We start from the raw sequence: 57,671 nt of genomic DNA, 5'->3' as shown, positions 1-57,671 counted from the left end.
GGACATCGGTTGCGGCGAAGGCAGCAATACGCGGCAGATTGCGAGGCGCGGCGCTCATATGACCGCGCTGGATATATCGCCAACCTTCCTGCGTTACGCCGAACAGACGGAGCGCGAAGAGCCGTTGGGCATCCGCTACCTGCAGGGCAGCGCGGTCGATCTGCCCTTCGCGGACGCGAGGTTTGACTTCGCGACTTCGTTCATGTGCTTCATGGATGTAGGCGAGACCGAGCGGGTGCTTGCCGAAGCGTACCGTGTCCTCAGGCCCGGCGGTTTTCTCCAGTTTTCCATCACCCACCCGTGCTTTGATACTCCGCACCGCCGCAATTTGCGGGACGAAGACGGGCGAACGTACGCCATCGAGGTGGGCGAATACTTCCGCGATCCGGGCGGGGAAGTGCTGGAGTGGTCCTTCAGCGCAGCGCCACCAGAAGCGAGAGCGGGTTTGCCGCCTTTCCGGACGCCTCTCTTCCACCGGACCATCAGCGACTGGCTGAACCTCCTGCTGGATACGGGCTTCACCATTGAGCGCCTGTGCGAGCCGGTTCCGACGGACGAGGCCGTCCGGGAGAGGCCCAGCCTGCAGGACCACCTGGTTGTGGCGTATTTCCTGATCGTGCGGGCACGCAAGAGGTAACGCGCCGGTGGCGCTCACCGCACAGGTTCACGCCAGTTCCCGCTCGGCTCTGGTGTACACCTCGTCCAGCGCCCGGGACTTGTGGTCGTCCAGCTCAAACTCATACTCCGCCAGCAGGCGCTCGATCTCGGCCACTGCCGCCTCATGTTCGGACGGCGAACCCGCGACCCGCCACTGCTCCACCATGCGCGGGGCGAATATCCGGGAGTCCCACTGTAGGTCCCGGAAGTGCGCCAGCGTTGAGTCGGCGGTCAGGAACTCCTCGCTGTCGATGATCTCGTCCACCATCAGCGCTTCCTCGACCAGCCCAATGTCCAGCATCTCTTCAGCCCGTCGCACGAACCGGAATAGCTCGCGGTCGTAGATCAGCTGCACCGGGCTGTACACCTCATCGAGAGACAGCACCCCCGCACCGGAGAAGAGCCTGCGGCCCTGGGAAACCATCATGCCCGTGAACGCGCCCTTGAGCGCGCAGGCGTGGGCGCCCGGGGTCTGCGCCATCACGGAGAACGATTTGGCGCTAACCTCGGTGCCGAGATACCGGTTCACCTCGCGCTCCAGCAGGCTGCAGGCGATGTTGGCTGGTTCGCCATAGACAAAGCAGCCCTGGCGCATGTCGAAGGGGTATGCGTTGACCCAGATGCCGATACGCTCCAGGGGAGTCCCCGTATGGTGGAAAACCAGCGCGCCACCCAGGACATCCGCGAGAGCCACCGTGAACCCGGCGAGCAGTGATGCGGGAGCGCTGACGCCAATGATCGGCATGGTGCCGACCCCGACGCTGCAGTCGGGCCTCAGCTTGCGCAGGGCAAGTGCAGTGTCCACTTCCTGCCCCTCGAACCGCAGAGGGGAGATGATGTGGACCCCGGCAGAAGGTTCGTAGCCCAAGATGCGATAGCACTCGTTGTTGTATGATTCGGTCTCCGGTTGGATCGGGACATGCCCCGGGCGACCGGCGCGGTTCTTCGCAGTGGCGATGAGTTGTGCCAGGCTCCGGAGCTTCGGCGGCACGTCCTGCGGGATGCCGGGAGCAATTCCGTGGATTCCCTCGGGGGCAAGTGCCGCAACCAGGCGCGTGCCTCGCTGGATGTCGGCAAGGGTGATGGGCCGCAGGGCACCGTCCGTGTCGTGGATATGAAGCGCATGGCAGCCGGCGCTGAGCGAGTATCCTTCCGGCGCTCGGAACGGGTGCATCTGCCGGTAGGCATCGAGAAACCCACGGCTGAGCTCCTCCGAGAACCGCCCCCGGGAGCCGTCAATCTGCACGCCAGGCACATGGCGAAGTGACTCGCGAAGGCTCTCGTGGTGCACAAGCATGCCTTTGTGCTCGAGCACGTGGCAGGCTCCATCCACGATCCTGCCGACCCACGGGGCGATGGTCTCGGGCGCAAGATGCAGGTCCATGCAAACCGCCTCCTCGGCTACCAGCCGAACATCGTCCGCTTGTATCCCATGCACCACTGCCAGTGGTTGAAGGTCATCTTCTGGACTTCCATAAGCGACCAGTGGGCGACCATGCTCATGGGGCCCGCTTTGCCATCGGCGCCGGCAGGCTGCCCACCGCCGTTCGCAGCCGCGGGATCCGGCTTCGGCGCGAGTTTCGCGACCTGTTCCCGCACCTGCCGGCGCTCCTCCTCCGAACCGTACCGGAACACCTGCCGGTAGACCGACCAGATCGCAGGGGTGCCGGAGACGAGCTTGCGGTCGTCCTCCGTGTACCCCGGCCAGGCATCGAGCAGCTGGGCGCGGAGGGCCTGGGTTCTCTCGGCAGACACCTGTTCGGGGGTAGATTCCGGCTTGTCGCGCAGTGTTTCGGCGAAGGCGATGAGCTCGCTGTATCCCTGCGCGGTGCGGGTGGTAAGCGGTGTCTCCGCTTCCACCAGTATTTCGTCGCCGGACTTGAGGGCGCTCTTGATCGCGGAGATGGACGGGTCGGTCTCATCCGCCTGGTCCAACACTTCGCGGATCGCGGCTCCGATCTGTGTCTGCAGCTTGTCGATCTCCTCGCCCTTGGCCTGCCGGATAGTGGTCACGAGCGCTTGATATTGGTCGTATTTTGCCAGGTCCTCGTCAGAAAGCCTGGCCCAGCCACGCTTTAGCTCCGACATTACGCGGCTTTCGTCGACCAATGGCAAGGGTGTACCGAGGCCAAACTGGAGGACGAAAAGAAAGGCCCGGGCGTTGGTCTCGATGGCCCGGGAGCGCGGATCGGCCGACACTGCGGGCGGCTTTGAACCCGCTCCCTCCGCCATTGTGCCGATGAGTGTGCTGAGCAAATTCAGGTTGCTCTCCTGGTCGTAGCCCTGGGCAACGCCGGAGATAGAGAACCACACGGCTTGACCCTCGCTCTTGACCACGAGAGCATCGGCACGGTGAGGAGCGTCTGCGAGGGAATAGGTGATTCCCGCATGCACCCCGGTACCGGGCTCGTCGCCGACTTCGGTGAAGGCCGTGACCTTGATGTCGGGCGCGCCTGCGCGCAGGACGGCCACGAAATCCTCGGCCAATGCCTGTGGGGACTTGTCGGCATCGAAGGGGAGGGAAATGATGAGGATCTGTCTTCCGCTCACCGGGTCGGTGATCTGGATCGCGCCGCCCTCGGTGCTCACCTCCCAACCCGCTGGATGGTGCAGCGAAAACGATTCGTTGGGAGCAATGTATTTCACCCACTCAGCCGGTGCGGCGACGACGGCGGTCGAACAGATGACTGCGATGATGGGCGCGAACAGGCGCGGCATAGTGGGTAATCTCCTCGCGGACCGGGAGTGTGCTCGCAGCAGTGCCGGGGCCAATCATTCCATGTCGGTCCTACTATACCTTCAGCCGCCCTGGCGCTAACTTCCACGCGGCGGAGGGCTATCCACCGTTTTCGGCGAACTTTGCGGTGTCTTGCGCGAAAAGCGTCGATCAGGCAGGTGAGGACAGTGCATGTGGGCATGTGGTCTGCACCCTCCGCAACGGTGACGGTTTTCCTGAGTGTGCTGGCCGCGATGGGGACGGTCACGGCCTTGGGCCAGGATCAGACCTGGGTCGAGCTGGATGGAGTGACCTACGGCGCCAAGCCAGACGAACGCGGCCCCATTGGCGGGGGGAAGGGGTACACAGACATCATCACATCCGGTGACTTCACCGCGAAAACGCCCGAGGAGATCGCGGAGGCTCTCAAGCAGGCGCAACCGGGTCAGGTGGTGTTCATCCCGGGCGAGACGGAAGTTGACCTCACCACTCTCATCTACATCGATCAGTTCGTGCTGGAGATACCCGAGGGCGTGACGCTCGCGGGGAACAGGGGCCAGGACGGATCACAGGGCGCGATCCTCACCAGCGACGCGCTCAATACCCCGGTGATGATCCGCGCGCTGGGGCCGAAGGTGCGCATCACCGGCCTGCGCATCCAGGGCCCGTGTCCCAAGCGGTATCTTGACCACCATCGGCGAGCCTTCGGTCCTGGAGGGCCGGGGCACAGCTACTACTACAAGTTTCCCACCTCCAATGGCATCAGCACGGCGTTCGACAACCTGGAGGTGGACAACTGTGAAATATCGGCTTTCGCCCACGGCGGCGTATACCTGACCAGAGGTCATGGTCACCACATCCACCATAACTACATCCACCACTGCCAGTACAATGGCCTCGGGTACGGCATTTCCCACGGCGTCTCATCTTCGCTGATTGAGTTCAACCTGTTCGACTTCAACCGCCATTCCATCGCCGGAACAGGTGCGCCGGGCAACAGCTACATCGCCCGGAATAACGTGGAATTGGGCACTTCCCTGAGCCACTGCTTCGACATGCACGGCGGCCGTGACCGCAAGGACGGCACGGACATCGCGGGCACCCGCATCGAAATCTACAACAACACTTTCCGAGCGCCACAGACACCCATCGCTATCCGCGGGACACCCGAGGAGACCTGCGACGTATACCACAACTGGTTCCTCAACCACGACACCCCGGCCAAGGCCGTGCGCGCGGCGAAGCAGACCCGGGTGTTCGACAACGCGTACGGCGCGGAGCCGAAGGTGATCGAGTAGGCGCCAGTGATTCGGGAGGAGCTGCCTCCGTTGAGAGCGATTGTTGGTCTATCCATCGCCCTTCTCACGCTTCCGACATGCGCTGCCCTGTCAGAGTCGAAGCTCAGCCTGCATCTGATCAACAGCTACAGTCAGGGCGCCCGGCAGGTTGTAGCGGCGGGCCCGCGGGTGCTCAAGGTGCTGGACCTCCACGAGCCGATGCTCGAAGCGCTGCGTGACTACAAGTCTCGGTACCCACAGGGCGTCACGGTCGTGCGCATCTACACCCGTCACTCGTACCCGCGCGACGCGGACCCGTCAGCATCCGGCCGGAACTACTGGGAGACCGCGCTGAAGCCCGCGCTTGACCGCCTCGCACCGGGGGACCGGGCGCTGATCGATTACGTGGAAGGCCCCAATGAGTGCGAGCCTTACCCCATCTGGGAATCGGCCGAGACCGCCCGTTGGATGGCGCGCTTCTGGCAGGCCCTCGCGCCGCTCATCGCGCAGGCCGGCTTCCGTCCGTGCATCTCCAACATCCCTGTGGGCAATCCCCCGGGTACGCCGGATGAGATACGCGAGAAGATCCTGGCCTTCGCGCCGGGCCTTCTTGCGGCGCACAAAGTGAAAGGCAGCTGGAGCTACCACGCATACTCCCTGGTCTACGGGACGGACATGGCGCAGGAGATCTGGACCTCGCTGCGGTACCGGATGCTTCATGGCATGCTCGTGGAGAAGCATCCGGAGCTCGCGAAGATGCCGCTGATTATCACCGAAGCGGGAATTGACTTCCGGGGCAACCCGCGGGAGGACGGTTGGCAGGCCCGCGGGGATGCGGCGAAGTTCCAAGACTGGCTCAAGTGGTTCGACGCCCGCCTGCGTGAAGACCCCTATGTGCTGGGCGCTACGCTGTTCCAGTCCGGGAACGCCGAGGGCTGGTCATCTTTCGACACTGAGCCGATCAACGCGTGGCTGGCGGAATGGCTGAAAGGCACGGAATAAGCATGGTGAATAGAGGATATACCAAGGCACGGACGGGAGGCGGGCACGCCGTCCTCCTCATCCTGAGCGAACCGGCCGTCTCCGGCCGTGGCGAGAAGAGGGTGGGGAGCGCGTCGGCCGGTATCACCCGAGTGTAGCTTCCAGTACTCCCGGCTCGGAGATGACCTGCGGTTTGCCGAACTCCAGCGTTACTTGCCGGCCATCGCGTTTCAACTCGCAGGGAATGTTGGCGCCGTCAATGGCCACGGTTGCAGATGGCTCTCCCGCTTCCGCAGGCAGTTCAAACACAAGTCGCGCGACGCGCAGCTTCCCGTGGCGCAGTTCGATGCGCTCAGTCTGGCGGCTGCCCTCACGTTTCTGGATGAACAACCCCCAGCCTTCGGGCGCGGTGAAGAAGCTGCGGTGGTCTTCGGGCCGCCACCGGGGCTTGAAGCCGATGGTCCCGGCCGGACCGTCCAGAACCAGTCCCTGCGCCGCGATGAGCAGGCCCCACGAACTCATAGCCCGGGCGTAGAACTTACCGCATTCCAGCTCATTGAAGGGATTGCCGCCCGGCCCACTGTCGAGGCCATCCCGCCGTCTGCCGTCATAGCGTGACCGCGCCGCTGAGATGATCCTGTCCGCCTCCTCGATCATCCCTTCCGCGATGAGCAGCCCGGCGGTGGAGTACTCGATGCCCGTCCAGACCTCATCCGCGTAGATGATGAAGGGGTTGGGCCGGCCACCCTCTGGCCAGGTGCACATGAGGAGCCCGGCCTCATCGTCCAGCACGTACCGGCGGGGGTGCTGCTGGAAACCCGCGAAGCTGTCGCGGAAGTTGTTTCGCACGATGGCGCTCAGGGCGCTGTGAACCCGATCCGGCGGATACAGGTAGCCCAACCCGACTTGGTGCGCCCACCATTGCCCTAGAAGCTGGTCGCTGTGACACCCGGGTCCGTAGTCGTGGAGGGGCTGTGGATCGGACTTCTGGATGTAGTATTCGCCGTTCCACAAGGCCTCGTTCTGATTGCGCATGCCCGCTTCGCGCACGGCCTTCCAGGATTGGGCGACCGCGGCCTCATTCATGTCCAGTGCAAGCTGTTCGGCTGCCGCCAGCGCCGCCAGGTACTGGGACCCGATGAAGGTATTCGCGCCCGAGACATTGCAGTCGTAGGTGTTGGGCTGCGAGCCGGAGGGCACACCGTCGCGATCGGCGTCGATGCGCTGGATGAGCCAATCCGTGGCCTTCTGCAGGGCGGGCCAGACGCTGCGCAGGAAGCGGTCATCGGTGCTCATCTGGTGCTCGCGCAGGACCTCCACAATGGCCGCGCACTGTCCGTCGATGAAGGCGCCGTGGAGACCATGCTGGCGGTGGGATGTCTCGCCCGTATCGCGCATGTACACCAGCAGGTCGGATTGGCGCATGTTCCGGCCGATCTCCGGAAACAGCCGGGCATGACTCTGGGCGTAGTTCCAGACGTGGGTGCAATTGAGAGGGCAACAGCCGTACGAGCCTTCGAAGCCCCCGAAGTACCCGTCCTCCGCCCACCAGGTTGTGGGGCCGCGGAAGATCACCGACTGCGAGGTCATGGCGTCGAGCCAAGACTCCGGCAGGTTGGACTCGTACAGGGTGCGCTGGTACAGGTCGGTGCGCTCCCAGAGGGCATCGAGGTTCTCGCAAACGTAACGTGCAACCTGGCCGGCGTCTCCGAATCGCCTGCTGTACAGATTGCCCTCATGCTTGCCCAGGCGGGAGACATTGGGAAAGTGCCACGTGATGACGAAGGTAGCCGTTCGCGCTTCGCCGGGCTCGAGCTTGAAGGGCACCGCAACCGCCCCGTTGCCCGCAGGTGTCTGGAGGCGCCGCACGGCGCCCTGGCTGACGAAGTCATGGACCATCTGACGGCCGTGAACCCACAGTCCCGCGGCGGCCTCAGGTTCCGGCGAGAAAAGCTCCATCGATCCGTAGTCGGGGGATGCCGGCACCAGCCAGTCGACCTCCCGCATGGGGACACCCCGCGCGGCCGTGAGCATCGCTTTGACCCACTCATCCGGCGGCCGCGAGGCCAGACAGACGACCGCGGACGCCTCGCCCAGCTTGCCCGAGAGGACCACGGCCCTGCCGCTCGAATCGGCGGCGATGGGCTGGAAGCCACTCTCGGCGGCGCGTGCAGGATCCACGCTCATGCACGCCGCCGGGCGCCACGCGGGGAGCTTGTCGGCCTTGGGCAGGCCCGCCTGTGCCATGACTGTACCGCCCTGTGCGGTGGTTGCGGCATCAGCCAGCCAGCCAAGTGCGCCTGCCAGCAGGGGATAGGCGCGGTCCTGGCGCAGGAGGTCATCGGACCGGGTGTTGCTGAAGAAGATGTGATCGATGTTGATGTGGCCCCAGCCGCCGGAGTGCGCATCCACGATCTCGAAGACCGCCTCGCGGCCCTGCAGGTCGCGGACATCCCACCAGGCAGGTTCGAGTTTCTCGTCATTCCTGCCGGTTGCAGTGCGGACGATCTCGTCGCCCACGCGCAGGTTGATGCAGGTCTGATTCGCATGTGCGCCGCCGCCGATAAGGAAGCCGATCCAGGGCTTGCGGACCGTAAAAGGTCTTGATACCGCCTTCCCCTGCGGCTGGTCATTGGGCTGGAAAGTGTTGACGAGCCCCGCGCCGAGGAAGCCGCTCACGGCCTGTTGCCCGCCGGTGGTTCCGCCCGCGGGCGCTTTGCCGAAGGCGTCGCCACTTATGTTCCAGCCCTCATACGAGCCGCCCTCGAAATCCTCGAAGACCTCCATCCCCAGGGCGCGCTCCTCCTCCTGCACCCGTTGCAGGAGCCGGGGGAAATCCGTGCCGATGCCGGAGATCACCACCGGGCTGCCCTCGCGCATCGCCCGGGCGAGTTGGCCTATGCGCTCTTCGAAGCGCGCGCGGTCTTCCACAGAACCGTCGGGCCGTGAGAGGCCATCCACCCAGAGAATCGGCGGTTCAGGAAGCGCCCTGCCATAGATCTCGCGGACTCGGAACAGCCCTGGGGCGAATCCATCCGCGCCCGGGTGCATGAACACGCCGTGGTATCCTCTCTCGTCGAAAGCGATGGCCGGCACACCGCCCGGTGCCGCAAAGCCGGCGCGCTCCAGTGGCGGGAGAGCATTGGCCAGACTGGCGAGTACCGACGTGGACACCGTGCGGTCGCCCTCGTTGCTCGCCGTGACGCGGAAGATCGCGCAAGGCAGGGCGGAGTTCGCGGCGTCGGTGGGGATCATGGGGTTGTAGGCTTCGAGCATCACCCGCACCGGCAGCGCCGGGTCCGAGAAACGCAGGCGGGCGATGGGGTAGCCGCCCTCGTACTCGAGCGACTCCATGGGGGCGAACCCCGGCTGCCCCACGGTCTGCAGGCAGCGCACCACCGGCTCGGAACCTTCCGCTTCGGCGCGGATCGCGAAGAACGTGTCGCGCACGGGACGCTCGTCGTAGTTGTTGAACACTTGCCAGACCGCGAGGCGGCCCTGCCCGTCCAGCCAGATCGTGCCCGTGCCGATACCGCCGACGGGCATGAGCACGTACTCCAGGTTGGCGCCGCGGTATGTGCGCGGTGACTGTCGGGGCCAGAAGTCAAGCCAGCGCTCCCGGGGACGTGTCAGAGGCCTGTCAGCGTTGGCTCCGGCGCTCCAGGGGGCTTCCCAGGGGTTGTCAGGGGACTGATCGACTGACTGCACGGGAGCGGCGAGCGGCGTGCTTGCCTGGGCCAGTTGCGCCAGGAACGTCTGGGCATTGGAGCCCTCGCAGGCAGACTGGGCAAGGGCGGCCGTGGCAACAGTGCTTGCCGCAACAAGAGCGCAGAGAATGAGAAAGACGCGGCGGGTCATGTGTCTCGCCTCCGGGGGGTGGGGGAGAGAACGGCGGACGGACGGCCGCAGGGCGCAAGGAAATGGCACGAAGCGGGTGTCACCCCAGGCTCCGCTCGTTTTGCTCCCCGCAGGCAACACTGCCTCGGGTATGCTCCCGGCCCTGTCAACCACCAGCTCACTCCGGTGGCAAAGTGCCATTGCCCCTGCGAGGCCCGAAGGCTATGGCGCGCCCCTCGTCTTCCGTCGCTATCCCCCGGCAGGCCGCGGCAGCCTCTTGCCCCCGACGTGAGCTGGTGAAAGGCGTGGTCTATCCCTCCGGCGCCGGGATTTCCTCGCCACCGGATTTCACGTTATCCGGCGTGAACTTGCGGGTGCCGAGGGTTATGTTCTTCGGCACCTTCTCGCCCGCAAGGATTTTCAGCGCCACCTCGATGGCTTCCCTGCCGCCCGTAGGATACTGGAAGGTTGCTGCAAGGATACCCTCTTCCACGTACTTCACGCCTTCGTGGGGCAGGGCGTCGATACCGATGAACTTGATCGTCTTCTCGCGTCCCTTGCCTTCCTGTTTGGCCGCCTGGTAGGCCCCGTGAGCACTTGGATCATTGTGGGCATACACCGCGTCGATCTGCTCGAACCGGGAGAGGGCCGAGTTCATCTCGCGCTGGGCGTTGGGCTCCAGCCACTGGCAGTCGGCGGAGAAGATGATCTCGATCTCAGAGCCTTCGATGCCCTCCATGAACCCCTTGTGACGCTCGCCGGCGGGGGTGGACGTTGCCAGGCCTTGAAGCTCCACGACCTTCCCCTTGCCCCCGAGGAGCTCCACCATGTACTTGCCCGCCTCTCGGCCGATGAGCACGTTGTCGCCGCCGATGAAGCAGGTGTAGTTGTCTCCCTCGATCTTCCGGTCCAGAACGATCACGGGGATGTTGGCGGCCATGGCCTCGTCAACAGGCTTGGTGAGAGGCAACGCTTCCTTGGGACTGATGATGATGAGATCTACGCCTTGGGCTATGAACTCGCGAACCTGTGCCTGTTGCTGCTCAGTCTTGTTCTGGGCGTCTTTGAACAGCACCTCGAGTTCCGGGTGCTCGGCGGCGGCGGTCTTGATGTCCTCGTCCATCTGTACCCGCCACGGTTCGCCGCGATTGCACTGGGACATTCCGATTGTAAAGGTCTGGGCCGCTTCCGGCGCCAGTCCCGAGCTCTGTGGTGTGTCCACGTTTGGCGTTGGGCCGGTATCCGTCGCGGGTTTCGGCGCGCAACCGGTGAGGAGCGACAGGATAGCGAAGATCAGCACGACGAGCCAGGCGCATTTCATGGCAAGGCCTCCGTGAATTACTAACTGCCGATCTCTACACTCGACGCCGCCGGGTCTCCTGGATCACCACCGCCAGCACGATAATGACGCCTTTCGCCAAGAGCCGCTGGGCTTCCTGCCAGCCGATGAGACTGAGGATCTTGTTCACATAGCCGATGATCAGCGTGCCAATGAGGGTGAGCATCACCCCGCCACGGCCGCCCATGAGACTCGACCCGCCGATGACCACCGCGGCAATGGCGTCTAGTTCAAAAGTTGCCCCGGCTTCGGGGTCGCCATAACCCATCCTGCACGCGCTTGAGATTCCCGCGAGCGCGGCGGTTATCCCGCTGATGAGATACGCGAGTATCTTGGTGCGCGCCACGTCAACTCCCGAAAGCCGCGCGGCCTCCTCGTTGCCTCCTACCGCGTACAGGTAGCGCCCGAACCGGGTGTACCGGACTATGAGCGCGGCCAGGATGATGGTCACCAGGAAAAGGAGGGTAACAGGGCGCAGCCAGCCCCCCGCATACGGCGCGGTCATCCATTCGAACACCCGCGGCGGTGCGTCCTGCAGGATGTACCACGGCCGAGCGCCGTGGGCGATCTTGATGCCCCCGGAGACCAGTTTGGCGGCCCCCCGTGCGGCAACCATCATCGCGAGGGTCGCCACGAAAGGCTGGATCCGCAGCTTCGCCACAAGCAGCCCGTTCGTCGCACCGATCCCGCAACCGGCGATAATGCAGATGAGCACGGCTGGACCAAGAGATACCCCCTTCGCGATGATCAGGAAGCTGAACAGCGTTGCGATAAACCCCAGGACAGACCCCACGGACAGGTCAATTCCTGCGGTGAGGATCACCAGGGTCATCCCCACCGCGAGGAGCCCATATTCAGAGTACTCGAAGAGCACGTTGGACTGGTTCCCGGGGGTGAGGAACACAATCTCGCCGGTCCGCAGGTTGCGCGGGCTGACGATGCAGCCCAGGATGAAGACCGCTACCAGCGCCGCGATCCCACGGTGGCGACCCAGAAATCGCAAGGCGAGCCCGAACCCACTCGCTGCTCGGTTTGAGTCGGAAATCTTAGGTATTTGACGGGTTTCAGGCGGATCGCTCACCTGGGTCCTCCATGGCCGCGGCCATCACATTCTGCCGGGTGGCTTCGGCGCGCGTGAACTCAGCGGTCACTTTACCACGGTGCATGACGATGATGCGGTCGCTCATGGCAAGAAGCTCGGGCAGCTCCGAAGTAGTCAGCAGGATGCTCTTGCCCTCCTCCACAAGGCGGTTCATGAGTTCATAGATCTCGTGCTTCGCGCCCACGTCAATTCCCCGTGTGGGTTCGTCAAGGAGCAGGCATTGCGGCTCGGTCATAAGCCATTTCGCGAGGGCCACCTTCTGCTGATTCCCCCCGCTGAGGCCGCTTACTTCGGCGTCCAGCGACGCCGTGCGCACTTTGAGCTGCCGGGCCAGGGGCTCGGCGCGCCGCAACTCCGCAGAACGGCGCAGGATGCCGGAAGGGGCAATGTCCGGCAGGGCCGATAGGGTCATGTTGTGCAGAACCGAGAGCGGCATGATCAGCCCGGTGGCCTTGCGGTCGCAGGTGAGCATCGCCAGCCCGCCGCGGATTGCCTGGGCTGGGGACGTGAACCGAACGGTCTTACCCTTGAGTACCACGCTCCCCGTGGGGCGGCTTCCGTAACGCCCGAACACCGCGCCCATGAGTTCACTTGCGCCGGCACCGCGCAGCCCGGCGATGCCCACGATCTCCCCGGCCCGAAGGTGGAGGGACACCCTGTCCAGCAAGAGCCGACCCTCGCCCTCCTCGGACGGCAGGCTGAGCGCCTCGACCCGCAGCAGCTCCTCGCCCGGCGCCACCTGTCTGCGCGGGAAGAGAGTCTCGATACGCCGGCCAACCATCCACTCGATGAGCCGGTCGCGGGAAATCTCCGAAATGGAAGAGACCCCAACCAGTTCGCCGTCTCGCAACACTGTGACGCGGTCGCAGATTCGATAGATCTCCTCCATACGGTGGGAGATATAAACCACCGAAATGCCCCGATCGCGCAGGTAGCGGATGGTGCCGAACAGCCGATCGGCTTCGGTATCGGGTAAGGGACTGGTGGGCTCGTCCATGACGATCAGCGACGCATCGCGCGACAGCGCTTTGCCCACTTCCACCATTTGCTGCACTGCGAGCGGATAATCTTCCACCGGTCTGCGCACGTCGACCGGGACACCGAGGTCGGACATGATCTGCGCGGCGCGGTCCAGCATCTCCGAGCGCCGCAACATGCCTGCACGGTTCACCGGCTCTCGGCCCAGCAGGAGGTTCTCGGCCACCGATGCGCCCGGCACAAGGCTCAGCTCCTGGTGTATCATGGCGATCCCCGCGGCCTGGGCAGATGCAGGGGATGCGAACTCATGCCTGCGTCCCCGCCAGACGATCTCGCCTGAATCCGGTGGCGTTGCTCCGCTGAGGATGCGCATGAGGGTAGACTTCCCCGCCCCGTTCTCACCCACGAGCCCGTGGACTTCACCGGGCAGCACGCTGAAATCCACGGCGCGCAGGGCCTGGACCCCCGCGAAAGCCTTGCTGATGCCGGTCATCCTCAGAGCAGGTTGGGCTTGTTCATGCATGATGGCGCGGCCTCACGATTATGGCGGAACAGATGGATGTTCGCGGGAAGAGACGGTATATCCTGCGGGCGACCGCGTGGGACTGCCAGCCCGATCCGCCGCGTCGGGGGACCGGTCTCGAGTGAGGTTGGAGCCGAGATGCGAGTTCTGCGGTTCGCAGCCCCGATGCGGAAGGGCAGGCCGCCGAACATGTGGAAAAACAACATACTAAATCGGCGCGACTCTGTGTGCCGCTTCGGAGGCCCGACATGAACCCGCGAATACTCCTGCCGGCACTGCTAATCCTCATTCTCACCCCATTTGCGGCGGCGGTTCCGTCGCTGGTGGAGCAAGTGGCCGAGGGCGTCACCATGGTCCGGGACGACGCCGGTCAGTGGGATGGCGACCAGAGCAAGAGCATCACTCACCAGAATGGCGGCGAGTACTGGGCCCGGAAGATCCTGGACCTGACTCATGTTCCGGCTGATGTGTGGGATGCCGTGCAGTCCGTACGCCTGTCTGTCTACATGACCGTACGCGACTACTCCTGGCGTACGCTGGAGCAGGCCAACGGTTTGGATGAAGCCTACGAGGTGGTGGTGAACGGACATGTAAACCGCTTTCCCACCAACTGTGGCGCGCCGGTGTACGCCGAGGGTAAGCCCGCGACCTTCGACTGGTACGACATGTCCTTGCCGAAAGAGCAGTTCGTGCGGGGCGAGAACGAGATCATCCTGCGCAAGGAGACGGCCGACAAGCGCGACGACTACCTGTACCTGGGCATCGACCACACCTGGAACCGTGGAAACAGCGCGGTGGCCTTCGACGGGAAGAACTGGCGGACCGACACGCTGACCGTCCCCGGCGGCACGGGCGAATACATGGTGCGCCTCTATCTCCTGGCCCGGGAAATGCGGGAGAGCATTACCTGGCGGCCGGCAGGCGCCGTCCCGCTTCAGGACCCCGCCGGTCTCGTTCTCTACGCCGGTGCACACGGCGCAGAGTTGGTCCCGGATGGACTGCGCCTGTCCGCCGGCCAGACTGCCCGGGTCGAGTGGGATCCAGCCCGGATTGACGCTCTGGAAGCCTTGAGCCTGTCCGTGGATGCCAGCGCGCCAGTGGAGGTCGCGGTCCTGGACAGCGAGGGCAAGCCGGGCGATACGATCCAGGGCATGTCCGAGACCGGGACGACCCTCATGCCGCCATTCGCTTCGAAACCCTCCGGTGTAGAGATCCGGGCGACCGCACCCGTGACGCTGCGCGCCGTCACCGTGAACCTGGGCCTGAGTTACCACCCCCGCCAGAAGCCCATCGACATGTGCCCGAAGATTGCTGCTCCCGCCGGGAAGCCCGCGGAGCGAGAGCCTGTCATGCGCATGGAGGGGACGACAGTGGAGCTCGAGAACTCCGGTCTGCGCGCCAAGTTCGAGATAGCAGACAAGCTGCGACTGGTCTCCCTGTACAACGAGATCACCGCCTGCGAGATGGTGACCAGTCCCGACAACGCGGCCCTGTTCTTGGTCGAAATCGGCGAACACCGCTATGCGGGGAACCGGGATTTCCAGTGTCGTTCTGTGACCGCGGCCGGCCGAACGGGACTAGTCGCAGAGCTCGCGCTGCCTGCTCCAGCCTTGTCGGCGCGTCTCACACTGGGCATCGAGGACGAGGGCCTGCGCATGGGCCTCGTGGTCACCAATGCCGGGGATACTCCGGTTGACTTCAAGGTGGCCTTCCCGCACGTGGCCGGCCTGAAGGCCTCGGATGACCCGGCGGCTGACTACTATTTCTTCCCGTGGGGCGGCGGCGTCATTGCTGACCGTCCGGCGGTGATTCGCAAAGGTTACGGCGATCACGAGGCTCTTTACCAGGTCATGGACCTGTTCAGCCCAGAGCGCGGCGGAGGTCTGTCTGTGCGCGCCGATGATGCTGAAGGCTGGCACAAGGTGCTCGCCCTGCGCAAGTACATCGAAGGCCAGGGCGAGGACCGGGCCGAGCGCCTGAGCATGATTACGGCGCCGGAGTACAAGTGGACCAACTCTCTCGATGCGGTACAGGGCACCGGCTTTGCCTATGAATACCAGCGGCGCACACGTGGTCCGGGCGAGTCCTTCGAACCCGCCCAGGCTGTATTCAGTGCACACCCCGGAGACTGGCGGGTCGCGATGAAAGCCTACGCCGACTGGGCCCACCGGGTCTGGCAGTTCCGTCCGTGGCCTTCGCGACTGAGAGACGTACACCACATGATCGCCGCGGGGTGGGGCCAGGGCATCCTGTTCAAGGACGGCGCATACCGCACCGATATCATCCGGCCCGATACCGACTGCATCGAACTCATGTCCTGGTGGGACTGGTCGCCACTGGGGCCCTGGGGAACACCCATCGACAAGGTGGAGGAAGTACTGGGAGCGTCTGTCTGGAAGACCTGGCAGCCCTATTTCGTGAAAGACCCGGTAACCGGCGAGATGATGTGGAACAACCAGCCGGGGGACTACCTGGGATACAATGAGCGCTTCGGCGGGCTGCCGGCATTCCGCAAGGCCATCCAGACATACAAGGATATGGGTGCCCTGGTCACGCTTTACACCGACCCCTTCCGCATGGACGACAATAGCAAGATCGGCAAGGCTCACGGCAGGGAATGGGGTGTGGTTCTGCAGAACGGTGAGCACTCGAAGAGCTATGAAGTCTGGAACCCCTGTCACGACAACCCGGCGGTCTGGCAGTGGGTGGCAGAAACTATGGAGCGCGTCATGCGCGAGACCGGTGCCGACGGGATCCGCCTGGACGAGTACGGGCACCGGGGCTGGGCGTGTTTCAGCGACCTGCACGAGCACCGGTTTTCCGAGAAAGGCGTGACCCAGTGGAACAAGGGCGTCGCCGAAGCTACCCGCATGGTGCGCGAAGCGATGGACCGGGTGACGCCGGGATCGGTGCTCACCCTGGAGCACCCTGGATACGACTACCTCATGCAGTACATCGACGGGACGATCACTTACGACGTGACCGTGCAGGCCACTCCCCTGCGGCCGGTGGAGTGCAATCTGCAGCGGTTCTACTTCCCCGAGTGCAAGGCGTATGAACTCGACCACCGGGGCGCGGACCCACAGAACCGCAACCGGCTGTGGAACGCCGTGGCCTCCTTCGGACGGTACTTCCCGCCGGCGCTCTATGCGCTGTACAAGGAAAACGCCGACGCCTTTGAAACCCGGGACTGCGAGGCGCTTATTCCCACGCTCATGCCGCGTGTCTACGCCAACCGATTCACAGGCAACGGGAAGACCTTCTATCACGTGATCAACGGAACCGAGCATACCGTCGATGGAGCAGTGCTCGAAGTGGAGGTCGGCCCCGAGGAGCATCTCTTCGACATGCTGAACTGCCGCGAGGCCAGTACGACACGGTCTGCGCGGACCGCCACCATCAAGGCTTACCTGCCCCGTAAGGAAGTCATCAGCATTGCGAAGCTGCGCAAGCGCCTGGATGTGATCCGGGACGGCGACCAGTTGACCGTGAAAGCTGCGCTCCCCGGCGGCGAATGCGAACTGGTGGTGGCGGATGTCGCGGGGAAGGTGCTGGTGACCGTCCCCGCATCAGCCGAGACGACCATCAGCCTGTCCGACCTGCCCGGGGGTGCAACGCCGGCGTGCGTGAAGCTGCTGCAGGGTAAGTACATGGTGGACGTGGCCGCGATTGGAGGGTAGGAAGGGGAGGGCACGACAGACGGCCGGGCTGGATGGGTCTGTCGCGGGTGTCCGCCTTTGCCTTCAACCCGCAAAGCGGGTGTCAGCCTGTAGCCACGGGTGGAGTGAAGCGAAGCGAAACGGAACCCGTGGATTCGCCGGCCCCTGTGACCCGAGCCCTGGAGGGGCGGCACAATGGCAACGGACGGGCCGGATGAGTCCCGCTAACCGCCCGTACCCTCCAGCATCACCTGCTCAACCACGCGGTGGACGCTGGCGCCAATGCGGTCCTCAATGTCGCCCTTCCAACGCCACGCCGGCCGGCCGTACTCATCCAGGTGCGGGCCGCCCTCGTAGCCGCCCTCTTCCCACACCCGTCGGGAGGGAATGTACGCCGCCATGTCATTGGCGTACCCGCAGACCCAGGTGCCTGGCCCAAACTCCCGCTTGAACCGCAGGGAGTAGTCCACCACGGCTTCTCCGCCGATGCCGATGAAGATGAGCTCCTTGCCGATGCGCCACGCCTGCACCGGGTAGGGGTACGATGTGGGGAAGACCGTTCCCTGGTCGATGAGCTTCAGCATCCGTTTCGCCCACCGCTCCTGTACTGAAGCCGGGCCGGCAGCAATGGGCACGAGCTTCTCCCTCGTCACAAGCTCTTCATAGTCGAGGTCGACGAACTCGAAATCCGAGCGGAGGCCGACCGAGATCGGTTTCATCTCCCCGGCCAGCACTTCCTCAACTGCATCAGACAGCTCCTTTCCATACTTTTCGCACAGTTCCAGCTTGCGCCGGGGGATCGGGTTCTGGTCGCCACCGCAGGCATTGAAGAACATGGCTGTCAATCCGGGGTGAGCCGCTTCCAGATTCACCTGCGCGAAGCCGGGGTAGTCGCCGCACCAGGTGTTGAAGGACAAAGTGGTCGGGTGGCAGGCGTACCCGAACAGGGCGGCGAGGAGCGCTCCGTTCTCATCTCGCACCGCAAGAACCGGGACATAGTGATCAACTGCGCCTCGCAGAGGAGTGCCTGCCGCCAGCATGGCAGGCACTTCGGCCTCCGGGTTCTCGCGGCGGTTCACCGCGAAAGTGCACTTGCCCTCACCCCAGAAGAGCCGCGCCGGGCGCAGGTTAGCGAGCGCCTCGGCCACGGCCTCCACCACCTCGCCCTCCATCCAGTCTGAGTACTCGTTCACCAACCTGCGCTGTTCGTCGTCGGCGGGGTAGTAGTCCACGAGATCGTCCTTCAGGCACGGCCCGCAGTGGTTGTGGCTGAAGGTGAGCATGAACTCGGACCGCAGCAGGCCGAAGCGCGAGGCGATCTTGGAGTACAGGCTCTCGTAGATGGTCTTGGACATGCCCATGTGGTCGGTGGTGGCCAGCACCACGCGCTTGCCCCGGCCGTCCTGCAGGGCGAGGACTTTCACCCAAAGGTCATGGATTTTCCCATCCGGTGGCCGCGCCGTTCCGTATCCGGCAAGCCAGACCGGGGTATTGGGTGTGATTACCCGGCGCGAAATGCCGACCTGCCAGGTCATGTCGTCAGCCCTCCCGGCAATTGGGGCGAGAGATGCGGCGATCAGCGCGAATGCGATGTAACGAGGCAACATGCTTGAGGCCTCCAGAGGCCGGGGCTAGACGCCGCGGAATCGTGTGGTCTGGGAGCCCGGTCACACGGGTGTTTCCTCGCCGGCTAACGGATTCCTTCGGGGAAGACCCGGGCAGACCCGGGGCGACCTTGGCCCATGCATACGGTTCTGCGGCCCTTCAGGGCTTGCCGGGCCAATCCGTCTTGGGAAGCGGGATGCCTGTGCGTCTGTATCTCCGCCCGGTGTTTTTGGTCCTACCGCTCGTCATCCACGCCGCCGCCTCCGGTTGGACCGACCTGGAGCTGGGGCACGGCTTCCACAAGACGAATCGGGGCCCGCGGTAGACGACCAGCGACCCTGCCCGCCGCGAGGTCCTCAAACGAAAGGGTGGTATGGAGCATCAAGCACCTGGATGACCTGCGGGCACGCGATGAGCGGTATCCAGAAACCAAAAAGGAGACAGAGACGACCTGCTGGTCGTCAAAGCCTCCACGGCCATCACACCCAGACGCACGGCCCAATGCAACAACATTTGTGCAGAGCACAGAGCGCGGAGCCGAGAGCGAATGGGAGCACGAGCAAGACCGGGTAGTGTCGGCACACGCTGCCGGTGCCTCGTCATCGGGGTTCAGAATGCGATGTAGCCACCGGGTTCCATGGGCCGCAGTTCCGGCGGTCCCCCGGCGGGCAAGGATGCGTCCCAGTTGCGGCGTATCAGCAGGTCCAGGCCCATGCCCGCTTCTTTCACGACGCAAGTGCACGGTCCGGACATGAAGTCGAGGAGCATGAGGGCCGGATCGACGGTGCCGCCGGCGGCAGGAACCGGACCCTCCACGTGCCCCCGCCCAAAACACCCAAACAGCAGCGGGGCGCTCTGGGCGCTCTCCTCCACCGGAAGCGCCCTGAGCTGCTTCACCAGCCACTTCTCTTCGGGTGTGCCGGCGTCGATCTCCAGAAAGCCCGGGTTCACGTCAAACTGTTTCGCGGTCTCGATGGCCTGCAGCGCCGCCTGCCGGGCGCTTGCGTTGGCATCCGCATCCTCGCCCGAGAGCAAGAGCAACACGCCCTGTTTGCGCTCTTCGACGAGCATGTCGGCGATCTGCTTTCGCAGCGGCGACTCCACAAGCGCCCGAGCATCCTCCGGGGACAGCCGCCCCGCGTGGATCTCGTCTCCGCGCGGGGTATACACGAGGTGCAGCGGGAGAGAAGCCTGCGCGTGGCGCTCCACTGCTTCGCGCAGATCAGGCGGAGTGGTCTCGGGCAACTGCTTCGGGTTCAGACGGACCAGGCGCACGTTCGCGAACCCGTCCTCCAGGCTCCCCATCTTCTCCAGGTAGCCGTTGGCCTTGCGGTCCGGGCCGACTTCCGGCCTGTCGCTGAGATAGACCACAGTGTATGAGTCCGCCGTCCAGTGGTAGAGGGCGTACTCGAAGACGGGGGTGTCACAGGCAGAGAGTGGACCGGCACCTGTGAGTGCGACAACAGCCAGCAGAACTCCGGCCGCCGCGGGTGTGAGTGTGGGTGAAGTCGGCTTCCTTTTCAACTACCCATCGCTCCTCGTCCCCACCCGTTTGTGAGTATGACAGTCCCCGTGCGTCTTGGGTTCGTCAGTTGCTGTCTCCTTGGGCTTGGAAGTCCCCACTCAGTTCACGGGCAACCGCGCGGGCAACTCCTGGATACTGCAGGATGTACCCGAGTTCCGCCATCTGCAGTGCCTTTGCCCCACTGTCCTTGACGAGGCGCAGTTCCTGCCGAATGCGACGCGCCGACCGGTAATCCCGGTGTTTCCGTGCATCGAAGGCCACGAAGGGCGCGGCCGTCTGCCGGGGCCAGACTGTGCCCTGCCTGCTGACGATTCCCTGGGCACGCTCCCGCACGGTGTCCAGGGACCAGTGTGGGCGGAAGAACCACGAGACCGTCTCGCCGGTGTAGTCCAAGTTCAGCCGGTACCCATAGTAGGGATTGGGCAGGAAGACAGGGTAGACGTGGGTGGTGAGCTTGATGCCCGGCTTCGCCTCTCTGGCAACTGCGGCCATCTCGTTGTTGAAGTGTACCAACACCTCTTCGGCCCAGCGCGCCTCCGCAGTTTTGGCGTCCATTTCCGGGTGTTCGGCGCGATATTCAGCCAGCTTCTCTTCGCAGACCGGGCAGTGGCAACGAGTGTAGTTGCGATAGCCGATGCAGTCGAACGCGAGGCCATCCGCGCCCAGGGAGGCCAGGTCGAGCACTTTCCTCGCGCCCATCTCACGCACTTCGGGACGATTCCAACAGGGCAGAGGAGACTGCAGCAATTCATCGGCTGACACGGGCTGGCCTCCGATCTGATAGTCAATGCCGAAGGGCAGCTTCGCCCGGGCTTCCTCCTCCGGGGTCATCACCTGCCGCCAGGATGCGTCGCCGCCGCTAAAGACCGTGGACAGGTAGAGCGATATCCCGCGCTGGTGACATTCCTCGATGAGTGCCGGGATTCGGTCTCGCGGCGGCAGTGCAAGTATGGTGTTGAACCCCAGGCTCTGGGCTGCCTGAGCCATGCAGGCCATGTCCTGATCCGTCTTGTTGGGCATCGACCACACCCAGACGGCCTTCCAAGCGAGGTCCGCGGCTGCAGGGACTACCATCGCCATAGTGAGCAATACTATGCAAAGCGAGAGCGCGCTCCGGTGGAATGCGTGTCCGTGGAGGGCTCTGTCCGCGAAGGTCATCAGGATCACGCTTTCTGCGTGCGATTGGACGGCGCTCAGCTACCTCAGCTCGATGCGGCGACCGCAGGTGGTCGCTTCGCTCTCGATGATGGATCAAGTCAACGGCGGACGGCTGTTGCGCCGTTGTCTCCAGTCTGCGGAGCGGGCGGCAGCCTATTGCCACGGGGGGAGTGGAGCGAGGCGGAACCCATCCCGTGGATTCGGCGGTCCATCGCCCTGAGCCTCGACGGGCAGGGACAAGACAAACGGCTCACAGGCTCAGCCGGTGGAGGAGCCTTCTCGAAACGCCCGAGGCGCCGTGCGATTTACTGCCGTCACCCATCAACGGCGCGCCGCCCAGTCTTCCCCGCAGTTTCCCCCCGCGCGGCCTGATTCCCTCCATACATTGCCGTTGCTCCCCCGCGCCAGATTCTCCACGCGCCATGCAGGTGAACAGGTAAGCGTAAGGAGAATACCCGCCCATTCCTGTCGTGGGGCGGCCGGTGTCCCGCATACAGGCAATTCTCGCCTGACTGGAGTGGTCGCGCATGGATCGCATCATCGCACTGTCCCAGCCCTGGCGGCTGCAGACTTCGTTCCTCGACACCCGAGACGGCGAGGCGCTCTCCACCGTCGGGGCCGAACTACCCGGCTGGCATTCGGTGGAGGTCCCGAGCACCGTCCTGCTGGCCCTGGTGAAGGATGGCACGTATCCTGATCCGCGCATCTGGCCAAATGCCTTCCGCGTGCCGGATTCCTCTGACCTGTTCAACGCCGACCACGACCTCGCACAGTACAGCCACCTCCCGGATGGCCGTAATCCCTGGCGCGACCCCTGGTGGTACCGCGCCGAGTTCGATCTCGATGCACTGCCCGCTGACGGCCGGGTCTGGCTCACCCTCAACTGCATCAACTACCGGGCCGACGTCTGGCTGAACGGGGTGCACATCGCCGGACACGATCAGCTTGTGGGGATGTTCCGGCGCTTCCGGCTGGACATCACCGCTGCCGCGCAACCGGGCCGCAATGCCCTGGCCATCCTGATTCACCCGGTGGATCACCCTGGCGACCCCGATACGCAGTTGGAAGTCTACGGTCCGGTGCGCAATTTCATCAAGGAAATCTGTCGGGACATCACCGAGGTCATGACCATCGGCTACGACTGCTTCCCGACCGTGCCCGACCGCAACATGGGACTGGTGCAGGAGGTGGAGATCGAGGTCACCGGCCCGGTGGACCTGCGAGACCCGTTCGTGCGCACCGACCTGGACTTGCCGTCCTTCGATTGCGCACGGTTGACCGTGTCGGCCGAGCTGGTCAACGCCTCTGATCGCGTGGTGAGTGGCGTCCTGGAGGGTACCATCCTCGATCCCCGCGGACAGACCGTGGGGCGCTTCTCGCGCAGCGTCACCCTGATGAGTCACGAGACGAAGATCATCACACTTGCTCACACGGACGCACCAGACCTGTGCATCGGCAATCCCCATCTGTGGTGGCCGAACACCTACGGCGACCAGCCGATGTATGAGCTGCGTCTGGAGTTCCGGGCAGGCGACGACCTTTCCGCTCGGGTGACCAGCCCCTTCGGCATCCGCCGCCTCGACTGGGCCCTGCACGAACTGGACGGCGCGGAGGGACTCAGGCTCTATGTGAACGGCAAGCGTATTTTTCAAAGGGGCGGGTACATTCAGCCCGAGATGATGTTCGACTGGAGCCCGGAGCGTGTGGATGCCGAGCTGCGTTACCTGGCCGAGGCCAACCAGAACTACGTGGTTTTCGAAGACATCCCCAACCCTCCAGACTGGTTCCTGGACCTGTGCGACAGGCATGGGCTCATGTTTTGGACCTGCTTCTATGACTGCTACTGGCTCCAGTACAACCGGCCCTGGGATGTGGATCGCGCCGTGCTGGAGGCCTGCACGGTGGACATCGCGAAGCGGTACCGGAACCATCCGTCCCTCATCATCCACATGGCGCAGAATGAGGGGGAAACGTGCGAGGACATCTACGAAATGTGGCGGCGGACGGTCCTGGCACACGATGACACCCGGCGGCTGATCCCCTCCGGGTCTTTCCCCTGGTATCGGACCGATGTGCCCGAGTGGTTCTCTCGCGAGCTGCCGGTGGGCTGCAACGACTACATGCCGAAGACCTACGGCTGGCAGCTGCCGGCGGCGTACTACACGCTGGTCCGCGAACACCGCAACTGGATGTTCATGATCGAGAGCGGCGCCGCATCCGTGCCGCCGGTGGAGAGCCTGGTCAAGTTCATGCCCCATCTTTCGGAGCTCGGGGCGAATCCGGGGGACGACCCGAAATGGCCGCTGGATGAAGCCTGGGCGCACTACGGTGCCAACTCGTACTTTGAATGGTTCGACCGCGGCCTGCGCCTGTTATATGGCGAGCCGAAGGATCTTCAGGACTACGTCTGGAAGGCGCACCTGGTCACGTACGACCAGCACCGGGGGTTTTACGAAGCGGTCCATCACCGGATGTGGGACATTACCAGCGGGTTCGGCGAGTGGAAGATCAACAGCGGGTTCCCGGACGTGCAGTGGCAATTCTACGACTGGTTCCTGCGGCCCATGGTGAGCCTCTTCGCGGTGCGCAAGGCCTGTGCGGCGCTTGCGGTTCAGCTCTGCCCGCTGGACAGCATTGTCAGCGTCATCAATAACAGCCTGCACGATGCCGATGGCCTGCACCTGCGCGCGGTCATGTTCGACCTGGACCTGAATGTGCTGCGCGAGGAATCCGCGAACGTGAGCTGCCCCGCTAACAGTGCGCTTGAGACCTTCTCCTTCGCCCTGCCCCCCGCGTTCGCCCAGGTGCCGGTGTATTTCGTGAAGCTGGAACTATGGCGCGCGGACGGAACTCTCGCGGCGGACAATTTCTACTGGCTGTCCCCGCGTCAGGATGAATACGAGCAAGTATACTGCGGCGACATGCTGAAGATGCCCGCCAACAAGCCGCTGTTCCTGCCAAGGGAAACGCCCTGCTTTCCGGAGCTGTCCGACATGCCGAAAGTCTCTCTGGGGGCCAGGGCGCGACAGCTCCCGGAGGAGAACGGTGACGCCCGGGTGCGGGTGAGTGTGAGTAACCCCGAGGTCGCTTTGGCGTTCTTCATCCGGGTGCGACTGGTGGATGCCGCCAGTGGGGAAGAGGTGCTCCCGGTCTACTGGACCGACAACTTCTTCTCGCTCCTGCCGGGGGAAACCCGCGAGATCGTCGCGAGATTGCCGAATCTCCCCGCAGGCGAGATCGAGGTCGCGCTGGACGGGTGGAACATCGAGCCCGGGCGATTTGTCATCAAAGCGCAGTGATTCAACGGGAGAAACGTGTGGACAGCGATCGGGGCTACGTGTGGGATGACCTGCGGCGCGAAGTGCTGGACTTCGTGGGGAGCTGTCGTGTAGACCAGTTCAGCTTCCGGTACTCTCACGCGGCCACCCAGCCCACCCTTTACAGCACCTGCTATGCGGTGATGACACTGGGCCTGTTCGGCGCGATTGACAGTCAGGACGGGGGATTTCGGGGACGGTGGGCCGGAACCATCTGCAGCTACCAGGACCAGGACGGCCTGTTCCGCGATCCGGTGATCTTCGGCCAGGGCTGGTACGCCGATGACCCGCTCTGGTGTGGTCGTGCCCATCTCACGTGTCACGCGATCATCGCCCTCACCGCCCTGGACGCCGTGGCGAGCCGTCCGTTCGCGCTGGTGGACGATTTCTCGCGGCTCGATGCCCTTGAGTCGTGGCTTGGGTCCCGGGATTTCGGCGCCCGCGTGGCCTGGACAGGCAATGAGATTATGAACGTGGGCACGCTCCTGCAGTATGCCCGGGATTTCCACAATGATTCCCGGGCGGGCAGAGCGGTGGCATTTCTCCTGGACTGGCTTGACGACCATCACCTCAACCCGGAGACGGGCGTCTGGGGCAGCCTGGACGTGAGCGACCCGGTGGCGCGGTCCCATGCGGTGCAGGCGGCGTACCACTGGTGGCCGCTGTACTTCTACGACCGCCGGCCTATCCCGCACATCGAGCGGGCGGTGGACACGGTGCTTGCGACCCAGAATCCCCGGGGCAGTTTCGGCTGGGGCGTACACAATTCCGCTAACCCGTATGACGGCAGCGCATGCGAAGACATTGACTCGATCGACCCTCTCGCGCGTATGAGCCGGCTCACGGACTACCGGCGGGATGAGGTGTTGGCCGCCTTGCGCACGGCAACGCCGGCGGTGCTTGAGAACCGTACCTCCGACGGCGGCTTCCAGTTCATGCGTCACCGTGCCTTCGAATACGGGCACCCGCAACTTGCTTCCGGGGCTGCCCAGGGCGGGATGTTTCCCACCTGGTTCCGCTCGCTTTCGCTCGCCTTGATCGACAGGGGGCTTGCCGGTGGCTTACCGGCCCAATGTCCGTGGCGGTTCGTGGACTGCCCGGGCTACCAGTTCTGGCGGGAGGTCGGCGCCTGAGCGACCGTCCGGGTCGCCGCGCAGGACAGCCGCAACCGAGGTGCTGTGGGATGGAGCCGTGGAAGCGCATCGAGTTGGACCCGAATCACGCGGGAAGCTGGTTCGTCTCGGGCGACCTGGACGGCGACGGCCGGGCGGAGATCGTGACCGCGCGGTCGGTGCAGTACTGGGTGGGCAAGTCAGATCACCACTACACCTGCGCGGTGGCAGTGCAGAACCTCGATGGCGAGGTTCTCTGGACATGGGGTGCCCCCGGAAGCGGCAGCGGCGAACTGTGGCATGACGTGCCCTGCCAGGTGTTTGACTGGGACGGCGATGGGCGCCCGGAAGTGATTCTCGCCACCCAGGGCGCGCTGGTAGTGCTGGAGGGGACTACGGGCAGGGAACTGCGCAGGCTGCCGCTGCCTGAGGATGCCACCGACTGCATCACCTTCTGCAATCTCAGCGGTGGCTCCCGGCCGGATGTCCTGCTCAAGACCCGGTACACCCAACTGTGGGCCTACAGCCACGACTGGGACCTGCTCTGGACGCTGGAGAAGCCCGGTGGATACCTCACCGCGCACCAGGCGTATCCCGTGGACCTGGACGGTACTGGGCGGCACTGCGTCATGGCCGGGCACGCTATGCTCAACCCCGACGGCACTCGGCGCTGGCTGGTGACCGCACCCAAGGACGAGCCCGGGCATGTGGACGCGGTGCGGGTCCTGAAGGCCGGGGATCGACCGCGGGATTTCCGCCTCGCAGTCACTTTTTGCGGGTCGGGTCGCATTGAGGTCATCGACGGTCTGGGCCGTCGCATCTGGGGCCTGAGCGGGCACCACTTCGAGTCAATGGACATTGGCCGGGTCTTCCCAAACCTGCCCGAGAAGCAGATTCTCGTGGACCTGTATGTGCCCTCCCCGGAACCTTATCCGCTCTGGGTGCTGGATGCGGAGGGCGACGTCCTGACTGAGATCGTGACGAAGGACGGCCGCCACCACGACCTGCTGGACTGGAACGGCGACGGCCTGGACGAGATCGTGGTCGCATACGAGCCCCTGATCTACAACGGGCAGGGGGAGGTCATCGAGCGCCTGGAAGTGGCCGAGGGCGACGAGATCCGGGACTGCGTGCCTTTGCATCTCACCAGCGACGGGCCCATATACCTTGCCCTCACCACCATGACCGGCAATGCTCTGTACCTGTACGAGAGTCCAGGCGGGAAACTGGCGGACGGCCGGCCCCCGCGGGTGGGCACCGAGATGAACGCGACGCTATACTGAAGACGGAAGAGGAGTCTCCCGGGATGGAGCGCCTTTTCGCCACCGACGTCATGACCAAGCGCCAGCGCGTCGAGGCTGCTCTCAACCTGCAGCCCGTTGACCGCGTGCCCATCCTGGAGCAACTCAGCTACAACCCGCGAGTCATCGCGGACTGGACGGGTAAGGAGATCACCGGGTTCGAGTACACCGTGGAGGATATCTGCGCGGTCATCCGGCAGACCACGGACCTGATCATGCCCCCGGTTGCGCCGAGGGGGACGGATCGGTACACCACTGCGGACGGATTCGTCTACCAGAACGACAACTGGACCACCTGGCGGGTCAGCAAGCCCTTTTCGGACGTGGACGGCGCGCGTCAGTGGCTGATGAGGCGCACACACTCCCTCGAGAACTCCCCGGATGACCCCACCGCCGCCCGAGAAGAGCACCGGCGGTTCATGACCGACCTGCAGGCGCGCATCGGCGAGACCGTGATCCTGCGCTATCACGACACCGGTTTCTGCGCGGCCTTCGACACCATGGGCCTGGAGCTTTTCGCCTACCTCACTCACGATGACCCGGAAGTGTTCGAACGTTACATGCAGGTGAGCGGCCCGCGGCAGGTGGAGTGGGTGAAGGCGGTGGCGGACCCCGCGCTGTCTCCGGTAATCCTTATCGCCGAAGACTTCGCGACCAAGCAGGGCCCCATCTTCCCGCCGGAGTTCCTGCGGCGGCACCATTTCCCGTACATTGAGCAGGCCGCCGCCGCCTGGCACGAGGCCGGGGTCAAGGTGCTCTACCACAGCGACGGCAACTACCGCAAGGCGATCCCGGACCTCATCGCCTGCGGCGTGGACGGGTTCTACTGCCTGGAGCCAGGAGTGGGCATGGAGATCGTGGGGCTGAAGCAGGAGTGGCCGGAGATGGTCTGGTCGGGCGGCGTGGACGGCGTTGACCTCATGGAACGGGGCACGCCGGACCAGGTGCGCGCCGAGGTGCGCCGGCACATCCTCGAGACCCGGGCGCTGGAGACCGGCGGAATGTTCGTGGCCTCATCCAGCGAGATCAACCCGCCGATACCCCCGGAGAACTTCCGGGCGATGGTGGAGGCGGTGGGGGAGTTGAGGAACGAGGGGGGCTGAAGGCCAGCGGCACCCGATCGCTAGTGGGGTGGGCCACCCGGTGTCGGCAGCGGCTCGTCCTTCGGCTCTGGTCCGTAAGCCCCCACCATGGAGGGGCAAAGCGCTATCGCCCCTGGGGGGCTGGAAGGCTACGGCACGCGGCCAGCCGCATGCGATAGAGTGGCTTCGCCCATCACTCCCCCAACCTCAGCACCTTGATCCACTCAAGTTCGATCTCGTAGTCCGTTCCCCACGGCGGGTCGATGCGGAAGGCTTTCAAGAACCCCTGCGGCTCATGCCCCGGCCGGAAGCTGAGCACATAGGTGTGCGGCTCACCGTCGGCCTGCCAGTCATGCTTGTGGCCGCGTTCGCCCACGAATGTCTGCCCCTCACCGGCCCAGAAAAGCTCAGCCCAGCGCCAGTTGGCCTGGGAGCTGCGCACTCGGAAGGCCACGGCAACCTTGTTCCCCGCCTGCGGCCAGCCACCTTCGAGCCACAACTGCGGGTCGCCGCCGGTGATCCTGAACACCGCTCTCCCGTCGCGAATGCCCTGTAACTCCACGTGCATCCGGGGCTGGATGGCCTGCGCGGTCTCCTCGCTATCGAAGCGCCATTCGGCCACCACCTCCCCGGGGAGCGTCTCGGGGTCCGCGGTCAGGTCCATCTTGCGCTCAACCACGGTTGGGGTCGGGTCAGGCTCGAGCTCCCGGGCACGGGCTGCCGCGAGTGTCTCGCCCTGCAGGATGCTGTATGAGTCCACCTGTTCCGGCGTTGGCCGCGCCCAGTCATTGGGGCCTGCACCCGGGGCGAATACCCGGCGAATCGCGTCGAGATGCCCAAACCCGAACTCCTTGCTGGGCTCGATGAACGAACCCTCGCCCCACTCGTTCCAGGCTTCGATGATAAACAGCGGCAAGTCAGGCTTCACCTGCGCCTTGCCGTCGCGGAGGGTCTGCTCGAACAGGTCCGCTGTGTTGTCAGTGCGTGCCCAGCGGGTGTCGTTGCCCCATCCGAGAGTGCGCGGCATGTCATCCCAGCCCGACTGGGTGGAGGTGATGAAGGGCTTGGGTCCCGAATGCAGGCGCTTCCAGTGATTCGGGAGGGCCTCCACGAGTTCGGAATACGGGGCACTGCCGGGCCTGCTGAAGACCGTCTGGGTAGTGAGCGCGGCGTAGCTGTATCCGGTGAAGGCGTCGCCCACCGGAATGTCTCGCACCCGTTCCGGAGCATTGTGGACCAGCACCAAGAACAGGTCCCCCAGGCCTTTCTCGTGGCAGATGGCGTTGAGCCGGGGCAGGAGGTCCGTCTTGAACCCATTCGGACCGCCATTGGCCTCAAGCACCGTGTCGATATTCCAGATCATGAATACGGGGCGGTCGCCGATTTTCAGGTAGTTGGGCCTGGTGAAGTAGTTGTCCGCGCAGTATCGCAGCATGGTCTCAATGCCCGCCGCGCTGTTGTCCACCGGCGCCCAGCCGCCAACATCGTGGTTGCACCAGTGGATTGCGAACTTCATCCGCTCATTGTACCGCGCGTTCAGGAAGCCACTCTCCAGGGCCCCGTGCAGGTGCTTCTCGCCGCTGTTCCAGTACCAGTCGAAGGCGAACCAGGAGATGCCCGCCTCCAGCGCCCAGTTGATGTGCCAGTCGGCCACTTCGGGCAGAGAATCATCGTAGAAGCCGAGAATCGGGCGCGGGTGGGCGAATTTCGCGATGAGCTTCCACTCACCGTAGCTGTCTCCCCGTCCGGCGCTCCAGCCGGGGAATATATAGGCGCCCACCTGGACGTCAGTCTTGACCGGACGTGGTTCAGGAACCGGGTAATCGGCGGCGAGTACAGGGAAACACAGGGCGGTCAGCACCGTGCAGAGCAGGTTCATGGCGGCCTCCAGGACTCTCAGAGCGTAAGAGTTCGCCGTCCCGGGCAAGTGACCGGGCACCTTTCCGTATGCGAGGCTCCAGGACCTGCGGCCCTGGTCGAGGAGATGCCAGTTGTGTGACACGACCGGCGCGGGGAACGCCTGCGCAGAAAAAAGTTCGAGACGACGAAGGATTTGGTATGATAATTGTGGAACTTTTAATTCTCAACCGTGTTACGCGGGCCATCCATGTTTCACAAAGGAGACGCAACATGCGCAGAAGTGGTTTCACACTGATCGAATTGCTCGTCGTCATCGCGATCATCGCGATCCTTGCCGCAATCCTCTTTCCCGTGTTCGCCCGTGCTCGCGAGAAGGCCCGGCAGTCAAGTTGTCTGTCAAACGCGAAGCAGATCGGCCTTGGGCTGCTGATGTACGCGCAGGACTGGGACGAGCGGCTCCCCGCCTCATACCAGTGGGTAACCGAGCCCAACCAGTGGCCGCTGTATTCCTGGCGCCATGCGATGCTGAGCTACGTGAAAAACAACCAGATCTTCGTCTGCCCGTCCGATGGGTCTCCCGGCAATGACCCGACATCCCCGTCTCTCGGACCAGTCAGCTACTCTGCCAACATTGCCCTGATGCCTGGCGTCCGCGGCCAGTTCAATGCTTCCATAGGGGGCATTACGCATCCCGCGGAGACTTTTATGATCTTTGACGCGTGGGCATCCAGTCGCTGGTGCGCCCAGAATAACTCGGTCATCGGTGGCGGCGCTGCGTGCTATGCCCGGCCCTGTGGAATCCGGCCTGACGGGGTCGACCTGACCCGCCACAATGACGGGTTCAACGTCTGTCTCGCCGACGGCCATGCCAAGTGGTACAAAGGTGGCGACGCTGACAGGAACGTGGCCGCTTACTGGAATAAGACCCGCTAAGGCCGCGCAATGCCCGGAAACGGGTCCTGCCCGCACATCTCTCAGCCGCGGCGCCTGCCGCGGCTGAGTTGATTCCGGGAAGTCCATTCCCCGGCATCCCGCGCAGGAAACCGCCGCCGCCAGGAGGAACACCCTAATACAGTACCGATCTGTCGCCAGGGGAGTGTATCCACATGTGGGCCTATCACGGATCGCTGGCTGCAAGTGTCTTGCTTCTTGCGCTTCCTTGCTTCGGACAGCCGAATGTCCCCGAAGGAATGGTGCTTGTTCCTGCGGGGGAGTTCACCATGGGCAGCGAAGGCAAGGCCATCGATGAGGATGCGATGGAGCGACCGGTGCACACCGTCAGCCTCCCGGCCTTCCTTATCGACCGCCTCGAGGTGACCGTTGCTGAATATGCAGGGTTCCTGAATGAGGCGAAGCGCACGGCCGATGATCAGGGACGGGAATTCCTGGGCATGCCGGCCTATTCACCCGTCGAGCAGGTGAATGGTGAATGGCGGCCAAAGCCGGGCAGGGAGCGATTCCCGATGACCAATGTGACCTGGTACGGCGCGCGGGCCTACGCGCAATGGGCCGGCAAGCGCCTGCCCACCGAGGCCGAGTGGGAGAAAGCCGCTCGGGGCACCGACGCGCGGAAGTTCCCCTGGGGCGCGGGATTGGACTACGGGCGCATGCGTTTCGGGCAGGACGCCATCGGTCCCGTGGGGGAGAAGCCCGCCGGCGCTTCACCCTTCGGCTGCCTGGATATGGCCGGTAACGCCTGGGAATGGACCAGCAGCCTGTTCAAGCCCTACCCGTATGCCGCCGACGATGGGCGGGAAGATCCGGCGACCGAGGGCAGGAGAGTTGCCAGGGGAGGCAGCTGGACCGGGGAGCCGCATATCGCCACGACGACGTACCGCTTCAGGCCCGAGCCCGACTTCGCTCATGCCTACCTCGGATTCCGCTGCGCTAGGGACGTGGAGTAACGAGGCGGCTCTGAACAATACCTCGTTGTTCCCGGCGTGATCCGAGACCATGGAGGCCACCAGGCATGCACCCAACGACCAGACTGAGTCGTCGTCTGGCGCCCTTGCTGGCTCTGCTTACAGTCATCAGCTCGGCAGGGGCCGACTGCTACTTCACCATCCTGCACTTCAATGATTTCCATGGATACCTGGAGCCGGTGAAAAGCGGCGACGAGACGGTGGGGGGCATCGCGCGCATTGCTACGGCTGCGGATGGGGTCCAGCGGTGGAACCGTGATCACGGCAACGCCACGCTCTTCGTGGAGGCAGGGGACATACTCCAGGGCACACCCATGTCCATGATTTATCGGGGCGAGCCGGATGTGAAATGCCTGAACCTCATGGACCTGGACCTCATGTGCGTGGGCAACCACGAGTTCGATTTTGGCCAGGACAACTTCCATCGCATCGCGGGCATGGCCGAGTTCGGAATCCTGTCGGCCAATATCTACCGCGAGGCCGACGGGCAGCGCCTCGTGAACCCCTGGGCCCTCCTGCCCCTGCCTGACGGGACCCAATGCGCCATCATTGGCTTGACGTCCAAGGATACCGCGGTGGAGACGCTCCCGAAAAACGTGGCCGGACTGCGTTTTGCCGACCCCATCGAGGAATGCCGCAGGCTGCTGGTTGAGATCGGTGGACAGGCGGAATTCCTGGTCGCGCTCAGTCACCTCGGCTATGAGGAGGACCTCAAGCTCGCGGCGGCCTGCCCGGAGCTTGATGTGATCATCGGCGCCCACAGCCATACCGTGCTGGAACGGCCCGTGCGAGTGGGCAAGACCCTCATCTGCCAGGCCGGGAGCTACGGGCGGTATCTGGGGCAACTTGATATGCTGGTTCGCGATGGGGACGTGGCGAAACACCGCGGATTCCTGCGTGAGATGAATGACGCCGTGCCCCAAGACCCGGAGGTCAAGGCGGTTGTGGACGCGTACGCGGAGAAGCTCGAGGAGCGGCTGGGGGAGGTGATCGCCAGGACCATGGTGGACCTGGACGGCGAGCGGGACAACCTGCGCAGCCGGGAGACCAATCTGGGCAACCTGATCTGCGACCTGCTGCGTGAGTACACTCGGGCGGATGTCTGCCTCGTGAACGCCGGCGGCATTCGCGCATCCATTCCCGCCGGGCCGATCACGGTTGGCTCGGTACTCAAGGCGGTACCCTTCAGCAACCGCATTGCCACCAAGCGCGTCTCCGGGGACCAGCTCTGGCGGGCCCTGGAGCGGTCGGCAAGTCTGGAGCGTCCCGCCGGCGGGTTCTTCCAGGTGTCCGGGGTGAGCCTTGTGATCGACGGCAAGGCGCTGGAGTCCGTGATGGTGGGGGACAAGCCGCTGGACCGCAGCGCCACGTATACACTTGCGGCTCCCGAGTTTCTGCTGCAGGGCGGGGACGGGTACGAGGTCATGACCGAGGGCGAGGAGCCGGTGTACCTGGGGTTCACCGACAACGCGATCGTGATCGATACCCTCAAGGAACGCGGGACAGTGAGCCCGGCAATTGAGGGGAGAATTGTGATCAAGTAGGCTCCAGGCGGCAATGCTCCCCGAAGCAGAGCTCGCGGCGTGTTGCCGGCTGAGGACATGATGGTCGCCCGGTTGCCTATAGTGGCGCGGGGCAGCTTCGCCGCGGATTGGTCCATTCCCCCCGGCGATGCAGGACCGTGCCCGACCGCCGCCGAAATCACAGTCAGCTAACCAAGGCTGAATGGGCCGATTCACGGATTCGCGGCCACTGCGGGGAATGAGAACGATGCGAGCCTGCACGATGCTTGTCCTTGGCGCCGTGCTGATGCTGGCGATGATCGGGTGCGGTGGAGCGGGAACCGAGACCGGCGTGCTTTACCCGGGAGGGTTCTCAGCCACGCCGGCATACAGTGCCTGCCCGGCCGAGGAGAAGGCGGTTCTGAAGGTCGTCGCGGGATCACAACTTGGTTCGGCGGCGAACGTGGTCGTGTCCATGTCCGCCAGGAGTGGCACTGCGAGCAAGACAGCATGGATCAGGCTGGATGAGCGGGGCACTGCAGATTATTCCTTTGACACCACGGGTCTTCCGACAGGTCTGTGGAAGCTCACTCTGCTCAGCAGCGAGCTCTCGGCCAACGGAACTGCGTATGTCGATGTGCTGCCACGCAAGAAGTGGGATGAATTCAATGCTGCCGCTCAGCAAGCGAGCCCGGGCACTCTCCCGGCGCATTACCTGTTCCTCGGCGACAGTCTCACCGACTTCTCCCGCGGGTTCAACTACGTGGACCAGGTGGCTTACTGGCTGCAGAAGACCTGCGGCGGGCAGTTCAGCTTCAGGAACGCAGGAGTGGGAGGGGATTTCATCATCCGTGTCTGGCAGAGGCTGAACGAGAGCCCGAAGGCGTACCGCCTCGACGCCTACGACGGGCTGTTCGACCCGCCGCCTACGCGCATCTTCATTTTCCTGGGGCACAATGACAGCAAACTCACCAGCGCATCCGGGTTCACGCTGCCGATGGTTTCCCTCGAGGATTTCGAGACCACATATGCCAAGGTGGTCCAGCGCCTGAAGAGCCTGACCGGGGCACCGGTGACGGTGATGTCATCGACATCCTCCGTCTACGAGATCACCCTGCCCTTGGCGGAGCAGCTCCTTGCATCACGAGGGACGGCATCGCTGTTCGGCAAGCCAGAGATGCTAGAGCAGTTCAACGCGCTAGCGCGCAAAGTGGCGCAGGAGAACGGTTGCGACTACGTGGACGTCTATGAGCCGACCCGGACCCATCCCGAGAAACGGAAGCTGTTCACCTCGGATGGCGTACACTTGACTGTTGAGGGGAACCACCTGATCGCGCTGGAACTCCTCAAATACCTGGGAAGGCGTTAGCGAACTACCGGGATGTGCGGTTCAGCGCACGAACCAGCGCATCCCACAGCGCATGACGCGGTCGTCGAACTTCAGCGTGTAGGGGTCACAGCGGCGGTATACTACGTGACCGTCGGTACGCGCCATGATCCAGCCGAAATCCCAGGCCCGCGACTCATAGCGCATCGGGATCGCAGGCCGCACCCGCACCAGGGGATGTGACCCAACCATGAACAGGTTCCTGTCGGTATAGTGGTAGCCCGGCCCTGCCTGCACAATGAGCTCATGCGTCAGTGCGCTATCTACGGACAGATCATCGCAGATCCCACTCACCGCGATTTTCAGGGCGCACCCGTCGAAGAAGGCCTCCGTGAGCACCTCGAGTGAGCCAGAGCGCACGGTCCCCTGCGCATCATGGCTGTAAAGCTCCGTCCAGTCGTCGCGGACCATGTATCGGAACACACCGAAGTCGAAGATGAAATTGTGACAGGGCGCGTTTGCTCCCGTATCCCAGGTGTCCAGCACATGATAGCGCGGCATGTTCGCCGGGGGCTGGTCGGGGGAGCGACCGGTGACGGAACTGCACTCCGCCCCGTCGAGAAACGGGCGTGCGATAGCCTGCCGACCGTCCTGGTTGTACAGAAAGAAGGACATCGACGGTCGTGGCCCGAAGCCCACAGGCAACTCAATGGGCTGCCGGAGGGTCATGACACCTGCGGCCCAGCGGTCATCTACAAGGTAGGTTGCGCCGAACTCCGCCACCTCGCGGATCAATTCCGGGCAGTCCGAGCTGGTATCGATGTGCTCATTGTGACGGAAGGTGGTGCCGATGCGCAAGTCGGCGCCGCGACGGATCGCATCCAAGAGGGCAACTGTGCTGCCGGCTGTCACATTGCGCTGCTCGTTGAGTTCCAGGGCGCAGGTCCAATAGCTCCGGTTCAAGGCGATCCCTCCGTTCGCGGGCTGGAGCGCGCATTTCGCCCTGCCCGGCAGGCCTGCCTCCCACGTCGGTGGCCCATCAAGCAGGAAGCACGCCGTGCGCGGTGAACTCCTCACATGTAGAAAGCCCACTTGCACACATCAGGAGGCCGGTTCCATGTCCAGAGTGCGTGGCGAAATGATCCTGACGATTGCGGTCTGCATGCTCGCGGCGTTCGTGATAGCGCTGCCCGCAGCGGCGCAGGAAGAGACGCGCGAACAGAAGGACGCACGGATGAAGTGGTGGCGCGAGGCCCGGTTCGGGATGTTCATCCACTGGGGACTGTACGCGGTTCCGGCGGGAACTTGGAACGGGAAGCAGATCGGCGGCATCGGCGAATGGATTATGCACCAGGCGAAGATCCCGGTGAAGGACTACGCCGAGCTTGCCGGGCAATTCAACCCCGTGAAGTTCAATGCGGATGAGTGGGTGTCGATCGCGAAAAACGCCGGGATGAAGTACATCATCATCACCGCGAAGCACCACGACGGATTCGCGATGTTCAAGTCGGCCGCGAGCCCGTTCAACATCTACGACGCCACACCTTTCAAGCGCGACCCTCTCGCGGAACTGGCCGAAGCGTGCCGCAGGCAGGGCATGAAGCTGGGTTTCTACTACTCGGAGGCCCAGGACTGGCATCATCCGGGCGGGGCAGCGGCCGGCGGTCACTGGGACCCGGCGCAGGACGGAGATATGGACGAGTACATCCGCAAGATCGCGGTTCCCCAGGTGCGGGAGCTCCTCTCGAACTACGGACCGCTGGGGGTACTGTGGTGGGACACTCCCACAGGTATGACCCCGGAGCGCGCCCGGGAGTTTCTGCCCCTGCTCAAGCTGCAGCCGGGGATCATCACCAACAACCGGCTGGGTGGGGGATACGGCGGCGACATCGAGACCCCTGAACAGCACATCCCGGCCACGGGCTACAAGGACAGGGACTGGGAGACGTGCATGACGATGAATGACACGTGGGGCTACAAGTCCTACGACAACAACTGGAAGTCAGTGGAGACGCTCCTGCGCAATCTGGTGGACATTGCCAGCAAAGGCGGGAACTACCTGCTGAATGTCGGGCCGACCGCCGAGGGGCTCATCCCACAACCCAGTGTGGCGCGTCTCGCAGCAATCGGCAAGTGGCTCGAGGCCAACGGCGAATCGATCTACGCCACGAACGCCGGACCCTTCAAGAAGCTGCCCTGGGGCCGGTGCACCACGAAACCGGGCAAGCTTTATCTGCACGTGTTCCACTGGCCGACCGACGGTGTGCTGAATGTACCCATGTCGGCCACGGTTTCGCGAGCATACCTGCTGGCCGAGACGGGCAAGGTGCTGACCGTGAGCAGCTCCGATCGCGGCTGCGCTATCCAGCTTCCAGCGACCGCACCGGACCCCATCGACACGGTGGTGGTGGCCGAAGTGTCCGGGACTGTGGAGCCGTTGGCGGCGACACTGGTGCAGGAAAAGGACGGGACGATCCGGCTCAATGCGGCGGACGCCGAGATCGTCGGCGAAAATGCGAAGCTGGAGGGACAGAAAGACCTGAACATTGGCTTCTGGACCAATGTGAATGACTTCGCGCAATGGCAGGTGCGGGTGGACAAGCCGGGGGCATTTGAGGTCGAGGTGACTTACGCCTGCGACACTAACAGCGGGGACAGCGAGTACGTGGTGGTTATCGGGAACCAGGCGGTGGTGGGCAGGACCGAGGTCACTGGAAGCTGGACGAACTATCGCACTGTAAGCCTCGGTGGCATACGGCTCAATGACCCGGGAGTGTTCAATGCGATGGTGCGAGGCCTGCGCAAGCCGGGCCTGGCGCTGATGAACCTGCGGTCTGTTGTGCTGAAACCGGTTGCCGAGTAGCCTGCAGGGCTCAGCGCAAGGATTCTGGCCTGCCGAGAGCCAATGTGTGACCGAGAGCCCGAACGCCGGGTGCAGTCCCGAGCTGCGGACAGTCTCGATGCGGGTTGCGATACTGAGAGGAGGATGCAAGGTGCGCAGAGCGATGCTGGACCTGCTGATGGTGGGGATCTGGGCGTCGTTCGCTGCCCTGGCACAGGGAGAGCCGGTTCACCAGGAGACTAGGCTCGGGCCCCTCCCTGAGACCTTTATCGGGCAGGCGAGGGTGGACAGCGACGGGTGGAACATCGCGGGGGTATCCTCCCGGGACGGGAAAGTGCATGTCTGGTTCAACGGTGTCGAAGGGCCGGCGTATGACGACATCGCCAAAGGCCACCCGGTACTCAGCCCAACGGGGGGCAGGATTGCGGCAGATGTGTGTCTCGGAGCGTGGCAGGGAGGGCAGCACTTCGCGGTGATCGACGCGACGACAAGCGAGCCCTATGATGCCTTGTTCGGGCCCACTTTCCTCGCCGAAGGCAAGCGCGTCTGGGCTATCGGGTGGCACGGGGCGAAGCTGGTGCCTATCGTTGACGGGACTGCGGGTGCGGAGTGGGACCAGATCGCGGACCCGGTGGTTACCGACGACGGGATGCACCTTGCCTATGCAGCGCGGTCCGGCGACAAGTGGACGGTCACCGTGGACGGCGCGGCAGGCCCGGCATGGGACGAAGTTGCGGGAATCATCTACCATCAGGCCGCCCAGGGCTTCACCTACGCCGGGCGCAGGGGCGAACAGTGGTTCCTTTGGGCCAAGGGGACAGAGCTCGGGCCCTACGAGGAAGTGGCCCCTTTCTCGCCGGAGATCGATCCACAGGGCAGACTGGTTTTCCGGGCCAAGACGGAAGGCTTCTGGCGGGTGTACGTGAATGGGCAGGCGACAGTTGCGGCGGATGAAATCGGGGACTACATGATCCGGGCTACTCCCCAGAGCGACCCGGTCACAGTGGGCAAGCTCGGCGAGAAATGGGCGGTCTTCACCGGCGAACAGCCGGGTCCGCTGTTCGACGAGATCATGGCCATGACGCCTGTTGTCACCCCGGGCGGGAAGCTGACGTATGCCGCGCGCGATGGAGAGCAGTGGAAAGTCGTGGTAGGCGGCGCCGAGTTCGGGCCGTACCAGGAGGTCCACTATAGTTCCCCGACCATCAGCTCAAATGGCCGCGTTGCCTACATCGTGCGCAAGGAAGAAAAATGGCACGTGCTGCTGGACGGGACGGAGAGCCCGGCCTATGAGGACTTCGTATATCACGAGAAGTCCTTCGCACTGGATTTCAGCGACGACGGCGCACACGTTGCTTGGGCCGCGAAGCGCAATGGCAAGGCGGTCGTTGTGGTGGATGGCGTCGAGGGGCCAGAGTATGATGATATCGTAGTGTCCGTTCCCCTTTTTCTGCCCGGGAGCAGCGCGCCCACGTATGTGGGTCGCGTGGGGCCGAAAGATCGCCTCGTGCTCAAGGGTGAGGCAATGCCGGAGCACGATCAGGTCTTCGTGGAGACGGATTGGTCGGAAGACAACGGTCCGGTGATGGTCGCCGCGGTCTTCACCGACGGCGAGAAGCAGTGCGTCTGGGCGAATGGCCGGCAGGGCGCATGGTATGAGGAGGTGGGGGACATCAACAGGTCCGCGGACGGCGCGCGCATCTGTTACGGGGCGAAGAAAGGAGACAAGTGGGTGGCCGTCGTGGACGGCGTTGAGTGGCCCGAGTGTGACGCCCTCGCCCAGAGCCCGTGGTTTGACGCATCCGGTAAGCATGCCGCCTGCATCGGCAAGTTTGGCGAGCAGATGGCGATCATCCTCGACGGCGTCACTCAGCCGCTCTATGAGAGCCTGCGCGGACCCTTCAGTTATCATGTCTCCGAGGGTTTCAGCGCCGACGGAAAGCGGTTTGCATACATCGCCGAGAACGGCGACCAGAGCTTCATGGTCGTGGACGGCGTGCAGGGCCCGGCGTACAGCTGGATCCCGGGCGACGGCCCGCCAAAGTACCGTCCCGATGGGACGCTGGAGTACCTGGGGGTGCGGGACAAGGTGCTTTACCGGGTGCGAGTGGCCCCGGCGAACTGAGGGCCGGCCAGGACTCAACCGGGGACGGGTGAAGCGCGGGACGCTCGCCCGTCTCCGAGGCGTTCCGCTCTACTGCCCCGGGGTCTGAAGCGAGCTCCAAACCTCTTCAACCACTGGCCGAATCGCGGCGGTCCAATCCACATAGACTTCGGGCTTCACGTGGAGCATGTCGGGCAGGAAGCGGTCTGCAATCACCTGGCCGTCTCCGTCAAGAAGCGTGTGGGTGATGTCCACATAGCGCAACTTCGGGTCCGCCTCGCAGAGGGCCTTGAGCGCGGCGTTTGCGGCCAGGTACTTGTCCCACAGCTTCCAGCGCGATGGGCTGGGCTTGTTGGACACGAAAATGAACCGGGTCGCGGGCAGCGAAGCGCGGACGCGTTCGATGAAAAGGGTCACGTACTTGATGTAGTTTTCCACAGTCACTGTGCTCGCGGGCATGTCATTGTCGCCGATGTATACCACCACGAGCTTCGGCCTGCGTGCCACCACGGCGCGGTCCGCGTAGTACCACAGTTGTGCGCTGTTCGAACCCCCGAATGCCCGGTTGACCACGGGCAGCGGGGCCATGTCCTCCGTCACCGTTTTCCAGCCGACGAAACTCGAGCTTCCCACGAAGACGATTCCGGTGGGTTCGGGGTGTTGGGCGTCGTACTTCGCGAACTGTTGCATGTTTGAATCGAAGTTCAGCCCAATACGCCTCCCTTCGTGTACAGCAATGCGCTTGCCGTTCTCGGTGATGATCTCCGGCTCCGCAGCCAGTGCCAGCGTAGCAATGAGCGTCAACAGTAACAGTGCGGCCACGAGCTTCCTCATCATGGTTCCCTTCGTCTGTTGTCAGGCGCCGCTGCGCAGCTCGCCCGCCACGTCCATGAGCGCCTTCACGTTCTCCCAGGGGAACCCCGGGTCGATCTCGACGTAGAGCCACGAGCCGCCCTGGGCGGTCTGGAAAACCTCAAGCAGATCGAATACGTGGCGGCGGACTTCATCCGGGGTTGCCCGCTGCATGGTTCCTCCACGGTCTGGGTGGAGTTCCACCGTGAGGCCCAGGTCTCGGCAGATGGCCGCTAGTTCGCGCACATCGTAGGCGGTGATCTGCGGCCAGATCACGTCAACGCCCAGTTCGCGCAGGTCGGGCAGGATCGGCGCAATGTGTCCGCAGCAGTGGAACAGGATATGCTTACCGGCAGCGCGTATTGGCGCGAACAGCTCCTCGTAGCGGGGCTTGAAAAACCGGCGCCAGACCGGCGGAGAGAAGATGCAGGCGCTGTTTGTGCCAAAGTCGTCGCCGAAGCAAATGCCGTCCACGTCCAGCGCGAGGCTGTAGTCTACCAGCTTGCGGCAGTAGCCCACAAGCATGTCGCCGATGCGGTTCGCCTCGGGTGTGTCCTGGGTGATGTCCATGAGCACGTCTTCGAAGGGCCGGATGGAGCAGAATTTCTCGAACAACGATCCACCGCCGCCGATGGAGTACCAGGTCTGCTTGTGAGTGGCGACCTGAGCCTTATGGCTCTCGAACCCGGGGCCTTCAGGGATGCCCACTGGGGGCGGCTCATAGGTGTCCAGGGCTGCCAGGTCGCTCAGGGGCCACTCCACCGGGTGCCCCCAGATTCCGAAGATTCGGTACTCCCACCGCGTCCCCCAGTCATCGGTCCTGAACTCGTGATAGCGGCCGTCAGGGTCGAATGCCTCGGGACCGGGCGGTGTTGGGAGCGTCAGGTCAGATAGGTCGCCGAAATCGTGGCCACACTCCTTGATGGCCTCGAGGAGCTTCTCGCCATGCTCGTACAGGCCGCCGGGAGCGGGGTAGATGCGAACGGGGACCCGATCGGGTGCTTCGAAGCGGATGGCGCTCATGACTCGCCGGCGTGACGCGTCGCTCATCATTGTGGGCCTTTCACTGGTTTCGGATTGCATCTCAGTTCGCTGCTAGCGCCAGGGACTTGTGGGTCACGATGGTGAACGGGTCGCCCACGCCCACGTCCAGGATCTCATACTCGCCCTCGGGGTGGAAGTCGGAGATCGCCGCCGGGTCCGCCAAAACGAAAGCGCTCTCCGTCGCAGTCGTCAGGCGCACGGGTGCTCCGTCGGGCAGGGCCCGTGCCGGTTTCCCATTGAAGATCCCCGGGTTCATCCGCAGCTTCATCACTGGCGTGCGGCTGGCGAAGCTCGCGTTGCCCGCGTTGACGGAGGCAATCGCCCCGCGGGCAACGGTGAGGGGCATATTCAGGCCCAGGCGCCAGAGACCCTCCGGGAGGGCCTCTACGGATGTAATCGTGTAAACGGCGGGACAGACGTAGGCCTGGTTCTCCAGCTTGATCTTCGAACCTACGAGACTTGCGTCCGGCGTGGGGCAGCGGTCATCCAGACGCACCGAGATCGCGGGCGCCGATGGGTCCACGGTCACAACCTGCCCAGTGAGGTTGCCGGGCGACGAGAGTGTGTGACCGTCGCACGCCAATTCCCCGCCGCCCACGAGCATCAGTTTCGTCGGTTGGCCCGAGCGGGTGGTAACGAGTCCGAAGGCCCCCCGGAATCGGATATTATGGCCGTCCACCTGCAACTGCCGAACCGTATCCATATCAAGCGCGCTGAGAACGTAGTCCACGCGCGGCCCAGCACTGTCACTGGCCTCAACACGCATGGCCACGGCATCGCAGTCCGTGAGCGTCCCATCCCCCGATGGTGTGATCTCGAGGCGCTGCATTGCGGTGACGGATGATGGGCCGTCTACTGCCTCCAACACCGTGAGAAACGCCGTGCCCTGGGCCGTGTCTTCACGGATGTCTCGCAGGATAAGATGGCCTTCCAAAGGCGCCTGCCCGCGGACCCCGTAACCTTCGGCGGCGGCCCGGATTACCTCGCGCCCGGGGCTCCCTGCCGCGAACAGGTGCAGCGCCCCGCCTGTCTTATCGGAGACCTTCAATGCGCCCGCGGCCGCCGAGTAGGTGGGGTCAATGCGCGCCCAGTCGGCCTCGGAGAGCGGCGCTTCGAAGTTCATGCGGATGGTATCGCCACCGTCGGGAGTGATCTCGAAATCGCGGTATTCCCAGTCGTAGTTGTAGTAGTGAAGAAGCCCTACGGATCCGCTCTCCCCCGGTGAACCCGTCACATCCACGCGGCCCGAGGGCCGGCCGTCGACAGTCATCGTCGCCTGGGCGCCGCGGACCTTCACCTCGACCTTCACCGGCTTGCCCACGGACAGCTCGGTGGCCGGGAGCATGATGACCCGGCGGCTTTGCACCGTGGAGGGCTGGGTGGCGAAGACGAAGACGGCGCGTTCGCGGTCGCCTCCCGCTTTGCCGGTGCGGATCATGGTGAATCGCACGTCGCAGTTGGTGAACTGCCGGCGGGTCAGGAGATAGCGGTCGGGCTGGGAGACGCCTTTGCGGAACTCCCAGGAGGCCTTCAGATTGCCGGCCGTGTGTGCACGGTGCAGGTCGAACAGGAATCCGTAGCCGGCGCGGGTCATGGGCGGCACATCTTCGCCGAGAAGGCACCCTTCGGGCTGGTGGGTCCAGTCGGCGGGCTGGTCGAGGGTCACTGTGAGGTTTTCCGGAGCCGCCAGGGAGTGGAACAGATAATCTCGAGTCCTCGCTCCTGCCACCCGGAAGATGTCGGCAAGATACAGTGGCTCACCGTTCGGGTCGCGGACCAGCGCCAGCGTGCGGCGGTAGAGACTGGTCCCCGGGTAAGCTGCCTCGCAGGAAGCCTCCACTGCGTCGCACGCGGGTTCGGTGGCGAAGTACGAGAGCTTGCCGGTCACATTGCCCGTCTGACCGCCCTCGTTCAACATCACCAGGCAGTGGCTTGCGGTGTGCTTCTCCCAGCCGCCGCTTTTCAGGTCCGTCCAGGTGGTGGGGTAGCCCAGGTCGGCGCTGAAGTCATAGCCGTAACGGAAGATGTTGATGGCCAGCTTGTCCGGGTGGCCGTGGCCGTACGCGCCGCGGCTGAAGGTGAAGGGCACGTGCATGCGTGTGGCGGCAGTGTCACCGGCGCGCAGGATCGCAATGCCGCTGTCGTCGAACAGGTGGGAGCGCGGCGGCTCTACCGTCGCTGCTTCTGCCTCCAGCGGCGGGCCTGCATGGAAGATGGTCCACCAGTCCGCGCCGCCGAGACGAAGCTGCTCCAGATCGCCCCCGGCCGCGGCCATGAGTTGCCCGGCGTAGTAGTCCCGCAGTTCAGGCAGCCGCACCAGGGCGCGCTCGAAATACCACGCATAGGGCGGCGTGGTGCGCAGGCTCACGGAGCGCGCCCCGCCCACGTCGCCGATCTGAGGTACCCTGCCGTCGCAGTCCACGTGGCGCAGGAAGTCGTACAGCATCGTCAGGCGGTAGTCGGGGTGGTGATACGGGTCCAACGGCTCCGGGTACTGCGGCGGCGCCTGGAAGCCGTATATCCACTCGGCAATGCGCAGGATCGTCTCCGCGTTGCCCTGGTTGTAGCCGGTTGAATCGTAGATGTATTTCCCATCGCGGAACCAAGAGTTCTGCAGGAGCACCCGCAGGCCCAGGTCGCTTTCCAGCGCTTCGGCGGCGAGTTCCGGGTTGCCAGTTGAATTGGCCAGCGCCGCGAGGGCTGTCATCTCGTACATCCAGAAGTCCCCGTCGAGGTACGGGATCAACCGGTGCAGGTACTCGTAGATATGAGCGAGGAGATTGCGCTGCAAGTGGTGGGCCACGTCCGCGCCGGATACCCTGCCATCGCCGTTCAGGTCAACAAGTCCCTGCGCGGCGAGGTCGTCGGCGAGCTGCTGGTCCTGCATGACCTCGTCCCAGATGAGGTCGCAGCACAGAATGAGGTTCTGCACCAGAAAACGCTCGAAAGTCTGGCCGATGTAACCGTCCTGACGCTGACTGGGGCCTTCGACACAGCCGTCATAGCCGGGGTACAGGTCGGCGAGGCGCGTGAGCATCACTGCGGCCTTGTGGGCGTATTGGGGCTCGCCCGTGAGCGCGTAGGCGAGCGAAAGCTGCATGATCGGGGTTTCGCCACGATACTCGGAACCCCCGTCGGGCTCGTAGGGTGACGAGAAAAGCTTCCCAAGCAAGTAGTAGCGGTACGCGGCAACGAAGTAATAACGCCGGCCGGCATTTGGGAAGCCCTCGGGAGCCAGCCAGCCACTGCCGTCGTCATGCACCACCACGTCTTCGCCGGTGGCGGGATTCTTTACCACCGCCCCGTCGAACCATTCTTCGCCGCCCTTGGAGCACTTCCAGACATAGGGCTTCTCGAGGGTAGCGCTGAAGGTGCTCCGGGCGCCGCCGTGGATCGGGCAGCCCTTCTCGAAACTGGGGCAGATCGCCCTCGGATTGCCCCCGGGGATGAGGCTGCGGATGTACTGGTCGTCTTTCGCCACCCACCAGTCGGCGTCGCGCTGAATGGCTTCCAGAGCTTGTTTCGCCCACGGACGCGTGGCCACGTTCTCGCGGCCTCGGGCAACGTCCTCGCGGTTCACGATGCCCTGGAAGCCTCGGGTCTTGAGGGGGCTCATCGCCCGCGCGATGACCGGCGCCTTGCGCGTATCATCTTCGGCTCTGCGCAGGGCAAGGAGTTCGCTCTCGACGCGTTCCCGGGTTGCCCTTACGTCAACCGGCACGCGAGGTTCCGAGACCTGCCCGAAGGCCTCCAGCTCGGCGACCCACATGCGGCGGTCGGCTCCGAGATTCGCGGCATCCGGCGGCTGGATGATGCGGACGGCGGCCACATTCGCTGCCTGTCCCGTCCATGCACTGGACACCGCCTCATTCCCGGCGGGGCCATATGCCCCCAACTCCTCCCACTGGCCGCCGATGAGACCCGAAACAACCACGCGCGAGGGAGCAAGCGAGCCGGCCCAGTGGATGCGCACGGACTCCAGATCGGCCTCGGCCGGGAAGATCACGGTCAGTGAATGGGTGACCTCCCAATTGTCGGATGCCCAACTGGTAGTGCGCATTCCGTCGCCCGCGCTATTAGTGTTGCCATCGATGGCGAGATGCGCGTGGTAGCCGTCGATGCCCCAGCGATCCCGATGGGTGCTGTCGGCGATTGCCACCGCGCCGTCCAGACGGGCGAGGTTCGCGGGCTGCGCCTGTGCGATAATTGCCTGAAGAAGAAGCGTGAGCATGAGCATGGGGTATCCCTCCGGTTTATGCGGTGGTATTCGACGTGCTGCGGTCGACCTCCTGTGCAGTGCAGGAATGCGCCCAAGATCGGGGAATCTACTCTTCGAACACTGGACCTGGAGGCATCGCATGACTGCTCACTGCTCACTGTTGATGATCCTCGCGCTGATGCTGGTGCTTGTGACCGCGCTTCACGCCGTTCCGGCCAGGGACGACGCGCGCAATCTTGTTCGCTATCCCGAGGGTAAGGCGGCAAAGGTCACCGTGGATTCCACCTTTTCCGGCTACCGTAAGGATGTGGTCAATGACGGGCTGTGGATCGCTCCTGGCGAGGAAACCACATGGGACACTGGCAGCGCGGATCGCCTGGGGAACTCCGGGAACACCTGGGTCTCGGAGGCGACAGAGGTCGAGCACTGGGTGCGGTTGGACTGGCCCGAAGTGGTGAGTATTGGCCGCGTGGAGATCTGGTGGTCGCAGGACACCTGGTACCCGCGAGCGTTCCGGGTCGAGTACCTCAGCGACAAGTCCTGGGTGCCGGTGCTCGCGCCGGAGACCTGGCTGGAACCCACGGCGCGCCGAACGGTCGTGGGTTTCGAGCCCGTGCAGGCGCAGTCGTTTCGGGTGGTCCAGCCTGCCCGTGGCGCGCGGGACCGGGGGCTCATGGCGCTGCAGGAAGTGATGGCTTTCGAAGGTGGCGCGGGCGCTGAGAGCATTGAGGGCGCGCGGGTGCTGTCGCCGTCGGAGCAGCGGAAACTGGGTGGGCGCGAATTGGTGCCGAACCTGGCGCGGCTCAGCGAGACACAGCCCGGCGCGTCCCGATGCATAGTCTGGGAGGCAGTTGAGACGGAAGCGGGAGAGCGCCCCGCGCTGGTGGATGGCGATGCGGCCAAGCCCGCCGGTCAGGTCTGGTTCGCGTCCGTGGAATGGCCTGTGCAGCACGTGGCGGACCGGGTGGTGCTGCACTTCTCCGGGGAGGCGGAGCGCACCGATGATGTGGCTGTGCTCGCGAGAAACGGCGAAGACTGGCGGGAATTGGAGCCCAGGGCTGAGCAGAGCGGCGCGCGGCTGGAACTCAGCTTCGAGCCATTCGCCTGCGAGGCCGTCGGGGTCAGGTTCCGAAGGCCAGTCGCCGATCTGGCGGAGATCGAGGTATTGCGATACCTGCCTGCCACCCCCCACACGTGGCCTGACCGTCTGGTGGCGGACAGGAGCTTCGAAACGCAACTACTGGCATCGGGCAAGGAGCCGGGATACGACGACCTGGTTCCGCTGGCGCTGTCCATGACCCCCGCCCGGGCATTGCTGGGCCTCAAGGATCTGCGCGAGGAGATCGGGGTGACGCGGGATGGCACCATCCTGGCCCGGGAGCGCCTGTCCTTCGGCTTTGGCGAGGATGAACTTACGCTGGAAGATTGCCTGGACACAGTGACGCGGGTCCTGATCGACGGCTGGCGACCGGGCACAGTGATTGAGGGTCGGGCAGGCGACCTGCTGGTGCGGCAGACGGCCTTCGTGTCCTTCGCGGATGATAACCGTCGGATCCCCGCGCTTTTCGTGCGTACCGAAGTGAGCCGTGCGGATGGCCGGCCCGGGAAGACCCAAGTGCGTTTGCGGGTGAAAGGACTCCCTGAAGGCGCCACTCTGCAGGATGACGTGCTCACCTGCGGATCTCGGCCGGTCCTGGCCACAACGAGTCAAGGAAGGCTGGCTGGGGACGGGGCGACGGTCGAGTTCGACCTGGACTGTCCGGGCACGCTGGACCTGGTCTACCCGCACGGACTTGGTGGAGCGCACGCTGCGCCCGGAGTGTATCGAAACGCGGGTTACGACGCCGCGCTGGCGCGTTTCCGCGACTACTGGGACGAGTTGATCGCCCCGTCGGCTCCCGTCGAAGTTCCCGAAGAACGGGTCAACCGGATGCTCAAAGCGGTCCTGGCGCAACTGTACATCAACGCCGACGGGGACATCATGCCGTATGGCTCGATGCCATCGGTCTACGAGGGGAGCCTTTACGGGGTCGAGGAAGGCTTCGCTATGTTGGCCCTGGCGTACTTCGGACTGTCCGGGGATGCAGAACGGTACATGGATGCCACGTACCTGCACGCGGAGTTCCTGAAGAAGGTGGAGGAATACAAGACCTACGCCGATCGGCACCAGCAATACCGCAACGGCCTGCAGCCCATGTACGCCGTAAGTCTGGCGCGGCTGACGGGCAACATGGACTGGTTGGGGAAGCACGCGGACCTGTTCCGGGAATGCGCCGAGTGGACCCTCGCCAACCGCCGGAAGACCATGGAGCTTGAGAACGGGGAGAAGCCGCTGCACTGGGGACTGTTGCCGAAATGGTCTTACGGGGGAGACATTGCGGAGCTGCAGTGCTACGCGCTGTATGGGAACCTGGCATGCTGGCGGGGCCTGGAGGACACGGCCTGGATGCTCGAACGCCTGGGCGACAGCCAGACCGCAGAGCGTTACCGGGAAGAAGCCCTTGCGTACAGGCAGGACATCGACCGGGCCATTGAGGGCAACTACAGGCCCGAGCATAAGCCGCCTTTCCTGCCCCTGCGACTCTATGCGGTCGAGCCGGTAGGCGATGACTACTACCAGCTTTTCGCAGGCGTGTTGCTCGACCTGCTGCCCTTCGATATGGACAGCCGACATCTGGCCTGGATTGTGGACTACATGGAAGCGGACAATCTGATTTTCTGCGGGCTGCCCCGGTTCCGGCGCGATGCCGGGCCCGGCGGCCTGGACGGCTTGTATGGCCTCGGCTATGCGCTGACCAAACTGCACCAGGACAAGATCGACGAGTTCCTCCTGGCGTTCTATGCTTACCTCGCCTTCAACCTTGAGCGTAGCACCTTCGCCTCACGGGAGACCAATCTGCTGTACGCCAGCGACCTGCACGCCGCCAGCGCCTACCCGGTTCCGGATATGAGCGATCCAATTCCCTGCTCCAGCGCGGTGCCCCTGAACTACCTGCGGCACATGCTGGTGACCGAAGAACTTTCCGGGCCGGGGCTGCCATCGAAGACGCTGCGGCTCCTGTGGGCCATCCCCCGGGCGTGGCTACGGGATGGACAGCAGGTGCGCTTCGACCGCATGCCCACCCACTTCGGGCCGGTGTCATGCCGGGTGATTTCGCACGCCGGCGAAAGGACGATCGGAGCGTTGGTGACCCCTCCCACGCGGGAACCGTGGGAAGCCATCAAGCTCCGGGTACGCCACCCGGATGGAACGAAGATTCGGCGGGTGACGGTCAACGGAGCGGATTGGGCGCAGTTCGACCCCGACCAGGAGACCGTGACGCTCCTGCCGGGCCCGGAGAGGTTCGAAGTGCGAGTGGAGTACTGAGGGCGGGCGCGGGTCAACGCGTGGCGGCCTGAATCTCGGCGACCAGCATCCAATACGCGGCGGACTGAATTACACCCGAGGGCGGGAGAATGCTCACGTCATAGCCGGGCACCTGCACCAGCGCGTCACCGTATGGCCAGCAGCCGCAGATGTTGATGTCAGCGCCCATCGCGGAGGCTGGCTTGTCCGGGGTGCCGGAGACGATGGTGACGATTCTTGCGCCCGCAGCATGGGCGTTTTCCACCCACGGCCCGAAGGGCTCATAGTAGCCGATGTACAGGATCACGTCGCCGGGCTTGACCGTGTCCGCAACACGTTCGGCATTGCGGCCGCCATCGAGCTTTCGCAGGCCCGCGAGATTGTCGGCGATCCCCGGTTGGTACGGCGGCAGGTGGCCTTCGGGCACAATCCAGGCCGTGTGGCCTGCGGCCATGGCATCGGCGGCGAGTTTCCCTGCCTTTGCGAAATTCTCCATCTCGCTTGCCCTGAGTTTCCGGATGCAGCGCGCGAGCCGGGACAGGTAGGTCCTCCCCAGGACCAGCGGCTTCACCGGCGTCGGGGAGCCGGGTTCCCAGGTCAGGGGCAGGTGAGATGCATTGCGCTCGCGTCCACCGGGCACTACCACGCTCTGGTACATGGGCGGCATCTTGCCCCTTCGGGTGAGGGCGGATACCAGTTCGGCCGTGAATGTCCAGAGACTGATGGCATTGGCGGGAGACGCGAAAGGCAGGTACTCTTCGCTCCCAACGCGCGGGATTGCGGGGTCTATAGACGCGGGCACAAGGGGCATCTCCGGGTCGAAAAAGACAGGCAGGACGCCGGTATCCAGGCACCGCTGTACCATGTCTCGCTCGTCCTCACTGTTCACGCGGAGCGATCCGAACAGCACCACGTCGCCGGACTGCAGGTCATCGGCCTTCTGCAGCTTCTTGACGGACATCATCCCGCCGGCGCGATTCAGCCCCTCGATGATGAACCCCGTATCGCCGGCTAACCAGATTCTGCCGCCTGCGATGAGCCGGTCGGCGGCTGCTTCGGCAAGGTGGGTGTGCATCGGCAGCGAGGCTACCTGTTGCTCAATGGCAATCAGAAGCCGGTCGAGATACGCGGCGGAGGGAGAGTTGGGGCGGGTCACAGGCTGAGCGCCTCCGGCACCAGCGAGGGCGAGCATCAGAATGCACAGCAAAGCAACAGTCACTGCGGGCTTCATAGCTATCACCGGGGGCAGGTTCGACAGGTTCGCGGGATGACCTGCCACATCGGGAAACAGGTGCATCGTCTATGGATGGCGAATGATGCCCTGTGCCGCCTCAGTCAGCATGCACGAAGGAGCGGAACTCAGATTCTGCAGTCCGGAATCCGGCGGCTCATATCCCACGCGGTCCAGCCCGCCGGGTCTTCTCTTGCCGGCGTGAGAGCGTACCCGTCCGACCTGGCCGGCGGCCGCTTCGCCGTCGGGAAGTTCATCCACCGGGACGGCTGGAGGTGGGTCAGACTGCTGGCGTTTACAAGCAAACGCAACCGGTGTCTCGAGATGAGCGCGGATGCCGGCGAAGCCGCGCTGTTCCGCGTTGAGGGCTGACTGCGGTCACAGGCATATCGGCTGCGAACCCATTTACAACAGGAGATCTGAATGCTTTCGAGAGAGCGCGTCATCACCGTCATTGAGCATGGCAAGCCGGATCGCATCCCCATCTATGGGTGGGTCAGCGCGAACCTGTCTGAGCCGATTACACAGCGCTGGGGTTCGGTGGCTGCGTTCGAGGACAAGTATGAGTTCGACTTCGCCCACCTTTTCGGCGGCCCGCAGCCGTATCGAAGCGATGATTTGAACGCGCTGCGGGTTTCGGTCGGCGGGCCGATCACTCCCGCGGATTTGCTGGACATTGAGCTTGCGGACCCCGATGACCAGTCCGCCTATGCCGATGTTGTGGCCGCCGTGGACCACCATAAGCAGCAGCGCGGGCGGTTTGTCTACATGCAGACCCCGGGGATCTTCGAGTGCCTGAACGGGCCCTTCGGGATCGAGAACCACCTGACCTACCTGGCCCTGTACCCCGATGATCTCGCACGGGTCTACCAGCGGCAGGCCGAATGGAATCAGGCTTTCGCGCTGAACTGCATTGATCTGGGTGTGGATATGGTCCATGTTTCCGATGACTGGGGCGCCCAAGTGGGCCTCATGTTCAGCCCCCGCATGTGGTGGGAGATGATCTACCCGTACCACAAGGAGACCTGCAACGCGGTCAAGTCCGCCGGGGCGTACCTGAGTCTGCACAGCGACGGGAACGTGAACGCGGTGATTGACGGGATCATCGACCTGGGGTTCGACGTGGTGCATCCGTGGCAGGAGTCTGCCGGAATGAGCCTCACGGAGCACCATGACAAGTACCGCGACTGGTTCTCGGTCATGGGTGGGCTGGACGTGCAGACCACCATCGGATTCGGAAAGCTGGACTTTCTCAGGTCCGAAATCGAGCGGGTGATGAGCATCTACGCAGACGGAGGCCTTCTCTTCTGCACCACCCACTTCGTACAGGATCACTGCAGCATGGAAGAGCTTGAGTTTGCCTTCGACACGGCCTACGAGATGTGTCGCAAAGTGGTTAGCTGAAGGTCGCCTCACTGGAGTACACGAAATCTACAGAGCAAATTGAGCCGGCGCGTGCGCCGCTTGATCCAGGAGGGCACGAGCGATGTCGGATGCCAGGTATTCACTGGGGCTGGATTACGGAACCAATTCGGTTCGGGCGCTGATCGTGGATGTGCGGACGGGGGAGGAGATTGCCACGGCGGTCCATGATTACACGCGCGGCGATGCCGGGGTCATCGGCGACCGGAGCGATCCTCACGTGGCCCGACAGCACCCTGCAGACTACCACGACGGGCTGGTAGGATGCGTCTCGGCAGTGTTGAAGCGGGCAGAGGAAGTGGTCGATTTCGCCCCCGAGAAGATCATCGGCATCGGGGTGGACACCACCGGTTCCACACCCATCCCGGTGGATGCGGCAGGCGTGCCGCTGGCCTTCGATCCAAGGTTCGAGGGCAACCCCAACGCCTTAGCCTGGCTGTGGAAAGATCATTCCTCCATGGCCGAGGCGGAGAAGATCACGGCGCTCGCGAAGGAGCATCGCCCGCAGTACCTGAACAAGTCCGGGGGGACGTACTCCTCGGAATGGTTCTTCTCGAAGATCTGGCATTGCCTGAACGTGGACCCGGAGGTGTTCGAGGCGGCGGCAAGCTGGGTGGAGTTCTGCGACTACATCCCGGCCCTGCTGGTGGGGGACACGCGGCCCGGGAGCATCAAGCGCGGCGTGTGTTCGGCGGGCCACAAAGCGATGTACTGCGAGGACTGGGGAGGGCTGCCCGACGCCGAGTTCCTGTCGCTTCTCGACCCAAAGATGGGTGAACTGCGCCCGCGGCTGTACGAGAAAGCATATGCCTCTGACGTCGCGGCGGGAAGGCTATGCGAGGAGTGGGCTGGCCGGCTGGGGCTTCCTGCCGGAATCCCGGTGGCGGTGGGCGCCTTCGATGCCCATTACGGCGCGGTGGGTTCGGGGGTGGCTTCCGGTACGCTGGTGAAGATACTGGGCACATCGACCTGCGACATTACGGTGGCCCGGAAGACCGAACTGACGACGGACATCCCGGGCGTCTGCGGAATCGTGGACGGCTCGGTGCTGCCGGGTTATCTCGGCATCGAAGCCGGTCAGTCCGCAGTCGGCGATATCTTCAACTGGTTTGTGTCGGTGCTCTGCGAAGGTGACGCGAAGCTCCACGAACGCCTCACGGAGGAGGCCGCGCAGCTCAAGCCCGGCCAAAGCGGCCTGCTGGCGCTGGACTGGAATAACGGCAACCGGACAGTGCTCGTGGATGCGCGCCTTACCGGCCTGCTCATCGGCCAGACGCTGCAGACCAACCGCGCCGAAGTCTACCGGGCGCTGATCGAAGCCACCGCCTTCGGTGCGCTGACCATCCACAACCGGATGAAGGAGTATGGCGTGCCGATCGAGCGGATCATCTGCTGTGGCGGGATTGCCGAGAAGAACCCGCTTCTCATGCAGATCTACGCAGATGTGACCGGGCAGAGGCTGGAAGTGTCTCGCTCCGGGCAGACATGCGCCCTGGGTGCGGCGATCTTCGGCGCCGTGGTGGCCGGCTCGGCCGCCGGCGGCTATGACACCACGGAAGATGCCCAGGTGGCGATGACCGGCGTCAAGGACCTGGTGTTCGAGCCCGATGCCGCCAACCATGCGGTCTACACGGAGCTATACGCCCTTTACAAGCGCCTGCACGACACCTTCGGGGTGGAGGGGCATGCGGAGTCGTTGTACGACATTATGAAGGCGCTCTTGGATATCAAGAAGCGGGTGTCGTGAGGCCGGGCTGATCTCGACCGAATCTGCCGGGCCTGCGCGTCGCTAGCTGGCGGACAAGGACTGTTTTCGATGCTCGAGCTACTCAAGCAGCAAGTGTGCCAGGCGAACCTGGATCTTTGGCGTTCGGGTCTGGTGATTCTCACCTGGGGCAATGTGAGCGGGCGTGACCCGGATACCGGCCTCATCGTCATCAAGCCCAGCGGGGTCAGTTACGCCACCATGCGGCCTGAGCATATGGTGGTGGTTGATCTCGCGGGGCGCGTGGTGGAAGGCAGGCTGCGCCCGTCGTCAGATACCCCGACGCACCTCGAACTGTACCGCAGCTTCCCGGGCATCGGCGGCATCGCGCACACCCATTCTCCACATGCAACGGCATGGGCCCAGGCGAAGCGCGCCCTGCCCTGCTACGGGACGACCCATGCGGACAACTTCCGCGGAACCGTGCCCGTGACCGAGAGCATGTCGGAAGAGGCGGTCGCGGGGGATTACGAACTGCAGACCGGCAAGTACATCGTGCACGCGTTTCGAAACGTGCATCCCCTGGAAGTGCCCGCAGTGCTTGTGGCAAGCCACGGTCCTTTCACCTGGGGCAAGACGCCCGACGACGCAGTGGAAAACAGCATCGTCCTGGAGCAGGTGGCCCAGATGGCGATCATGGCCGAAAGCCTTGCACCGGGTCTCGTCTCCATTGATGTGCACCTGCAGGACCGACACTTCCTGCGCAAGCACGGATCCGGAGCATACTACGGACAGGAGACGCACGAGGGCTGAGTTCCCAAACCACGCAAGTCACCATACCTCAAAGCGGGAGGAGCGAGCATGTTGAGGAAGAAGACCACGCTCGGTGTCATTGTTGGGAACCGGGGGTTCTTCCCGGACCACCTGTGCGACGAAGGGCGCAGGGAGATCCTGTCAGTACTGGAAAGTGCAGGATTCGGCACGGTCTGCCTCACACCTGAAGACACTCCCTTCGGTTCGGTCGAGAGCCGCGAGGATGCGCGCAAGTGCGCTGACCTGTTCAAGAAGCACGCGGATGAGATCGACGGCGTGCTCGTGACATTGCCGAACTTCGGCGATGAACGCGGCGTTGCCGAGACTCTCCGCATGTCTGGGCTGGACGTGCCGGTGCTGATCCAGGCGACTCCTGACGATCCCGCGAAGATGAGCCTCGCGGATCGCCGCGACAGCTTCTGCGGAAAGCTGTCGGTGTGCAACAACCTGACCCAGTACGGCATCGGATATTCGCTCACATCGCTGCACACGGTGGCACCCTCGTCCGAGGATTTCCTCGCGGACCTGCAATGGTTCGGCAGCGTCTGCCGGGTGGTGAAAGGGCTCAGCAATGCGCGCATCGGGGCCATCGGCGCGCGACCGGCGGCGTTCAATACGGTGCGCTTCAGTGAGAAGATTCTGGAGGCCCACGGGATCTCGGTGGAGGTCATCGACCTGTCCGAGATCATGGGTCGCATCGAGCGGCTCGATGATTCGGAAGACGGCGTACAGGCGAGGCTGGCAGGGGTCAGGGAGTATATCAGCACCGAGGGAATCCCGGAAGCGTCCCTGGTGAAGATGGCCAAACTAGCGCTGGTGATCGACGAGTGGATGGCCGAAAATGAACTTGACGCCAGTGCAGTGCAGTGCTGGACAGCGATGGAAGAATACCTGGGCGTTGTGCCGTGCACGGTAATGAGCATGATGAGCAACCGCCTCATTCCCAGCGCCTGCGAGGTGGATGTCACCGGCGCGGTGGGTATGTATGCCCTGGCGCTGGCATCCGGCCTCCCAGCGGCGCTTCTCGACTGGAACAACAACTACGGCGACGACCCGGACAAGTGCGTTCTATTCCACTGCAGCAACCTTCCCAAGGACTGCTTCGCGCAGGTGCGGATGGGTGTTCAGGACATCATCGGCGGCACCGTGGGCGTGGAGAATACCTGCGGGACCTGCGTGGGCTCCATCAAGCCCGGGCCTTTCACCTTCTGCCGAGTATCCACGAATGATCTGGAAGGCGAGGTCTGCGCGTACCTGGGCGAAGGGGATTTCACCACCGACCCGCTGGACACTTTCGGTGGGGCGGGGGTCGCCCACATCGAAGACCTGCAGGGCCTCATGCGGTACGTCTGTGAGATGGGATTTGAGCACCACGTGGCGATTACCCACGCTTGCGTTGCCGACGCCCTGCAGGAAGCTATGGAGAACTACCTGGGGTGGGACGTGTACCACCACGGGGCATAACCTCTGCCGGGGCCCGGTCCGGTGCGCGGACCACCTGGCAGCCCTGTCTCGACAGAGCGCGTCCGGGGCGACGGTCTTCACGGATCGTCGCCCCTGCTGATTCTTCAGGGCTCCACAATGGCGCGCAGCATGTCGCCGGGCCGGGCAGCCGTTGCATCCATGGCGGCAGCGACCTGGTCGAGACGGAACCGTCTGACCGGGAGCCAGTCCAGGGGCACGCGGCCCGATGACACAAGCTCGAGGGCTTCCGAGAGGGTGTCCCTGGAGCGCCGGGAGAAGATGATCGTCAGCTCTTTCCGGCGGGGAAGATGGGCCTCGAAGCAGACCGTTTCGGGCCTGGGAATGCCCACCACAACCACCTTGCCTCCGTGGTCCGCGAGTTCCAGCGCCTCCTCCGTAGCGCCGGATTCACCCGAGCATTCCAGCACCACGTTCCCGCGCCGATCCTCCAGAAGCTCTTCCCACTGTGCGGCGGTTGAGGTTGCTCCCAGTTGCGCCGCAAGCTCTCGGCGGCCATCTACAGGCTCCACAACAGTGACGTTCTGAACCCCGGACAGCCGCGCCAGGATCAGCGAGAACAGGCCGATGACTCCGGCGCCCAGGATGATCAGGTGCCCGTCCGGCCGCGCATCAGCCAGGCGCACGGCATGCAGCGCAACCCCTAGGGGCTCCACCAGTGCGCCTTCAATGTAGCCCACGTTACTCGGCAGGGCCTGCACGTTGATGACCGGGCAAGCGATGAACTCCGCAAGGGCGCCGTCACAAGGCGGGAAACTGGGGAAAACGATATTCCGGCAGATGTTGTACTTGCCCTGGGCGCACATGTCGCAGTGGCCGCAATGCCAGCTGGGCTCCACACCCACACGAGTTCCGACGGCGGGAGCAGCGACCCCGGGGCCGAGCTGAACCACGTCACCAGAGAACTCGTGGCCCTGGATGATGGGCGCGGCGAGCGGCTTGCCGCCGGCGTCACCGTCGGCATACAGGCGCCAGTCCGAGGGGCAGATGGCCACGGCGCGAACGCGCACAAGCACTTGGCCGGGTCCGGGAACCGGGTCTGGAATACTCTCGACTCGCACATCTCGAGCGGCATGGAGCCGGGCAGCTTTCATGGGAGGTCCTCGAGTGTCTGAGTGCGCTGCGTTGTCTCCTGGCACTGGCAAGTTTAGACAACCCGTCCCCTCGCGCGCAAGGTTTCCGCTCCGTGCGTGGGGAATAGGCAGCCCATCATGCGCCGGAAGGGCGCCCAGTCATACGCTTGCTATCGGAGGACACCCATGCCTATCAAGGTCGCCGTCATCGGAGCCGGCAGCATCGGCTTCACGCGCGCGCAAGTGCGCGACATTCTCTGCATCCCCGAGTTGAAGGACACAGAGTTTGCGTTCACGGACATCAACGAGCGCAACCTCGACATGGTGTATCAGCTATGCAAGCGAGACATCGAGTCATCCGGCTTGCCTGCGAAAGTGTCGGCAACACTCGACCGCCGCGAGGCATTCCGGGACGCGAACTATGTATACTCCTTCGTGCGTGTTGGTGGCCTCGAAGCATTCCAGACCGATATCGACATCCCCCTGAAGTATGGTGTGGACCAGTGCGTGGGTGACACCCTGGCCCCCGGCGGAATTATGTACGCTCAGCGTACGATCCCGGTACTGCTAGGCGTCTGCAAGGACATCAGCGAAGTCGCTGCGCCCGGCTGCACGCTGATCAACCACTCGAACCCGATGTCCATGAACACGTGGGCGTGCTACAAGTATGGGTACGGGGTCAATGTCATCGGCTTGTGCCACGGGGTCGAGGGCGGGCATCACCAGATCGCCAATGTGTTGGGCCTGCCGGTCAACGA

General features: G+C 64.1%; 38 protein-coding genes (2 of these 38 cut by a window edge). 21 read left to right on the top strand and 17 right to left on the bottom strand.

The window, feature by feature from the left end:
* On the top strand, window positions 1-637 hold the 3' portion of the coding sequence (locus HPY44_14075; GenBank protein ID NSW57136.1) for a class I SAM-dependent methyltransferase. The gene continues 149 nt to the left of window position 1, outside the view; the window shows 637 of its 786 coding nt (coding positions 150-786); its start codon lies off the left edge, out of view; it ends in the stop codon at window positions 635-637.
* 27 nt (window positions 638-664) lie between these two features.
* Here the strand turns inward: HPY44_14075 and HPY44_14070 are convergent, their stop codons facing one another.
* Entirely contained in the window at window positions 665-2,041 is a 1,377-nt protein-coding gene (locus HPY44_14070) for a trimethylamine methyltransferase family protein (protein NSW57135.1), read from the bottom strand.
* A 17-nt stretch (window positions 2,042-2,058) separates the two neighbouring features.
* A complete protein-coding gene (locus HPY44_14065) occupies window positions 2,059-3,375 on the bottom strand; it encodes a hypothetical protein (protein NSW57134.1) in 1,317 nt (438 codons plus the stop codon).
* Between the two features lie 186 nt (window positions 3,376-3,561).
* Between HPY44_14065 and HPY44_14060 the strand changes: the two genes are divergently transcribed.
* On the top strand, window positions 3,562-4,671 hold the full coding sequence (locus tag HPY44_14060; GenBank protein NSW57133.1) for a hypothetical protein: 1,110 nt from the start codon (window positions 3,562-3,564) through the stop codon (window positions 4,669-4,671).
* 30 nt (window positions 4,672-4,701) lie between these two features.
* Window positions 4,702-5,652 (top strand): hypothetical protein, encoded by a 951-nt coding sequence (locus HPY44_14055; protein NSW57132.1) that lies wholly within the window; start codon window positions 4,702-4,704, stop codon window positions 5,650-5,652.
* 123 nt (window positions 5,653-5,775) lie between these two features.
* Here the strand turns inward: HPY44_14055 and HPY44_14050 are convergent, their stop codons facing one another.
* The 4 genes from HPY44_14050 to HPY44_14035 form a co-directional block, all read right to left on the bottom strand.
* On the bottom strand, window positions 5,776-9,489 hold the full coding sequence (locus HPY44_14050) for a hypothetical protein (protein ID NSW57131.1): 3,714 nt from the start codon (window positions 9,487-9,489) through the stop codon (window positions 5,776-5,778).
* 289 nt (window positions 9,490-9,778) lie between these two features.
* Entirely contained in the window at window positions 9,779-10,789 is a 1,011-nt protein-coding gene (locus HPY44_14045) for a substrate-binding domain-containing protein (protein ID NSW57130.1), read from the bottom strand.
* 34 nt (window positions 10,790-10,823) lie between these two features.
* On the bottom strand, window positions 10,824-11,810 hold the full coding sequence (locus HPY44_14040; protein NSW57129.1) for an ABC transporter permease: 987 nt from the start codon (window positions 11,808-11,810) through the stop codon (window positions 10,824-10,826).
* A gap of 61 nt (window positions 11,811-11,871) precedes the next feature.
* On the bottom strand, window positions 11,872-13,410 hold the full coding sequence (locus HPY44_14035) for a sugar ABC transporter ATP-binding protein (protein NSW57128.1): 1,539 nt from the start codon (window positions 13,408-13,410) through the stop codon (window positions 11,872-11,874).
* A 248-nt stretch (window positions 13,411-13,658) separates the two neighbouring features.
* Between HPY44_14035 and HPY44_14030 the strand changes: the two genes are divergently transcribed.
* The gene (locus tag HPY44_14030) at window positions 13,659-17,090 is read left to right on the top strand and encodes a hypothetical protein (GenBank protein NSW57127.1); all 3,432 of its coding nucleotides are present in this window, start codon (window positions 13,659-13,661) and stop codon (window positions 17,088-17,090) included.
* 203 nt (window positions 17,091-17,293) lie between these two features.
* Here HPY44_14030 and HPY44_14025 read toward each other — a convergent pair whose 3' ends face one another.
* The 3 genes from HPY44_14025 to HPY44_14015 all read right to left on the bottom strand — a co-directional run bounded on the left by HPY44_14025 (window position 17,294) and on the right by HPY44_14015 (window position 21,219).
* Window positions 17,294-18,676: a neutral/alkaline non-lysosomal ceramidase N-terminal domain-containing protein gene (locus HPY44_14025; GenBank protein NSW57126.1), complete on the bottom strand. Its 1,383-nt coding sequence runs from the start codon at window positions 18,674-18,676 to the stop codon at window positions 17,294-17,296.
* 607 nt (window positions 18,677-19,283) lie between these two features.
* Window positions 19,284-20,198, bottom strand: a complete 915-nt coding sequence (locus HPY44_14020; GenBank protein NSW57125.1) for a hypothetical protein — start codon at window positions 20,196-20,198, stop codon at window positions 19,284-19,286.
* 64 nt (window positions 20,199-20,262) lie between these two features.
* Window positions 20,263-21,219 carry a hypothetical protein gene (locus tag HPY44_14015; GenBank protein NSW57124.1) on the bottom strand — a complete coding sequence of 319 codons (957 nt, stop codon included), beginning with the start codon at window positions 21,217-21,219 and terminating at the stop codon, window positions 20,263-20,265.
* A gap of 665 nt (window positions 21,220-21,884) precedes the next feature.
* On the opposite strand from HPY44_14015, the gene HPY44_14010 reads away from it, so the two are divergent.
* Together HPY44_14010 and HPY44_14005 are read left to right on the top strand one after the other, a co-directional pair.
* Complete coding sequence (locus HPY44_14010; GenBank protein ID NSW57123.1) at window positions 21,885-24,656, top strand: hypothetical protein; 2,772 nt, start codon at window positions 21,885-21,887, stop codon at window positions 24,654-24,656.
* A 17-nt stretch (window positions 24,657-24,673) separates the two neighbouring features.
* Window positions 24,674-25,807, top strand: a complete 1,134-nt coding sequence (locus tag HPY44_14005) for a hypothetical protein (protein ID NSW57122.1) — start codon at window positions 24,674-24,676, stop codon at window positions 25,805-25,807.
* Between the two features lie 85 nt (window positions 25,808-25,892).
* Here the strand turns inward: HPY44_14005 and HPY44_14000 are convergent, their stop codons facing one another.
* Window positions 25,893-25,985 carry a hypothetical protein gene (locus tag HPY44_14000; GenBank protein ID NSW57121.1) on the bottom strand — a complete coding sequence of 31 codons (93 nt, stop codon included), beginning with the start codon at window positions 25,983-25,985 and terminating at the stop codon, window positions 25,893-25,895.
* Here HPY44_14000 and HPY44_13995 point away from each other — a divergent pair.
* Window positions 25,978-27,069 (top strand): hypothetical protein, encoded by a 1,092-nt coding sequence (locus HPY44_13995; protein NSW57120.1) that lies wholly within the window; start codon window positions 25,978-25,980, stop codon window positions 27,067-27,069. The genes HPY44_14000 and HPY44_13995 overlap by 8 nt on opposite strands.
* Window positions 27,070-27,092: 23 nt before the next feature.
* Complete coding sequence (locus HPY44_13990) at window positions 27,093-28,190, top strand: hypothetical protein (GenBank protein ID NSW57119.1); 1,098 nt, start codon at window positions 27,093-27,095, stop codon at window positions 28,188-28,190.
* Window positions 28,191-28,362: 172 nt separating this feature from the next.
* Here the strand turns inward: HPY44_13990 and HPY44_13985 are convergent, their stop codons facing one another.
* Window positions 28,363-30,048, bottom strand: a complete 1,686-nt coding sequence (locus tag HPY44_13985) for a glycoside hydrolase family 99-like domain-containing protein (protein NSW57118.1) — start codon at window positions 30,046-30,048, stop codon at window positions 28,363-28,365.
* 251 nt (window positions 30,049-30,299) lie between these two features.
* Here HPY44_13985 and HPY44_13980 point away from each other — a divergent pair, with 251 nt between their 5' ends.
* The 4 genes from HPY44_13980 (at window position 30,300) to HPY44_13965 (ending at window position 34,822) form a co-directional block, all read left to right on the top strand.
* Entirely contained in the window at window positions 30,300-30,962 is a 663-nt protein-coding gene (locus HPY44_13980) for a DUF1559 domain-containing protein (GenBank protein NSW57117.1), read from the top strand.
* 173 nt (window positions 30,963-31,135) lie between these two features.
* Window positions 31,136-31,933 (top strand): SUMF1/EgtB/PvdO family nonheme iron enzyme, encoded by a 798-nt coding sequence (locus HPY44_13975; protein NSW57116.1) that lies wholly within the window; start codon window positions 31,136-31,138, stop codon window positions 31,931-31,933.
* A 65-nt stretch (window positions 31,934-31,998) separates the two neighbouring features.
* A complete protein-coding gene (locus HPY44_13970) occupies window positions 31,999-33,495 on the top strand; it encodes a 5'-nucleotidase C-terminal domain-containing protein (protein ID NSW57115.1) in 1,497 nt (498 codons plus the stop codon).
* A gap of 226 nt (window positions 33,496-33,721) precedes the next feature.
* The gene (locus HPY44_13965) at window positions 33,722-34,822 is read left to right on the top strand and encodes a hypothetical protein (GenBank protein NSW57114.1); all 1,101 of its coding nucleotides are present in this window, start codon (window positions 33,722-33,724) and stop codon (window positions 34,820-34,822) included.
* 21 nt (window positions 34,823-34,843) lie between these two features.
* On the opposite strand, the gene HPY44_13960 is transcribed toward HPY44_13965, so the two are convergent.
* On the bottom strand, window positions 34,844-35,743 hold the full coding sequence (locus HPY44_13960) for a hypothetical protein (protein ID NSW57113.1): 900 nt from the start codon (window positions 35,741-35,743) through the stop codon (window positions 34,844-34,846).
* Between the two features lie 199 nt (window positions 35,744-35,942).
* Between HPY44_13960 and HPY44_13955 the strand changes: the two genes are divergently transcribed.
* Together HPY44_13955 and HPY44_13950 are read left to right on the top strand one after the other, a co-directional pair.
* The gene (locus tag HPY44_13955; GenBank protein NSW57112.1) at window positions 35,943-37,643 is read left to right on the top strand and encodes an alpha-L-fucosidase; all 1,701 of its coding nucleotides are present in this window, start codon (window positions 35,943-35,945) and stop codon (window positions 37,641-37,643) included.
* A gap of 130 nt (window positions 37,644-37,773) precedes the next feature.
* A complete protein-coding gene (locus tag HPY44_13950; GenBank protein ID NSW57111.1) occupies window positions 37,774-39,747 on the top strand; it encodes a hypothetical protein in 1,974 nt (657 codons plus the stop codon).
* Window positions 39,748-39,816: 69 nt separating this feature from the next.
* On the opposite strand, the gene HPY44_13945 is transcribed toward HPY44_13950, so the two are convergent.
* The 3 genes from HPY44_13945 to HPY44_13935 are packed head-to-tail and all read right to left on the bottom strand — an operon-like array spanning window position 39,817 to window position 45,859.
* Complete coding sequence (locus HPY44_13945) at window positions 39,817-40,563, bottom strand: hypothetical protein (GenBank protein NSW57110.1); 747 nt, start codon at window positions 40,561-40,563, stop codon at window positions 39,817-39,819.
* Between the two features lie 18 nt (window positions 40,564-40,581).
* A complete protein-coding gene (locus HPY44_13940) occupies window positions 40,582-41,661 on the bottom strand; it encodes a hypothetical protein (protein ID NSW57109.1) in 1,080 nt (359 codons plus the stop codon).
* 1 nt (window position 41,662) lies between these two features.
* Window positions 41,663-45,859 (bottom strand): heparinase II/III family protein, encoded by a 4,197-nt coding sequence (locus HPY44_13935; protein NSW57108.1) that lies wholly within the window; start codon window positions 45,857-45,859, stop codon window positions 41,663-41,665.
* A 121-nt stretch (window positions 45,860-45,980) separates the two neighbouring features.
* Between HPY44_13935 and HPY44_13930 the strand changes: the two genes are divergently transcribed.
* Window positions 45,981-49,208 (top strand): discoidin domain-containing protein, encoded by a 3,228-nt coding sequence (locus HPY44_13930; GenBank protein ID NSW57107.1) that lies wholly within the window; start codon window positions 45,981-45,983, stop codon window positions 49,206-49,208.
* Window positions 49,209-49,221: 13 nt separating this feature from the next.
* On the opposite strand, the gene HPY44_13925 is transcribed toward HPY44_13930, so the two are convergent.
* On the bottom strand, window positions 49,222-50,418 hold the full coding sequence (locus HPY44_13925; GenBank protein ID NSW57106.1) for a hypothetical protein: 1,197 nt from the start codon (window positions 50,416-50,418) through the stop codon (window positions 49,222-49,224).
* A gap of 36 nt (window positions 50,419-50,454) precedes the next feature.
* Here HPY44_13925 and HPY44_13920 point away from each other — a divergent pair, with 36 nt between their 5' ends.
* From HPY44_13920 to HPY44_13900, 5 genes are all read left to right on the top strand, one after another.
* The gene (locus HPY44_13920; GenBank protein NSW57105.1) at window positions 50,455-50,790 is read left to right on the top strand and encodes a hypothetical protein; all 336 of its coding nucleotides are present in this window, start codon (window positions 50,455-50,457) and stop codon (window positions 50,788-50,790) included.
* Between the two features lie 51 nt (window positions 50,791-50,841).
* Window positions 50,842-51,822 carry a hypothetical protein gene (locus HPY44_13915; GenBank protein ID NSW57104.1) on the top strand — a complete coding sequence of 327 codons (981 nt, stop codon included), beginning with the start codon at window positions 50,842-50,844 and terminating at the stop codon, window positions 51,820-51,822.
* An 82-nt stretch (window positions 51,823-51,904) separates the two neighbouring features.
* Window positions 51,905-53,587, top strand: coding sequence for a ribulokinase (locus tag HPY44_13910; protein ID NSW57103.1), 1,683 nt, complete (start codon window positions 51,905-51,907; stop codon window positions 53,585-53,587).
* 69 nt (window positions 53,588-53,656) lie between these two features.
* Window positions 53,657-54,358 (top strand): L-ribulose-5-phosphate 4-epimerase AraD, encoded by a 702-nt coding sequence (araD, locus tag HPY44_13905; protein NSW57102.1) that lies wholly within the window; start codon window positions 53,657-53,659, stop codon window positions 54,356-54,358.
* Between the two features lie 48 nt (window positions 54,359-54,406).
* On the top strand, window positions 54,407-55,822 hold the full coding sequence (locus HPY44_13900) for a fucose isomerase (protein NSW57101.1): 1,416 nt from the start codon (window positions 54,407-54,409) through the stop codon (window positions 55,820-55,822).
* A gap of 104 nt (window positions 55,823-55,926) precedes the next feature.
* Here the strand turns inward: HPY44_13900 and HPY44_13895 are convergent, their stop codons facing one another.
* A complete protein-coding gene (locus tag HPY44_13895) occupies window positions 55,927-56,934 on the bottom strand; it encodes an alcohol dehydrogenase catalytic domain-containing protein (GenBank protein NSW57100.1) in 1,008 nt (335 codons plus the stop codon).
* Window positions 56,935-57,099: 165 nt separating this feature from the next.
* Between HPY44_13895 and HPY44_13890 the strand changes: the two genes are divergently transcribed.
* On the top strand, window positions 57,100-57,671 hold the beginning of the coding sequence (locus HPY44_13890; protein NSW57099.1) for an alpha-glucosidase/alpha-galactosidase. Its footprint extends 940 nt past the window's final position; 572 of the gene's 1,512 nt are visible here — the first part of the coding sequence; the start codon lies at window positions 57,100-57,102; its stop codon lies off the right edge, out of view.

This window comes from Armatimonadota bacterium (assembly GCA_013314775.1).
Lineage (GTDB): Bacteria > Armatimonadota > Zipacnadia > Zipacnadales > JABUFB01 > JABUFB01.
This window is presented reverse-complemented; position numbering and strand designations above follow the sequence as displayed.

Bases quoted from the DNA above. Each gene is read 5' to 3' on its own strand.
- HPY44_13975 (NSW57116.1), top strand. From the start codon at position 31,136: ATGTGGGCCTATCACGGATCGCTGGCTGCAAGTGTCTTGCTTCTTGCG.
- HPY44_13895 (NSW57100.1), bottom strand. From the start codon at position 56,934: ATGAAAGCTGCCCGGCTCCATGCCGCTCGAGATGTGCGAGTCGAGAGT.
- HPY44_13965 (NSW57114.1), top strand. From the start codon at position 33,722: ATGCGAGCCTGCACGATGCTTGTCCTTGGCGCCGTGCTGATGCTGGCG.
- HPY44_13910 (NSW57103.1), top strand. From the start codon at position 51,905: ATGTCGGATGCCAGGTATTCACTGGGGCTGGATTACGGAACCAATTCG.
- HPY44_13935 (NSW57108.1), bottom strand. From the start codon at position 45,859: ATGCTCATGCTCACGCTTCTTCTTCAGGCAATTATCGCACAGGCGCAG.
- HPY44_13955 (NSW57112.1), top strand. From the start codon at position 35,943: ATGCTCGCGGCGTTCGTGATAGCGCTGCCCGCAGCGGCGCAGGAAGAG.
- HPY44_14070 (NSW57135.1), bottom strand. From the start codon at position 2,041: ATGGACCTGCATCTTGCGCCCGAGACCATCGCCCCGTGGGTCGGCAGG.
- HPY44_14015 (NSW57124.1), bottom strand. From the start codon at position 21,219: ATGCCCAACAAGACGGATCAGGACATGGCCTGCATGGCTCAGGCAGCC.
- HPY44_13970 (NSW57115.1), top strand. From the start codon at position 31,999: ATGCACCCAACGACCAGACTGAGTCGTCGTCTGGCGCCCTTGCTGGCT.
- HPY44_13980 (NSW57117.1), top strand. From the start codon at position 30,300: ATGCGCAGAAGTGGTTTCACACTGATCGAATTGCTCGTCGTCATCGCG.
- HPY44_13945 (NSW57110.1), bottom strand. From the start codon at position 40,563: ATGATGAGGAAGCTCGTGGCCGCACTGTTACTGTTGACGCTCATTGCT.
- HPY44_13920 (NSW57105.1), top strand. From the start codon at position 50,455: ATGACCTGCCACATCGGGAAACAGGTGCATCGTCTATGGATGGCGAAT.
- HPY44_13930 (NSW57107.1), top strand. From the start codon at position 45,981: ATGACTGCTCACTGCTCACTGTTGATGATCCTCGCGCTGATGCTGGTG.
- HPY44_13985 (NSW57118.1), bottom strand. From the start codon at position 30,048: ATGAACCTGCTCTGCACGGTGCTGACCGCCCTGTGTTTCCCTGTACTC.
- HPY44_13915 (NSW57104.1), top strand. From the start codon at position 50,842: ATGCTTTCGAGAGAGCGCGTCATCACCGTCATTGAGCATGGCAAGCCG.
- HPY44_13990 (NSW57119.1), top strand. From the start codon at position 27,093: ATGGAGCGCCTTTTCGCCACCGACGTCATGACCAAGCGCCAGCGCGTC.
- HPY44_13940 (NSW57109.1), bottom strand. From the start codon at position 41,661: ATGCAATCCGAAACCAGTGAAAGGCCCACAATGATGAGCGACGCGTCA.
- HPY44_14035 (NSW57128.1), bottom strand. From the start codon at position 13,410: ATGCATGAACAAGCCCAACCTGCTCTGAGGATGACCGGCATCAGCAAG.
- HPY44_14025 (NSW57126.1), bottom strand. From the start codon at position 18,676: ATGTTGCCTCGTTACATCGCATTCGCGCTGATCGCCGCATCTCTCGCC.
- araD (NSW57102.1), top strand. From the start codon at position 53,657: ATGCTCGAGCTACTCAAGCAGCAAGTGTGCCAGGCGAACCTGGATCTT.
- HPY44_14045 (NSW57130.1), bottom strand. From the start codon at position 10,789: ATGAAATGCGCCTGGCTCGTCGTGCTGATCTTCGCTATCCTGTCGCTC.
- HPY44_14010 (NSW57123.1), top strand. From the start codon at position 21,885: ATGGATCGCATCATCGCACTGTCCCAGCCCTGGCGGCTGCAGACTTCG.
- HPY44_14030 (NSW57127.1), top strand. From the start codon at position 13,659: ATGAACCCGCGAATACTCCTGCCGGCACTGCTAATCCTCATTCTCACC.
- HPY44_14050 (NSW57131.1), bottom strand. From the start codon at position 9,489: ATGACCCGCCGCGTCTTTCTCATTCTCTGCGCTCTTGTTGCGGCAAGC.
- HPY44_13900 (NSW57101.1), top strand. From the start codon at position 54,407: ATGTTGAGGAAGAAGACCACGCTCGGTGTCATTGTTGGGAACCGGGGG.
- HPY44_13925 (NSW57106.1), bottom strand. From the start codon at position 50,418: ATGAAGCCCGCAGTGACTGTTGCTTTGCTGTGCATTCTGATGCTCGCC.
- HPY44_14065 (NSW57134.1), bottom strand. From the start codon at position 3,375: ATGCCGCGCCTGTTCGCGCCCATCATCGCAGTCATCTGTTCGACCGCC.